The 42,763-nt window shown below is 63.1% G+C and carries 44 protein-coding genes and 1 tRNA gene (1 of these 45 running past the window's edge); 16 read left to right on the top strand and 29 right to left on the bottom strand.

Features of this window, described 5'->3' with window-relative positions; genetic code table 11:
* The 4 genes from NKI73_RS19610 to NKI73_RS19625 all read left to right on the top strand — a co-directional run.
* A protein-coding gene (locus NKI73_RS19610; protein ID WP_352632514.1) for a cobyrinic acid a,c-diamide synthase CobB crosses the window boundary here: on the top strand, positions 1 to 748 show its 3' portion. Its footprint begins 566 nt before the window's first position; 748 of the gene's 1,314 nt are visible here — the last part of the coding sequence; its start codon lies beyond the left edge, outside the window; the stop codon is at positions 746 to 748.
* Positions 749 to 751: 3 nt separating this feature from the next.
* Positions 752 to 1,528: an adenosylcobinamide-GDP ribazoletransferase gene (cobS, locus tag NKI73_RS19615; protein ID WP_352632516.1), complete on the top strand. Its 777-nt coding sequence runs from the start codon at positions 752 to 754 to the stop codon at positions 1,526 to 1,528.
* A gap of 37 nt (positions 1,529 to 1,565) precedes the next feature.
* On the top strand, positions 1,566 to 2,576 hold the full coding sequence (cobT, locus tag NKI73_RS19620; protein ID WP_352632518.1) for a nicotinate-nucleotide--dimethylbenzimidazole phosphoribosyltransferase: 1,011 nt from the start codon (positions 1,566 to 1,568) through the stop codon (positions 2,574 to 2,576).
* Positions 2,577 to 2,639: 63 nt separating this feature from the next.
* Complete coding sequence (locus NKI73_RS19625; protein WP_352632520.1) at positions 2,640 to 2,927, top strand: hypothetical protein; 288 nt, start codon at positions 2,640 to 2,642, stop codon at positions 2,925 to 2,927.
* A gap of 110 nt (positions 2,928 to 3,037) precedes the next feature.
* Here NKI73_RS19625 and NKI73_RS19630 read toward each other — a convergent pair.
* Positions 3,038 to 3,113: transfer RNA gene (locus tag NKI73_RS19630), tRNA-Lys, on the bottom strand.
* Between the two features lie 357 nt (positions 3,114 to 3,470).
* Positions 3,471 to 4,379 (bottom strand): PhzF family phenazine biosynthesis protein, encoded by a 909-nt coding sequence (locus NKI73_RS19635; protein ID WP_352632522.1) that lies wholly within the window; start codon positions 4,377 to 4,379, stop codon positions 3,471 to 3,473.
* 101 nt (positions 4,380 to 4,480) lie between these two features.
* Between NKI73_RS19635 and NKI73_RS19640 the strand changes: the two genes are divergently transcribed.
* From NKI73_RS19640 to NKI73_RS19655, 4 genes are all read left to right on the top strand, one after another.
* A complete protein-coding gene (locus tag NKI73_RS19640) occupies positions 4,481 to 5,773 on the top strand; it encodes an efflux RND transporter periplasmic adaptor subunit (RefSeq protein ID WP_352632524.1) in 1,293 nt (430 codons plus the stop codon).
* Between the two features lie 4 nt (positions 5,774 to 5,777).
* Positions 5,778 to 6,491, top strand: coding sequence for an ABC transporter ATP-binding protein (locus NKI73_RS19645; protein ID WP_352632526.1), 714 nt, complete (start codon positions 5,778 to 5,780; stop codon positions 6,489 to 6,491).
* Positions 6,488 to 7,705: an ABC transporter permease gene (locus NKI73_RS19650; RefSeq protein ID WP_352632528.1), complete on the top strand. Its 1,218-nt coding sequence runs from the start codon at positions 6,488 to 6,490 to the stop codon at positions 7,703 to 7,705. The genes NKI73_RS19645 and NKI73_RS19650 overlap by 4 nt, the downstream gene beginning before the upstream one ends.
* Positions 7,706 to 7,836: 131 nt before the next feature.
* On the top strand, positions 7,837 to 8,079 hold the full coding sequence (locus tag NKI73_RS19655) for a hypothetical protein (protein ID WP_352632530.1): 243 nt from the start codon (positions 7,837 to 7,839) through the stop codon (positions 8,077 to 8,079).
* Here the strand turns inward: NKI73_RS19655 and NKI73_RS19660 are convergent.
* Complete coding sequence (locus tag NKI73_RS19660) at positions 8,076 to 8,792, bottom strand: hypothetical protein (RefSeq protein ID WP_352632532.1); 717 nt, start codon at positions 8,790 to 8,792, stop codon at positions 8,076 to 8,078. The genes NKI73_RS19655 and NKI73_RS19660 overlap by 4 nt on opposite strands.
* Positions 8,793 to 8,797: 5 nt before the next feature.
* Positions 8,798 to 9,910, bottom strand: a complete 1,113-nt coding sequence (locus NKI73_RS19665; protein WP_352632534.1) for an endonuclease/exonuclease/phosphatase family protein — start codon at positions 9,908 to 9,910, stop codon at positions 8,798 to 8,800.
* Positions 9,911 to 10,098: 188 nt separating this feature from the next.
* Here NKI73_RS19665 and NKI73_RS19670 point away from each other — a divergent pair, with 188 nt between their 5' ends.
* Positions 10,099 to 10,632 carry a BA14K family protein gene (locus NKI73_RS19670; RefSeq protein WP_352632536.1) on the top strand — a complete coding sequence of 178 codons (534 nt, stop codon included), beginning with the start codon at positions 10,099 to 10,101 and terminating at the stop codon, positions 10,630 to 10,632.
* Between the two features lie 106 nt (positions 10,633 to 10,738).
* On the opposite strand, the gene ilvC is transcribed toward NKI73_RS19670, so the two are convergent.
* Positions 10,739 to 11,758 carry a ketol-acid reductoisomerase gene (gene ilvC / locus NKI73_RS19675; RefSeq protein ID WP_013531065.1) on the bottom strand — a complete coding sequence of 340 codons (1,020 nt, stop codon included), beginning with the start codon at positions 11,756 to 11,758 and terminating at the stop codon, positions 10,739 to 10,741.
* Positions 11,759 to 11,774: 16 nt separating this feature from the next.
* Positions 11,775 to 12,434 (bottom strand): TetR/AcrR family transcriptional regulator, encoded by a 660-nt coding sequence (locus NKI73_RS19680; RefSeq protein ID WP_352632539.1) that lies wholly within the window; start codon positions 12,432 to 12,434, stop codon positions 11,775 to 11,777.
* Positions 12,435 to 12,587: 153 nt separating this feature from the next.
* On the opposite strand from NKI73_RS19680, the gene NKI73_RS19685 reads away from it, so the two are divergent.
* Positions 12,588 to 13,022, top strand: a complete 435-nt coding sequence (locus NKI73_RS19685) for an anthrone oxygenase family protein (protein ID WP_502905585.1) — start codon at positions 12,588 to 12,590, stop codon at positions 13,020 to 13,022.
* Positions 13,023 to 13,051: 29 nt separating this feature from the next.
* Here the strand turns inward: NKI73_RS19685 and NKI73_RS19690 are convergent, their stop codons facing one another.
* The gene (locus NKI73_RS19690; RefSeq protein ID WP_352632541.1) at positions 13,052 to 13,510 is read right to left on the bottom strand and encodes a MarR family winged helix-turn-helix transcriptional regulator; all 459 of its coding nucleotides are present in this window, start codon (positions 13,508 to 13,510) and stop codon (positions 13,052 to 13,054) included.
* A 132-nt stretch (positions 13,511 to 13,642) separates the two neighbouring features.
* Between NKI73_RS19690 and NKI73_RS19695 the strand changes: the two genes are divergently transcribed.
* Complete coding sequence (locus NKI73_RS19695; protein WP_352632543.1) at positions 13,643 to 14,368, top strand: glutathione S-transferase family protein; 726 nt, start codon at positions 13,643 to 13,645, stop codon at positions 14,366 to 14,368.
* On the opposite strand, the gene NKI73_RS19700 is transcribed toward NKI73_RS19695, so the two are convergent.
* Positions 14,316 to 15,500 (bottom strand): FAD-dependent oxidoreductase, encoded by a 1,185-nt coding sequence (locus NKI73_RS19700; RefSeq protein ID WP_352632545.1) that lies wholly within the window; start codon positions 15,498 to 15,500, stop codon positions 14,316 to 14,318. The genes NKI73_RS19695 and NKI73_RS19700 overlap by 53 nt on opposite strands.
* 144 nt (positions 15,501 to 15,644) lie before the next feature.
* On the bottom strand, positions 15,645 to 16,055 hold the full coding sequence (locus NKI73_RS19705) for a winged helix-turn-helix transcriptional regulator (RefSeq protein WP_352632547.1): 411 nt from the start codon (positions 16,053 to 16,055) through the stop codon (positions 15,645 to 15,647).
* 135 nt (positions 16,056 to 16,190) lie between these two features.
* Between NKI73_RS19705 and NKI73_RS19710 the strand changes: the two genes are divergently transcribed.
* A complete protein-coding gene (locus tag NKI73_RS19710) occupies positions 16,191 to 17,084 on the top strand; it encodes an SDR family oxidoreductase (protein WP_352632549.1) in 894 nt (297 codons plus the stop codon).
* Between the two features lie 61 nt (positions 17,085 to 17,145).
* Here the strand turns inward: NKI73_RS19710 and NKI73_RS19715 are convergent, their stop codons facing one another.
* Entirely contained in the window at positions 17,146 to 19,065 is a 1,920-nt protein-coding gene (locus NKI73_RS19715) for a potassium transporter Kup (RefSeq protein WP_352632551.1), read from the bottom strand.
* A 103-nt stretch (positions 19,066 to 19,168) separates the two neighbouring features.
* On the bottom strand, positions 19,169 to 19,909 hold the full coding sequence (locus NKI73_RS19720; RefSeq protein WP_352632553.1) for a pyridoxine 5'-phosphate synthase: 741 nt from the start codon (positions 19,907 to 19,909) through the stop codon (positions 19,169 to 19,171).
* 134 nt (positions 19,910 to 20,043) lie between these two features.
* Here NKI73_RS19720 and NKI73_RS19725 point away from each other — a divergent pair, with 134 nt between their 5' ends.
* Positions 20,044 to 20,448 carry a SpoIIAA family protein gene (locus NKI73_RS19725; protein ID WP_352632555.1) on the top strand — a complete coding sequence of 135 codons (405 nt, stop codon included), beginning with the start codon at positions 20,044 to 20,046 and terminating at the stop codon, positions 20,446 to 20,448.
* A 21-nt stretch (positions 20,449 to 20,469) separates the two neighbouring features.
* Here the strand turns inward: NKI73_RS19725 and NKI73_RS19730 are convergent, their stop codons facing one another.
* From NKI73_RS19730 to NKI73_RS19790, 13 genes are all read right to left on the bottom strand, one after another.
* Positions 20,470 to 21,135, bottom strand: a complete 666-nt coding sequence (locus NKI73_RS19730; RefSeq protein WP_352632557.1) for a hypothetical protein — start codon at positions 21,133 to 21,135, stop codon at positions 20,470 to 20,472.
* A gap of 65 nt (positions 21,136 to 21,200) precedes the next feature.
* Positions 21,201 to 22,328 carry an ATP-dependent DNA helicase gene (locus NKI73_RS19735; protein WP_091580570.1) on the bottom strand — a complete coding sequence of 376 codons (1,128 nt, stop codon included), beginning with the start codon at positions 22,326 to 22,328 and terminating at the stop codon, positions 21,201 to 21,203.
* A 183-nt stretch (positions 22,329 to 22,511) separates the two neighbouring features.
* Positions 22,512 to 22,883 carry a nitrile hydratase accessory protein gene (locus NKI73_RS19740; RefSeq protein ID WP_502905584.1) on the bottom strand — a complete coding sequence of 124 codons (372 nt, stop codon included), beginning with the start codon at positions 22,881 to 22,883 and terminating at the stop codon, positions 22,512 to 22,514.
* Entirely contained in the window at positions 22,852 to 23,511 is a 660-nt protein-coding gene (nthB, locus tag NKI73_RS19745; RefSeq protein ID WP_352632561.1) for a nitrile hydratase subunit beta, read from the bottom strand. Before nthB ends, NKI73_RS19740 begins: the two co-directional genes overlap by 32 nt.
* Positions 23,508 to 24,113: a nitrile hydratase subunit alpha gene (gene nthA / locus NKI73_RS19750; RefSeq protein ID WP_352632563.1), complete on the bottom strand. Its 606-nt coding sequence runs from the start codon at positions 24,111 to 24,113 to the stop codon at positions 23,508 to 23,510. The genes nthB and nthA overlap by 4 nt, the downstream gene beginning before the upstream one ends.
* Before the next feature lie 61 nt (positions 24,114 to 24,174).
* Entirely contained in the window at positions 24,175 to 27,339 is a 3,165-nt protein-coding gene (locus NKI73_RS19755) for an efflux RND transporter permease subunit (protein WP_352632565.1), read from the bottom strand.
* Positions 27,336 to 28,610, bottom strand: coding sequence for an efflux RND transporter periplasmic adaptor subunit (locus NKI73_RS19760; protein ID WP_352632567.1), 1,275 nt, complete (start codon positions 28,608 to 28,610; stop codon positions 27,336 to 27,338). Before NKI73_RS19760 ends, NKI73_RS19755 begins: the two co-directional genes overlap by 4 nt.
* Positions 28,611 to 28,832: 222 nt before the next feature.
* A complete protein-coding gene (locus NKI73_RS19765) occupies positions 28,833 to 29,153 on the bottom strand; it encodes an addiction module antidote protein (RefSeq protein ID WP_352632569.1) in 321 nt (106 codons plus the stop codon).
* A complete protein-coding gene (locus tag NKI73_RS19770) occupies positions 29,153 to 29,350 on the bottom strand; it encodes a type II toxin-antitoxin system RelE/ParE family toxin (protein ID WP_352632571.1) in 198 nt (65 codons plus the stop codon). Before NKI73_RS19770 ends, NKI73_RS19765 begins: the two co-directional genes overlap by 1 nt.
* Positions 29,351 to 29,457: 107 nt before the next feature.
* A complete protein-coding gene (locus tag NKI73_RS19775; RefSeq protein WP_352632573.1) occupies positions 29,458 to 30,054 on the bottom strand; it encodes a LysE family translocator in 597 nt (198 codons plus the stop codon).
* Positions 30,055 to 30,177: 123 nt separating this feature from the next.
* Positions 30,178 to 30,750, bottom strand: coding sequence for an acetolactate synthase small subunit (gene ilvN / locus NKI73_RS19780; RefSeq protein ID WP_352632575.1), 573 nt, complete (start codon positions 30,748 to 30,750; stop codon positions 30,178 to 30,180).
* Positions 30,751 to 30,835: 85 nt separating this feature from the next.
* Positions 30,836 to 32,617: an acetolactate synthase 3 large subunit gene (locus NKI73_RS19785; protein ID WP_352632577.1), complete on the bottom strand. Its 1,782-nt coding sequence runs from the start codon at positions 32,615 to 32,617 to the stop codon at positions 30,836 to 30,838.
* 257 nt (positions 32,618 to 32,874) lie between these two features.
* Positions 32,875 to 34,092, bottom strand: a complete 1,218-nt coding sequence (locus NKI73_RS19790) for a DUF6600 domain-containing protein (protein WP_352632579.1) — start codon at positions 34,090 to 34,092, stop codon at positions 32,875 to 32,877.
* A gap of 362 nt (positions 34,093 to 34,454) precedes the next feature.
* On the opposite strand from NKI73_RS19790, the gene NKI73_RS19795 reads away from it, so the two are divergent.
* Positions 34,455 to 36,257 (top strand): NAD(P)-binding domain-containing protein, encoded by a 1,803-nt coding sequence (locus NKI73_RS19795; RefSeq protein WP_352632581.1) that lies wholly within the window; start codon positions 34,455 to 34,457, stop codon positions 36,255 to 36,257.
* 73 nt (positions 36,258 to 36,330) lie between these two features.
* Here the strand turns inward: NKI73_RS19795 and tmpB are convergent, their stop codons facing one another.
* The gene (gene tmpB / locus NKI73_RS19800) at positions 36,331 to 36,921 is read right to left on the bottom strand and encodes a (R)-1-hydroxy-2-trimethylaminoethylphosphonate oxygenase (protein WP_352632583.1); all 591 of its coding nucleotides are present in this window, start codon (positions 36,919 to 36,921) and stop codon (positions 36,331 to 36,333) included.
* A complete protein-coding gene (tmpA, locus tag NKI73_RS19805) occupies positions 36,918 to 38,069 on the bottom strand; it encodes a 2-trimethylaminoethylphosphonate dioxygenase (RefSeq protein WP_352632584.1) in 1,152 nt (383 codons plus the stop codon). Before tmpA ends, tmpB begins: the two co-directional genes overlap by 4 nt.
* 120 nt (positions 38,070 to 38,189) lie before the next feature.
* On the opposite strand from tmpA, the gene NKI73_RS19810 reads away from it, so the two are divergent.
* Positions 38,190 to 39,074 (top strand): LysR family transcriptional regulator, encoded by an 885-nt coding sequence (locus tag NKI73_RS19810; protein WP_352632586.1) that lies wholly within the window; start codon positions 38,190 to 38,192, stop codon positions 39,072 to 39,074.
* Positions 39,075 to 39,078: 4 nt separating this feature from the next.
* Here the strand turns inward: NKI73_RS19810 and NKI73_RS19815 are convergent, their stop codons facing one another.
* Genes NKI73_RS19815 through NKI73_RS19825 form a run of 3 tightly spaced genes read right to left on the bottom strand, consistent with a single transcriptional unit; the run spans position 39,079 to position 40,527 of the window.
* Positions 39,079 to 39,606, bottom strand: coding sequence for a GNAT family N-acetyltransferase (locus tag NKI73_RS19815; protein ID WP_352632596.1), 528 nt, complete (start codon positions 39,604 to 39,606; stop codon positions 39,079 to 39,081).
* Positions 39,607 to 39,650: 44 nt separating this feature from the next.
* The gene (locus tag NKI73_RS19820) at positions 39,651 to 39,959 is read right to left on the bottom strand and encodes a hypothetical protein (protein WP_352632588.1); all 309 of its coding nucleotides are present in this window, start codon (positions 39,957 to 39,959) and stop codon (positions 39,651 to 39,653) included.
* A 4-nt stretch (positions 39,960 to 39,963) separates the two neighbouring features.
* Positions 39,964 to 40,527 (bottom strand): helix-turn-helix domain-containing protein, encoded by a 564-nt coding sequence (locus tag NKI73_RS19825; RefSeq protein WP_352632590.1) that lies wholly within the window; start codon positions 40,525 to 40,527, stop codon positions 39,964 to 39,966.
* 155 nt (positions 40,528 to 40,682) lie between these two features.
* Between NKI73_RS19825 and NKI73_RS19830 the strand changes: the two genes are divergently transcribed.
* Positions 40,683 to 42,515, top strand: a complete 1,833-nt coding sequence (locus NKI73_RS19830) for an ATP-binding protein (protein WP_352632592.1) — start codon at positions 40,683 to 40,685, stop codon at positions 42,513 to 42,515.
* Positions 42,516 to 42,763: the final 248 nt, after the last annotated feature.

Below are 42,763 nucleotides of genomic sequence, written 5' to 3' on the forward strand. Positions count from 1 at the left end.
GCGACATCTCGGCCTCGTCCAGGCCGGCGAATATGACGACCTGATGGCGCATCTCGACCGGCTTGCCGATATGGCGGAAAAGTCGCTCGATCTCGATGCCATCATGGCCCTGGCGACACCACTCACCCCGGCGCCCGGCGGCTTCGCCGACGCGCTGGCACCGCCCGGTCAACGCATCGCGCTGGCCGAGGATGCCGCCTTCACGTTCCTCTATCCGCATGTCGCCGCTTACTGGCGCAAGGCGGGTGCCGAAATCGTCCCGTTCTCGCCGCTCGCCGACGAAGCACCCGATGAGGATTGCGACGTCTGCTGGCTGCCCGGCGGCTATCCCGAGCTTCACGCTGGCCGGCTTGCTGCAGCGGAGACTTTCAAAGCCGGAATGGCAAGATTCGCAGCGACAAAGCCAATCCATGGCGAGTGCGGTGGCTTCATGGTGCTTGGCGACGCTTTGGAGGATGCCTCCGGCGAAACGCATGCGATGCTCGGCCTGCTCGGCCATTCCACCAGCTTCGCCAAGCGCAAGATGAACCTCGGCTATCGCGAAGCGCGGCTGCGTGCCGATTGTCCGCTGGGCGCACAGGGCGCCCTGATCCGTGGCCACGAATTCCACTATGCTCAGATGCTTGCTGCCGGTAACGACGAGCCGCTGGCCGACCTAGCCGACGGCCAAGGCAATCCGATCGGCGCCTCGGGCTATCGACGCGGCCATGTCAGCGGCACCTTCTTCCACGCCATTGCGAGGGGCTAGAGCATGAAGCTCAAGAACTTGATCCTTTCGCCCCGTCAGGTCGTCGACGACATCGCACTTTGTCTGGTCTTTTTCACCAGGCTGCCGCTGCCTGCCTTCGATTTTCGCGGCCGCAGCCTTGCCGCGGCGATCTGGGCCGCACCGGTCGCCGGCCTCGTCGTCGGCCTGATCGGCGCCATCGTCTTTGCCACGGCGGAACGGCTTGGCCTTGCCATGGGGCCGGCTGCCGCCCTTGCCCTGGTGGCTACCCTGCTCACCACCGGCTGCCTGCATGAAGATGGGCTGTCCGACGTCGCCGACGGCTTTGGCGGCGGCAAGTCGCGCGGCAAGAAACTCGAGATCATGCGCGACAGCCGCATCGGCGCCTATGGTGCCGCGGCGCTGGCTCTGTCGCTGCTGATCCGCTGGAGCGTCCTTTCGCAACTCGTCGACCCCACACAGGCGCTCTTCGCCCTCGTGGCCGCACACGCGGCCTCACGCGGTCTGCTCGGCGCCTTCATGCATCTCTTGCCGCCGGCGCGGATCGACGGCCTGTCGGCCGACGCTGGCACGGTTTCGCAGGAAACCGCCATCGCCGGCGCCGTGCTCGGCGCGATCCCGCTGCTCCTGCTCGGGCTGGGAGGTGCCGTTTTCGCGCTGATCCTGCTTGGCCTGCTGTTTGCCGCTTTTCGCGCCCTTTGCCTCAACCAGATCGGTGGCCAGACCGGCGACACGATCGGCGCCTTGCAGCAGGCGGGCGAAATCGCGGTGCTGCTCGTCGCTTCCGTAGCCCTCTCCTGACCCTTTTGGCCTGATTCCTTTTCGGAGACTTTGCCCCATGCCCTTCAAATTGCTCGATGAATTGCGCGTCGCCTGCCTCGACCTCCCGGCCGGCAGCGATGCCGCTGCCAATGCGGTCGCCCGTCGTCAGGACACGCTGACCAAGCCGCAGGGCAGCCTCGGGCGGCTGGAGACGATCGCAGCATGGCTGGCGCGCTGGCAGGGCCGCGACATGCCGAAGCTCGACCGCGTAAAAGTCTTCGTCTTCGCCGGCAACCACGGCGTCACCGCGCAAGGCGTGTCGGCCTATCCTTCTGAGGTCACCGTGCAGATGGTGGCGAATTTCGCCGGAGGAGGCGCCGCCATCAACCAGCTTGCCCGCATCGCCGGCGCCGAACTCGATGTCATTCCGCTCGATCTCGACCATCCGACCGGCGACTTCACGCAAGGCCCAGCGATGGACGAGAAGGCCTTCCTGACGGCAGTCTCGGCCGGCTATGACGCGGTGACGAAAGACCTCGATCTTATCTGCTTCGGCGAGATGGGCATCGGCAACACCACGCCAGCCGCCGCCATTTCAGCCGCGCTGTTCGGCGGTGGCGCGGAAAAATGGACCGGGCGCGGTACCGGCGTCGACGACGCCGGCCTCAAGCGCAAGGTGGTCGCCATCGAAGCCGGCCTGAAGCGCCATGCCTCCGCCCTTGCCGATCCGCTTGCTATCGCTGCCGCGCTTGGCGGACGCGAACTCGCCGCCATCTTCGGCGCCACGCTGGCCGCCCGCCATCTGGGCATACCTGTGCTGCTCGACGGCTTCGTCTGCACCGCCGCCGTAGCTCCGCTGGCCAAGCTGCATCCGACCGGGCTCGCCCACACAATTGCCGCGCACGTTTCGGCAGAATCCGGCCACCGTGGCCTGCTCGAAGCCCTCGGCCTGCCGCCGCTGCTCGATCTCGGCATGCGGCTCGGCGAAGGCTCCGGCGCCTGCCTCGCCGTCAACATCGTCCGTTCAGCACTGGAGTGCCATACCCGTATGGCGAGCTTTGCCGAGGCGGGTGTTTCGGAGAAGTAATCGTCGAATTCCCTGCTCAAGGCATACAAGCCACGGGAAAAGTAGCGTCGCCGGCGTCTTCCAATGGCCAGGATTCTCAAATATATCTTGCGGATGAAGAAACTTCATCCTGCCGCAGCTGCAGTGTTTATCGCCGGGGCGGTCGCCGCTGTACTCCGTCACAGCAGCTATTCAAGTCATGGCCCGATCGATACCGGCATTTTCGTTGTCTTCCTGGTCTTCTTCTGGTGGCTCATCAGCGATTTCTCAGGCGGGGAAAATGGAGTTGATGTCAACGAAACTGCAAGCGCGAAAGAAAGTATTGCGTTTCGATTCGGCAGGTTTCTGAGCCGCATTTCTCGACGCGGTTAGATCGCTCGAGGCCCACCATTGCTGGTTAAACATCGAGGCCAGACCATTGGCCCGAGACGCGCCAAACGCATCCCGCCTTCAGGGTCTTTCCACCAAGTCTTTGAAGAATTTGGTGGGTGCGCACAGGATTGAACTGTGGACCCGCTGATTAAGAGTCAGCTGCTCTACCAACTGAGCTACGCACCCACTCGGCCGGCAAAAACCGGCGTTGGCGGGCATATAGCCGCCACCATCCGTCCTGTCCAGCCCTGCCGGAGTCATTTCCCGACAAATCGCCTGGAGCCTCGCTTTGGGCGTTGACGCAGGACGAAACCTTACGTTCTTTTGGCGGGACAGCGCCCCCCTCTGCCCTGCCGGGCATCTCCCCCTCCAGGGGGGAGATCGGAAGCTTCGTCGTCCCGCCTCTCCTTCTGCATTCGAGGTTTGGCGAAATCCGAAGTTACGGCCAATCTCCCCACTTGAGGGGGAGATGTCCGGCAGGACAGAGGGGGGCGGTCAAAGATCGCTAACAGCGACGGTCTTCCTCGATACATTAAGGCGCGATCAGACGAAAAGCCTGCCTTCCGCCACCTTAACCGCATTGCCGCCAATGCGCGCCGAGGCCAGTTTTCCGCCTTCCACGGTCAGTTCGAGGCGGATGCGCGATGGCCGGCCCATCTCCAGCCCCTGCTCGATCCACAGCTGCGAAACGCCGTCGGTCGGCGCGTCGAAATGCATGATGGCGCCGGCAAAGGCTGCTGCTGCCGAGCCGGTCGCCGGATCCTCATAGGAAGGCGTGCCGGGCACGATCATGCGCACGTGGAAGGCGCTCTCATGGTTCACCGTCTCGCGGCAATAGACATAGGGACTGGCGAAGGCCCAGTCGCTCTTGCGCGGCGCCAGTTCCGACCAGGCCTGGTTGTCCAGCCGGATTCGCCCCGCCGCCTCGAGATTGGCAACCGGAATGGTGACGTAGGGCACGCCAGCCGACCAAAACGAGACGCGGTGATTCTCGAAGCCGATCTCGTGCGGCGCCAGGCCAAGGGCAGCTCCAATCGCCTCCGGATCGGCCTCGAGCTTCAGCGGCTCCGGCAGCTTTGCCAGGTCGAACTCGGCAAAGGTCGCGCCATCGTGCTTGCTGACCGCGCAACGCACCGGGCCGATGTTTTCCTCCAGCACGAAGATGCCGGCGCCGCCCTCTTCCGCCAGTTCGGCCAGCGCGATCGCCGAACCGACTGTTGGGTGGCCAGCGAACGGCATTTCATAGTCGGGCGTGAAGATACGGATACGGTTTTTATGCTTGGGATTGTCCGGCGGCAGCACGAAAACCGATTCCGACAGGTTGAATTCGCGCGCGATGGCCTGCATCGCGGCCGTGTCCAATCCCTTGCTGTCCAGCACGACGGCCAAAGGATTGCCGGCCAGACGCTCGGTCGTAAACACATCGTAAAGCAAGTAATTCCTGGTTTTCATTCCTGCCTCAATCCCAACATGGGCGAAATTTAATTTGATATTTGAACCAGTAAGCCTGATCTGTGCACAGATAGGGACATTACGCATTATAGGGGTCCAGCGTGGACCAGATTGTCAATCTGCCAAAGACGGAATCGGATTCCGCCATCGAGACGGCGCTCGGGCTCGACAAGACGGGTCTGCGCAAGTCGCGTCGTCGCGGCTGGCTCTATGCGTTGCTGGCGCTGATCGTGCTCGCCGCCGGGCTTGGCGCCTATCAGTGGTATGCCGGCTCGCCGGCCAAGATTGATTACACCACAGTGCCTGCCGCCAGGGCCGACCTCACCGTCGCGGTGTCGGCGACCGGCACGCTGCAGCCGCTCACCCAGGTCGACATCTCCAGCCAGCTCTCCGGCATAATCCGTTCGGTGTCTGTCGAGGAGAACCAGCAGGTCAAGAAGGGCGACGTTCTGGCAGCCCTCGACACCGCCAAGCTGCAGGTCCAGATCGAACGCGCGGAGGCATCCGCAAAGGCAGCGGCCGCCAATGTCGAGGACGCCACGGTGACGCTCGCCGAAAACGAAAAGGCGCTTGTCCGCGCGGCGGCTTTGACCAAGCGCGGCATGGCGACCGACCAGTCGCTCGAAGCTGCGACCGCGACCCGCGACCGTTCCAAGGCGGCACTCGACAGCGCCACCGCCAATCTCGCCATCGCCAATGCCGATCTGAAAACGCAGCAGACCGACCTTGCCAACAGCACCATCTATGCGCCGATCGACGGCATCGTGCTGACGCGCTCGGTCGATCCCGGCCAGACGGTCGCCTCTTCCCTGCAGGCGCCGGTACTGTTCATCATCGCCGCCGATCTCAGAAACATGGAACTGGTGGCGGCAGTCGACGAGGCCGACATCGGCGCGGTCAAATCCGGCCAGCATGCCCGCTTCACGGTGGATGCCTTCCCCGAGCGGCCGTTCGATGCCGAGATCCGCGACATCTCCTATGCCTCGGTCACCACCGACGGCGTCGTCACCTACAATGCGCGGCTTGAGGTCGACAATAACGAGCTGTTGCTGCGGCCCGGCATGACCGCCACCGTTTCGGTCGTCACCAAACAGGCCAAGGGTGTGCTCACCGTGCCGGCCACAGCCTTCCGCTATCGGCCCACGTCGCCTGCCGCACGCGCGTGGAGCCTGAGCGACCTGTTCACCGGCCGCATGGGCCGCCCCGGCGGCAACCGCCAGCGCCAGGCCGCTACAGTGCCCACCGATGGCTCGCGCACGCTGTACGTGCTGGAGAACGGCCGTCCGCACCCGGTCAACGTCAAGATCGGTTCCACCGATGGCGAGCTGACCGAGATCATTTCGGGCCTGGATGAAGGTGCAGAGGTCATCACCGCGTCACAGCAGCGGAGCTGATACCGTGGCTGCGGGCGCGACCCTCATCACCTTCGACAAGGTCTGGAAAAGCTATGGCCAGGGCGAAGCCAAGGTGCATGCGCTGGCCGGCGTCGACCTTGCCATCCGCCGCGGCGAATTCGTCGCCATCATGGGACCGTCCGGCTCCGGCAAATCGACTGCGATGAACATCATCGGCTGCCTCGACACGCCGACGGCCGGAACCTATTCCTTCATGGGCATCGACGCCGGGCGGCTCGACCGCAACCGCCGCGCCATGCTGCGCAACCTCTATGTCGGTTTTGTCTTCCAGGGCTACAATCTGCTGGCCCGCACCACGGCGGCCGAAAACGTCGAACTGCCGCTGATTTATCGTGGCGTCGCCGCCCGCGAACGCCGCGACCTTGCCATGCAGGCGCTGGCAGAGGTCGGCCTTGTCGGCCGCGAGCACCACACGCCGGCCGAACTGTCCGGCGGCCAGCAGCAGCGCGTGGCGATCGCGCGCGCCATCGTCACCCGCCCGACCCTGCTCGTCGCTGACGAGCCGACCGGCAATCTCGACACCGCACGCACGCACGAGATCATGGAGTTGCTGACCCGGCTGAACACCCAGCTTGGCCTGACCATCGCCATGGTGACGCATGAGGCAGACGTCGCCGGCTATGCCGAACGCACCATCCGTTTCCTCGACGGTCATGTCGCCTCCGACACGATGAAGCTGGAGACGACGCAACCATGATCTGGGAAACCGTCCGCCTCTCGCTCCGCTCGATCCGGCGCAACGTGCTGCGCTCGTTCCTGACCTTGCTCGGCATCGTCATCGGCGTTGCCGCCGTCATTGCCATGCTCACCATTGGCTCCGGCACCACGCAAAAGGTCAAGGCCGACATCTCCAAGCTCGGCAGCAACCTGCTGGTCGTGCGCTCCGGCCGCCCGGCCGGTCCCGGCGGTCCGGGCGGGCTCGACCAGGTGGCGCGTCCGCTGGCCGAAAAGGACCTGGCCGCACTCGTTGCGCACCTGACCGGCGCGCGCGCCATTTCGCCGGCCTCGCAAAAACAGGTGCGTGTCATCTTCGGTACCGAGAGCCTGACTTCGGGCGTCACCGGCACCGACAGCGCCTATCTCGATGCGCGCGACTGGAAACTGGTGTCTGGCCGCCCGTTCAGCGATTCCGAAACCCGCTCGGGCACCGGCGTATGCCTGATCGGCGAGACGGTGCGCCAGCAATTCTTCGGCGCCGGCGACCCGGAGGGCGAGATCATCCGCGTCAACCGCACCTCCTGCAAGATCATCGGCCTGCTCGAGCCCAAGGGCTATACCGGCTTCGGCCAGGACCAGGACAATGTCGTGCTGATGCCGCTGCATGCCTATCAACGCCGCATCGCCGGCAACCGCGACATCGACAACATCTACATCGCCGCCGACGACCGCACGCCGACCAGCGAATTGCAGCCGCGCGTCGAGGACATCTTGCGCGACGCGCGCCGCATCACGCCGGACCGCGAAAGCGATTTCGCCATCCGCGACATGACCCAGATCGCCGACGCCATGGCCAGCGCCACCACCACCATGACCGGCATGCTGGGCGCGGTCGCCGGTGTCAGCCTGCTGGTCGGCGGCATCGGCATCATGAACATCATGCTGGTCTCGGTCACCGAGCGCACCCGCGAGATCGGCATCAGGCTTGCCATCGGCGCGCATGAAAAGCACATCCTCATCCAGTTCCTGGTCGAGGCGACGGTGCTGTCGCTGCTCGGCGGCATCATCGGCATCCTGATCGGCCTGGCGCTGGCCGGCCTCGCCGCGGTGACGCTGACCATCCCCTTCGCACCAAGCCCGGCGGTCATCCTGCTCGCCGTCGGCTTCTCAGCGCTGATCGGCATGGTGTTCGGCTTCTTCCCGGCGCTGCGCGGCGCCAGGCTCGACCCGATCGACGCGCTGCGGCACGAATAGGGCAACCCAGTCGGAAACGCGTCCAGCACTCAGACCGTTTTGCACAGCCTTCGACATTTCCACCCGGCCCACCACTGTCTCCGCACCGTTCGCGATGCTAGGGGAATTCACCTTGGGCGGAGGAATTGCGGATGAGCAAGAAGGCGCGACTGATCCTGGCGATGGTCATCATCGAGGCCTTCCTTGCAGGCATCTGGTGGTATCTCGCCCGCTATGGCATGGCCAATCCCGACCGCGTCACCTCAGATTTCCAGGCAGTCGTCGGCCAGACGATGGGAATGGCGATGGGCGGCTTGCTGGGCATCGGCATTATCCTGTTCCTCGTCGCCGCCCGCAACGATCGCAAGGCGGCACCGGACAAGACGCGCCCTTAATCCATGTTTGCGAAATGCCACTCGATCAGCGGTTTCATGTGCGGTGACAGCCCCTCCGGCAGGTCGACGGCATGACGGATGATCACCGGCCCCTCAATCTCCGGATCGGTCTCGGTGGCGACGAAGGCTGAGATGCGCCGGGCGAGTTCGTCGGCGGGCGCCGTCGCTTGGTAGCGGCGGAAGATCACCGTGCCGCTGTTGGTCGACAGGGCGTGCCAGCGCTTGCCCCGTTCGGCACCTGACAGGTCGAGGCCGGTTTCCTCTCGCACCTCGCGGATCATGTTGAAATCAACATCGACCAGCCCGTCGCGAAAATCGAGCGGCTCGAATGAGCCGGCGGCGAAATAGACGCGGCCGGCGTTGACCGTGCGCGGTCCCATGCGGATCGCCACCAGCGCATTGTCGCCGGCCACCAGCATGGCATGCGCATAGGCGTGCTCGGCGCCCGAATTCTCGCGCCGTTTTCGCCATAGCATGAAAGTCGAATAGGTGACCGCATGACACCGGCCGACGAGACGGTTGTAGCGGTACGCGAGTTGCGACAGCAGCACCACCGTGCCGTCGAACAGCGCCGGATTGGCGGCGATTTCGCGTTGCCAGTTCTCGGCGATCGCCTCTGCGTTGTTCAAGGCGAACGGGTGCGGGTCAGGATCGAGCCGGACGTCGATAGCGTCGACCGGCAGGATGACATTGCGTGGCAGGTCGAAACTCATGTCGCTCAGGCCATGTCCAGCGTGATCGCCACCGGGCAATGGTCCGATGCCTTCGGCCGGTCCCAGCCGGCGCGCGGAAAGCGCTCGACCTCCTGGCCGGGCGGGAAAATGGTCCGCCAGGGCTGGCCGTTGCGGATGATGTCGGGAACCGCCGTCGCGTTGCTGGCGGCAAGCCCCTTCGACAGCAGGATGTAGTCGAGCTGGCACAGATGCCGCTCTTCCGGTCCGCGTGTGTGATAAAAACTCCAGCGGTTCATCTCCGGCCGCCGCTCGACGACGTTTTCGCAGAAGCCGCCTTCTGTCAGCACATTGATGCAGGACAAGGCCTCGTCGACCACCTCGAAGCGGTAGCCGTCGATCGCGTCGCCGGCTATCTTCACGCGCTGCCGGTAGTCGTTCATGTCGCCGCAGATCACCCAGCGTTTGTCCGCGGCGTGCTCCCCACCGAAACGCTCCTCGATGATGCGCCGCACGGCCTGCGCCTCCGCGATGCGCACCGGCATCGTCGCCTCGCGTCCGTCGAGCCCGTTGCGGGGCGAGCCCATCGATTTGAAATGCACGAGGTAAAGCGTCAGCGGCACGCCGCCCACGGTGAGGTCTATTTCCAGGCAGTCGCGCCGGAAGATGCGCTCATTGGCTTGATTGCCGAGTGCCGCCAACTCCGTCGTGTGCAGCCCGAACTGTTCATAGGTGACATAGGCGTGGCTGGTCATGCGCACGAATTCGATCGGCTGGCCTTTCGCGGTTTCGTTGCGCATCATCACGGCAACGTCGATGCCGCGCGAATCATTGCCTGATGTGGTGTATTTCTGCCGGTAACCCTGACCCACCATCTTGAACAGATAGCCGTGTTCGAAGGCCTTCAGCGCTTCGATGTTGTCGACCTCCTGCATACAGATGATATCGGCGCGGGTGGCCGCGATCGCCAACGCCGTCAACTGGCGCGTGTCATCGGACTGGGCGATGGCGCGGGCCTGCTCCAGCATCTTGTATTCCGCCTCGCTCTGGATATCGAACAGCGCCAGCGTTCGATCCTCGTTGAGCTGGTTGCGGTAACCGGAAAAATCGAACCTGTTCATCAGGTTCTCGACATTGAAGGTGGCAAGGCGCAGCGACATGCCATGACCTTTGCCCGCAAGTGCCGCAGAAAACAAGCAGGCAGGACCACCAGCGGAGATCGGTTGGTCCTCAGGCATTCGCGCCATGGTTGACGGAACCTTTCCGTTCATCCGCCGTTCAGATGCAAACATTCACATTAGGCCCATTCCTCGGGTAGGCGTGGGGCCTGTATCTCTTGGAGAGTGCAATGAATTCGCTCTTTTCTTCCACGGTAAAATCCGGGCTGATAGCCCTCGGTATCCTCTCCGGCATCACGGCACCGTCCGCTGCCGGCCCGATCATGCAGCCGACACTGTCGATTCCCACCAGCACGGCGGCGCCGACAGTCAGCCCGGTCCGCGACAGCTGGGCGGGCGGTAATGACCGGCGGTTCAATAATGACAATTGGAGGTGGCGCCGCCATGACGGGCGTCGCAATTGGAACCGCGGCAACTGGAATGGCGGAGATGACTGGCGTTGGCGTCAAGGTCGCCGCCATGGCCGCCATCACAATGATGGAGCGGCCGCACTCCTGGGCCTTGGGCTGGGGCTTGGCATCGGCAGCATGTACAACAACTACAACTACTACGATGCACCGCCGCCGCGCCGCTACTACCGTGCCGGCCGGCTTTCGAGCGCCCATGTCCAATGGTGCTACAACCGTTATCGGTCGTACCGGGCCTACGACAACACGTTCCAGCCCTACAACGGCCCACGTCAGCAGTGCTATTCGCCCTATTGATGAGCTAGGCTGTCGTTGAGTTCAGACGTGAAAAACGGCGCCACTTGGCGCCGTTTTTTGATTTTGATTTTTCGAGGCTGCGCGCCTTCGAACGTATAGGCTTCGTTCAGTTCTTGGCCTTGTCGACCAGCTTGTTCTTCGAAATCCAAGGCATCATCGCGCGTAGCTTGGCGCCGACTTCCTCGATCTGGTGGCTGTCATTGTTGCGGCGGATGCCCTTAAAGCGGGACATGCCGGCGCGGTATTCCTGCATCCATTCCGACGTGAACTTGCCGGTCTGGATGTCCTTCAGCACCCGCTTCATCTCGGCCTTGGTCTCGGCGGTGATGATGCGCGGACCCGAGACATACTCGCCCCATTCGGCGGTGTTCGAGATCGAGTAGTTCATGTTGGCGATACCGCCCTCATAGATCAGGTCGACGATCAGCTTGACCTCGTGCAGGCACTCGAAATAGGCCATCTCAGGCGCGTAGCCGGCTTCCACCAGCGTCTCGAAACCGGCACGGATCAGCTCGACCAGGCCGCCGCAAAGCACCACCTGCTCGCCGAACAGATCGGTCTCGCATTCCTCGCGGAAATTAGTCTCGATGATGCCGGAACGGCCCCCGCCGACGCCGCAGGCGTAGGACAGCGCCAGGTCGAGCGCATTGCCCGAAGCGTCCTGGTTGACGGCGACCAGGCACGGCACGCCGCCGCCCTTCTGGTATTCGCCGCGCACCGTGTGACCGGGGCCCTTCGGCGCGATCATGACGACGTCGACCGTCGACTTCGGCTCGATCAGGCCGAAATGCACATTGAGGCCGTGTGCGAAAGCGATTGCAGCGCCATCGCGGATGTTCGGCGCGATCTCGTTTTTGTAGATGTCGGCCTGCAGTTCGTCTGGCGTTGCCATCATCATCAGGTCGGCCCATTTGGCTGCGTCCGCCACGCTCATCACCTTGAGCCCATCGGCTTCGACCTTCTTGGCGGTCGCCGACCCGGCCTTGAGACCGATAGCGATCTCCTTGGCGCCGGAATCCTTGAGGTTGAGCGCATGCGCCCTGCCCTGGCTGCCATAGCCGATGATGGCGACCTTCTTGCCCTTGATCAGATTGAGATCGGCATCACGATCGTAATAGACGCGCATTTTGTCTTCCTTCCCGTTATGAATCAGAGGCCTTGCGGCCGGTTGTTGCTCCATGAAGAGCGAGAAACTGCTGCGTCGCCCGCGCGGCATCGCCGCCGATCGCCGCCTCAGTCAATTCCAGCCGGTCGCCGAGCAGCAGACGGATCTGCACGTCGCGGGCGACCAGCCCGAAAAAGGTGCGGAACGCCGTTTCGGCATCCGCAAAGTCGAGCAGCCCGGCCTGCCGACCGGCCTCGAGCACCGGCTTCAGGCGTTTGGCCAGTGCAAAGCGGCCATTCTCCAGCACGACGGCGCCGAGATCGTCCTTGCCCGAACCCGCGTGGCCGACCGCAACCCGGTTGAGCGCGATCGAGGTATCGCTGGAGATAACCTGGAGCCAGTCCGAGGCGAAGCGTTCGAGGCTGGCCGTCAGCGAGACAAGGTCGAGCCCCTTGCCGTCGACCTGCGCCACCCGCACTTTCGAGGCCTGCCATTGCACCGTCGCCGTCAGCAGCCCATCACGATCGCCGAACCATTTGTAGAGCGTTTCCTTGGAGCAGCTCGCCCGGCGCGCCACGGCGGTCATGGTCAGCTGATCGCCCTCCTCGACCAGCAGCCGCAACGCCGCGTCGAGCACGGCCTTCTGCCGCTCTGTCAGCGCTTCGCTGGTGTCGATCTCGGGCACGCTGTGCAACACGCTCTTCTCTCGGCAGGCAAGGCCGGCCGGTATTCCGGCAAGCCGTACCGTACGTTACGGTTCGCCTGATCTATGGCGTATTGTTTTGGGCCTTGCAAGTCCTATTTCTTTCTGGACGGCGGCGGCGCCGCACGGCTTGCGCGGGGAAAGAAGATGCTGATCGGATTGCTCGCCTTGACGGTTGCCGCCGCATTCTCCGGCGCCGCGATCTATGTCAGTGTCGCCGAGCAACCGGCGCGGCTTCGTCTCGACGACAAGGCACTGCTGCAGGAATGGCAGCCTTCCTACAAACGCGGCGCCGCCATGCAGGCGTCGATTGCCATTGTCGCCTGCGTTCTTGGTCTGGTTGCCTGGTGGCAGGCCGGCGGTCTCGCCTTTCTGGTTGGCGCGGTATTGATCATCCTGCCCTGGCCGTGGACGCTGATCGCCATGATGCCGACCAACAGAGTGCTGCAGGCGATGGACGCAAGCGCCGGCAATCCGCAAGCCAGGTCCCTGATCATCAAGTGGGGCAATCTGCATCTGGTTCGAACCGCACTTGGCGTACTGGCGACGCTGGCGTTTCTCTGGGGCAGCCATCTGGCCTGACCTCGCCAAGCCGGCTCAGCGCCATGGCGTCAGTCCGCGACGGGCGGATGACGTAACCGTCCGAGCAGTGCCGAGACCATGGTCAATTCATCCGCCGAGAGTTTGGCGCCAACCAGTTCGGCGATCGACCGTCCATAGACAGCCCACATCTGACGGCGCGTCTCGCGGCCCTTGAGGGTGATGCGGATGGTCTGGCCACGACCGTCATCGGCCGCCGGCAGCTTCTCCACCAGCCCATCGGCCTCGAGCCGCGCCAGCAGCCGCGATATGTTGTATTGCGCAAACAGTGTGCGCTCGATCAGCTGAAACGGCCGCAGCCCGCCCTCGCCCGCCTCGGCGAGCTCATGCAGCACGTCATACCAGGCAAGCGGCGGCAGGCCAGCGGCCTTCAACGCCTCTTCAGCGCTTTCCATCAGCTGGCGCGAAACCCGCATCAGGCGGGCCCAAGCCTTGATGGCTTCGGGCGAAGGCATGGCTTTCTCGGTCATGGCTCAGCATAGGCAATAGATGCAATTGCATCAAGCTTGACGATGGATGCACATGCATCTACATAGATGCAAGTGCATTAACTATGGAAAGCCAATCCGATGAAAACACGCCTTGAGTCTCGGGGAACCGAGATGACCGACAAACTCATTCTCGTCAGCCACCATCTCTGCCCCTATGTGCAGCGCGCGGCGATTTCGCTGGCCGAAAAGGGCGTGCCGTTCGAACGCGTCGACATCGACCTCGCCAACAAGCCGGACTGGTTCAATGCGATCTCGCCGCTCGGCAAGGTGCCGCTGCTGCGCGTGCTGCGAAATGGCGAGGAAACGGTAGTCTTCGAGTCGGCCGTCATCCTCGAATTCCTCGAAGAGACGCAGGCCAACCCCCTCCACCCCGCCGACCCCTATGCCCGCGCACGGCATCGTGCCTGGATAGAGTTCGGCTCGGCAACCCTCAACGCCATCGGCCGGTTCTATTCAGCATCGACCGAGGCCGGCTTCCTTGCCGAATCCAGCGCGCTGTCTGCCATGTTCGATCGACTCGAGGCCGAGCTGGCGGACGAGCCTGGCGGACGCTGGTTCGCCAGCGAGCACTTTTCGCTGGTCGACGCCGTTTACGGTCCGGTCTTCCGCTATCTGGACGCCTTCGACCGGATCGGTGATTTCGGCATTCTGGACGGCAAACCGCTCGTTCGGGCCTGGCGCAAGGCGTTAAGTGAACGGGCGTCGATCAAGCACGCCGTGGCGCCGGACTACCCACAAGGCCTGCATGCCTTCCTGCAAGCGAAGGGATCTTACCTTTCGAGCCTCATTGGCCGAAGCGAGCCGGCCACTTCGCCTCCGCAAGCCCGATCCGCCTGAACGGGTCGATCACGGTTCCGGCCACCATCGAGGCGAGGAATTGCGGCGCCGGCGGGATCTTTGCCACTGTCGCCACCAGCCTGTCGCGGATGAAGGGCAGCGCCACCGAATCTGACTGGTAGAACGGCGTGAATGCCAGCGACAGCGCCTGGAAGATCCGGACATGCCAGCGCCGTGCGCTCGCATAGGCTTCCAGTGCCGCTTCGACACTCGCCGTCCGTGCCAACGCATGGCTGAGCGCCGCGGCGTCAAGCAGCGCCATGTTGGCCCCTTGCCCGAGCTGCGGGCTGGTCGAGTGCGCCGCATCGCCGATGATGGCCAGCCGCCGCCCTGCTGGCCATTTCATCGTGTGGTGGTCATAGCGCGCCAGCGAGAACTGGTCGAAACTGTCGATCTGGCTGGTGAACGCCTCGCTCTCGGGCCACAGCCGAACCACCCTCTCCTTCCAGGCGTCGAGACCCACTGCCCGCAGCCGCTCGACATCAGCCGGTTTGAGGCTCCAGAAGAATGCCGCCATCTTTTCAGCGCCCGGCTCCGGCCGGCCGATCGGCAGCACGCCGATCATCACGCTCGCTTTGTCGTAGCGTTGCAGCAGCGCGTGCTCGTCGAAACCTTCGCCGCGCCAGCCGAGCGAGGCCCAGAACGCGCCATAGGTGAGTGGTCGTGGCGAGCCAGGATTACCCACGCCCTGCCGCAGTTTCGAGCGCGAACCGCTGGCGTCGACAACTAGATCGAATGGCCTTGCCTTTCGTCCGTTGCCACAGATCAGCGTCGCTTGTTCGCCGGCCTCCAGAGCCTCGATCTCGACGCCGGTTTCGATGGTGATTGCCTCGCGTTGCGCGGCGCGAAGAAGCACGCCGAACAAGGCCGCCCGGTGCACCGCCAGCCCGAAGCGGCCACCGCGTTGCGCATCATAGCGGACATCGAGCACGGTGCGGCCGGTGCGGGCGTCGGCGCCATGCAGCCGGTCGATGCGGCTGCCCAGAGCCAGGATGTCGTCGAGCAGTCCAAGATCGGCCAAAACCGTCAGCCCGGTCGGCTGCAGGATAAGCCCGGACCCGACCGGCTTCGGCTCCTCGAAGCGCTCGAACACGATGACCCGATGCCCGGCGCGCTTGAGATAGAGCGCCATGGCCAGCCCCGCCGGCCCGGCGCCCGCAATTGCGATATCGTAGGAAATGCCAATGCCCCCAAAGCCGAACTGGCCGGGACAATCCTTCAGCGGCCGGACGAAATCAAGCCGCCGCGTCAGGCTTTGGCCAGCTCACGGACCGGCTCACCCTTGGGCGGCATCAAAACCGGCGCGCGCGTCGCGCACCGCGTCATGATTGAGTTCGGCCCACAGGATCAGCTGATGCAAGGCGCCGAACATCGAACGTCCGAGGTCTGTCAGGCTGTATTCAACGCTCGGCGGCTTGGTCGGAAACACTTCGCGATGCACATAGCCGTCGCGCTGCAAATCGTAGAGCGTTTGCGTCAGCATGCGCTGTGAAATGTCGGGCACCAGCCGCCGCAACTCGCCGAAGCGATAGGGTTGCTCGGCCAGCGCCATCATCAGCAGCGAACTCCATTTGCCGCTTACCCCCTGGATGACATCGCGGACCGGACAATTGGCAAAATTGCCGCCGCCGGAGATCGCCCTGTAGACCTCCATCTTCGATCTCAGATTGACGATCTTGCTGTCCACCGCTGGTTCCCTGCGCGTGCCTACCTCCCGAAAAACTGCCTTCTTTACGGCAACAGGTCAATTCCTATTTTAGTGCTGGTCTCTTTTCGAGACCGGCACTCGAACCGCGCTTCCGGCGCAATGTCAGGACCCTCCATGACCGCAACCCTTCTCGTCACCGGCGCTTCCGGCCAACTCGGCCGCAGCGTCATCAACCACCTGCTGGACACATACAAGGTTCCGCCGGAGCACATCATTGCCACCACCCGCACACCGGCCAATCTGGCCGATCTGGCAGCGCGCGGTGTCACCATCCGCGAGGCCGATTTCAACAATAGGACGTTACTGGAGACCGCGTTCCAGGGCGTCGACAGACTGCTGATCATCTCGACAGGCGAACTGGACCTGAAGGACGGTCGGCGCCTGAAGCAGCACGAGACGGCGGTGGCCGCGGCGAAGAGCGCCGGCGTCGGCCATCTTCTCTACACCTCGATGCCAAATCCCGAGCCGGTTTCGCCGGTGCTGTTTGCCAACGATCACTACGGCACCGAGCAGGCGATCAAGGCAAGCGGCATTGCCTACACCATCTTCCGCAACGGCTGGTACCAGGAAAACCTGTTCATGGCATTGCCGCAGGCCATCGCCTCGGGACACTGGTATACGTCCGCCGGCGAAGGCCGCATCGCCCATGGTGCACGCGATGACATGGCAGCGGCGATCGCCGCCGGCCTCGCTGGCGTTTCGAACGAAAGCAAGACCTACACCTTGACCGGCCCGCAGGCCTACACCACGGCCGAGATCGCCGCCCTGGTAAGCGAGGTCACCGGCAAGCCGCTCAATGTCGTGCAGGTTCCGGATGAAGCCTTGACCGAAGGCGTGAAGGCGGCCGGCGTTCCCGAGGACTTCGCCCGCATCATCGTCTCCTTCGACGCCAACACGCGCGCCGGCCGCATCGCCATGGTGACGGACACGGTCGAGACGCTTTCCGGCCGAAAGTCGAAAACGCTGAAGCAGTTCCTCGAGGCGAACAAAGCCGCTCTGGCCGGTTGAAGCGGAGTGACACGGACTGTGCCGTGAGGCACAGTCCATTCGCCGATCCGCCAGGACATGCCTAAATCGCCACCTGCGTGCCGATCTCCACCACGCGTCCGGTCGGGATCTGGAAATACTCGGTCGCGTCGGCCGCCATGCGCGCCAGGCCGATGAACAGCCGGTCCTGCCACACCGGCATGCCGGAATTGGGCGAGGCCTTGAGCGAACGCCGCGACAGGAAGAACGAGGTCGTCATGATGTCGAACTTCCAGCCCTGCTTGCGGCAGATCGCCAGCGCACGCGGGATGTTTGGCTGCTCCATGTAGCCGAAGGTCAGCGTCACCCGCATGAACAGCTCGTTGACCGTCTCCATCTTGACCCGGTCGCTGTCGGGCACCACCGGCTGCGGCGCGGTCACCACTGAAAGGATGACGTTCTGCTCGTGCAGCACCTTGTAGTGCTTCAGGCTGTGCATTAGCGCGGTAGGCGCGCTGAGCGGATCGCTGGTCAGGAACACGGCGGTGCCGGACACCAGTTGCGGCTTTTTCTTCAAGAGATTGCCGGCGAGGAAATCGAGCGGGATCTCGTTGCGGCGGGTCTTGTCGAACAGATAGCGGCTGCCGCGCACCCACGTCCACATGGCCAGCACAACGGTGAAGGCCACCGCCAGCGATGCCCAGCCGCCCTCGAACACCTTGACGATGTTGGAGGCAAAGAAGCCGACGTCGATAAAGGCAAACAGCGCCGTCATGGCGACCGCCACCCACAGCCGCCATTTCCAGATGCGCGTCATGACAACATAGAGCAGCACCGTCGTCACCAGCATGTTGCCGGTCACCGAAATACCATAGGCCGACGCCAGCCTGCTGGACTCGCCGAAGCCGACGACCAGCATCATCACCACCAGCGCCAGCAGGAGATTGACGCGCGGCATGTAGATCTGGCCGGACTGTTTCTCCGACGTGTGCAGGATTTCCAGGCGCGGCAGCATGTTGAGCTGCACTGCCTGCCTGGTCAGCGAAAAGGCGCCCGATATCACCGCCTGGCTGGCGATGACCGTGGCGGCGGTCGCCAGCACGACCATCGGGATCAGCGTCCAGCCTTCGTTCATCTCGAAGAACGGATGGCCGACGACGCCGTTCTTGGCCAGCACGAAGGCACCTTGCCCGGCATAGTTGAGCAGCAGACAGGGAAACACGATCGCCAGCCAGGCGAGCACGATCGGCTTGCGGCCGAAATGGCCAAGATCGGCATAGAGCGCTTCGGCGCCGGTGACGGCCAGGAAAATGGCGCCGATGGTCACGAAAGCGACGTCGGGCGAATTGATCAGAAAGGCGACGATGTAGTGCGGGCTCACGGCCCACAGGATTTCCGGATCGGCGATGATGTGGTTGAGCCCGGAGAGGCCAATGGCCAGGAACCATACCGCGGTCACCGGGCCGAACACCAATCCCACCCCGCCAGTGCCAAAGCGCTGCACCGCGAACACCATGGCAAGGATGACCAGCGTCAGCGGCACCACATAGGGCTGGAAGGTCGGCGTGACGACATTCATGCCCTCAACCGCCGACAGCACTGAAATCGCCGGTGTGATGACGGCGTCACCGAAGAAAAGCGATGCTCCGACGATGCCGATGCCGAGCATCAGCGCCGAGCGCTTGGGGAAACTGCCGCGCGCCAGCGCCATCAGCGACAGCACGCCGCCCTCGCCGCGGTTGTCGGCGCGCAGCACGAACATGATGTATTTGATGGTGACGATGATCGTCAGTGACCAGATGATCAGCGACAGCACGCCGAGAATATCGCCGCGCTGGGCGACATTGCCGCCCGAAGACGCCACCAGCGCCTCGCGAAAGGCGTAGATCGGGCTGGTGCCGATATCTCCATAGACCACACCGAGCGCGCCCAGCATCAGAACCTTGGTGCTGTGCTGTTCGACTTCCGAATGGCTCGATTGTTCGATGGGTTCTGCCTCACTACCAGTATTGGTAAGGGCCATGGACGACACTCCGATAAGCGCGCGGTGCTCTACGCTTGCTGCGATGCAATATCAAGTGCCGTCGCGTGATGGCTGCCATGCCTGCCGCGCGAGGCTGCCATCGCTACCATCCGCAGGCCTTGAGGAACCGACCCACCGTCCCGGCCATGCCATACTCCAACGCGTCGGCTGTCAACCCATGTCCGATCGACACTTCGGCCAATGCCGGAATGCGCTTGGCAAGCGCCGGCAGATTGCCGACCACCAGATCGTGCCCGGCATTGACCTGAAGCCCGGCAGCGAGCGCGGCGTCGGCGGTTTTTCCCAATCTTTCCAACTCATTGGCCGCTTTGGCGGAATCGGAATGATAACTGCCGTAGGGACCCGTATAGAGCTCGATGCGGTCGGCGCCGGTATCGCGTGCGGCCGTCACGCAATCGGGGTCCGGATCGGAAAACAGCGACACGCGAAAGCCCCCCTTCTTCAGACGTTTGACGATCGGAGAGAGGAACGCGGCCTGGGTCGCGAAGTTCCAGCCGTGGTCCGATGTCGCCTGGGCCGGGTCGTCCGGCACCAAAGTCACCTGTTCGGGCTGATGCTTTTCCACAAGCAGCAGGAAATCCTCGGTCGGATAGCCCTCGATGTTGAATTCCGCGCGCGGAAACTCGTCGTCGATCAGCGACCGGATCTCGGGCAGATCGGAGTGCCTTGTGTGCCGCTCGTCGGGACGTGGATGCACAGTCAGCCCATGCGCCCCGGCCGCGAGCGCAATGCGGCCGAGACCGATAACGCTCGGCCACGGCAGGTCGCGCCGGTTGCGCAGCATGGCGACGGCGTTGAGATTGACGGAGAGCTTTGCGGGCATGCGGTTGGCCTCAAAATCATTCGATGCGCCACCTATAATGCCTTTGGCGGGAACAGTAATGCCTTTGGTGGGAACAGACTGGGGGTTTCGGGTGTTCCAAGCTTGATGAATTCAGTCCGGGAAAGGAGGCGCCCATGAATTTTCTCGATTCCGTGCCGGCGATCCGCCGTATCGAGACCAGCCGTGACGATCTTTTCGCTATCGATGTCGTTGGGCACGTCGCCGCGGCAGACGGCGAAAACCTTTTCGGGCTGATGGAGGCAGCCTATGCGTTGCACCCGCGCATCGATGTGCTGGTGCGCCTTGTCGACCACGATGGCGTCGACTGGGCCCATATCGCGGACGACACCCTGAAGCAGGGCGCCGTCCATGCCTTGGAACATGTCGGCCGTTGCGCGACGATCGGCGAACCGGACTGGATAGCGGACGCACAAGGCTTTCTGCCGCCCTCGCCGCCCATCGAATTCAGACACTTCAACGTGGAAGACGAGGCCGCCGCCTGGCAATGGCTCGACGCCAGCCCGATTGGCGCGCGATAGCTTGCTGCAGAACGGTATTGTCTACCGCTTCTTCCAAAGCCAGTTGAGCATTCCAATCAACTCGTCGGCATTCAGCGGATTTGAGTTCCTGAAAAACATCCTTTTGCCGAGCCGATAGAATTTCAGGCCGATACGCCTTCCAAGTGGTGGCTCGATCGAGAATGGGGCAAAATGCTCGCGCCACACATCATAGTCACCCCGCCAATCGTCGCTTCTGTCTCCTTCTGGCGGCGCCAGCAACAGGAAGTCCCGGCCGGGAGCCGCTTTTTCGAGAAGTATCGACAGTTCATCCATGTCCCGCCCGGTCACCGGCAAACCAAGGACGAAAAGCGTCGAATGACCATTTCGGATCAGTGCCCTCGTCGTCTTGCACCATCGGTCATGTTTTTTTCGAACGGCCGGGTAGCGCGCGTCGAGCACCGCTTCGGTAACACCATCCGGGAACAGATGCTTGTAACTGGTGCCGAACCGTCGGTTGGAGACCTTGCCGTCGGCGACTTGCAAATCATCGCGCTCGAACATCCCGACAAAATCGCTCCGCATATAGTCCATCACCACCGCGGGCGGCGTGCCTTGCCAGTCGAAAACACCGCGCCTGCCGCTGACCCTGCCAAACCGCTCCCGGATCTGATGGATTGTCCGGCAATCGGGGCCAAGGCTGACGATTTGTTGGAAAACGCGTGCCATGACTGAAAAACTAACCCAACCGTCCAGCAGAACGCAACGTCACGCAGAGCCCGCTCGGACGCCTGCTACCTGACGATCGTCAGCCGCTCTGCCGCCCGCGTGATCGCCGTGTAGAGCCAGCGCTGGCGGGTTTCCTTGAAGGCCCAGCTTTCATCGAACAGCACGATCTCGTTCCACTGCGAGCCCTGTGCCTTGTGCACGGTCAGCGCATAACCATAGTCGAAATCGTCGAAGCGCTTCTTCTGCTGCCACGGAATATCGGCGTCGGGATCCTCGAACGCCGCCTTGAGCAGCTTGATTTTGGCGACGCCGCGATCCGGATCGTCCTCTTCCGGCGACACCAGAAGGTTGATGCCGGGCTTCACCGTCTCGCGCGACGAGGTCATCACCTTCCACAGCGAGCCGTTGAGCAGCCCTTTGGCCGGATCGTTGCGCAGGCAGACCAGCTTGTCGCCGGCCTGCGGATAGTCGGCATTGAACCCCTTGAGTTCGCGCAGCCGCTGATTGTAGCGGCGCCGCGTGCGGTTGGTGCCGACCAGCACCTGGTCGGCTTTCAGCACCAGCTCCTGGGTAACGTCTTCCTTGCCGATCACCTGCGCCGTGCCATAGTCGCCACGCATGAATTCACGGCCCTCGCGCACGTCGAGAGCCAGCCGCAGGATCGGGTTGTCGCGCGCCTGCCGATGGATTTCGGTGAGCAGGAAGTCCGGCTCGTGGTCGGTGAAGAAGCCGCCGCCCGAGATCGGCGGCAACTGGCCGGGGTCGCCGAGCACCAGGATCGGCGTGCCGAAACTCATCAGGTCGCGACCGAGCTGCTCGTCGACCATCGAACATTCGTCGATGACGACCAGTTTCGCCCGCGAGATCGGGCTCTGCCGGTTGAGCGAGAAGGTCGGCGACATCGAGGTCTTGCCGGTGACCTCGTCGGCCACCGATTCCTCGCCTTTGGGCCTATAGATCAGCGAATGGATTGTGCGCGCATTGACCGCGCCCTTGGAGCGCAGAACCTGTGCGGCCTTGCCGGTGAAGGCGGCGAACTGCACCTGACCGTCGACATGTTCAGCAAAATAGCGCGCCAGCGTCGTCTTGCCGGTGCCGGCATAGCCGAACAGCCGGAACAGCTGCGGCTTGCCGGTTTTCAGCCAGCGGGCAACCGCTTGCAGCGCCTCGTCCTGTTGGGGAGAGAATTCCATCAGCGCGAGAGACCGGATTCGCAAGGGAAAGACAAGATAGCCGCCACCACCATCGATGCGCCGGGACGTCTCAGTGCCGCCGACAGGGCCAGGCTATCAGGGGCAATCAAGAACGTAAAGGGAACAAAATAGTGAGCCACCGCGACCTATCGGGCCGGGCCGCCACGACCTCGGAACGGGCTGCTACGACCTGCGGTCGAGCTGGGGATCGTTCTCCAGCAGAATCGGCTTGCCGTGCGGCGTGGCATGTGCGGCGCGCTCCCAGGCCTCAGCCATAGCGTCGACATCCGACTTGGCGGCCAGCCCTTTCGAGACAAGCAGGTTTTCCAGCGCCGCCAGCCAATGTTCGTAATAGTCGTGGCCGTCAGCCGCGGCACCGGGCTTCTTCACTTCGGTCGACAGCGACTGCGCCCATTCGCTCCACGAAAACAGCCCCTTGTCGTGCAGCGCCACCGTCATGGCGAAGGCTTCGGCCTGCCATGGCTCGGCAAACACCGGTTCGTCGAAAACCGCCGGCAGTTCTTCACGCCGGCTCAAGATAGCTCTCCCAGGCATCGATCGAAACGCTCAGGGTCGGGTCGGCCCCCTCGCCCCAGATTTCAGGCCCTTCGAAAACCACGGTGTAGACCCATTGCGGGTTTTCGCCGTGCCCATGCGCGTTGCTGTCCGGAAAGACAAAGCCATCGCGCACGGCCTCGATTGTACCCTGCTTGCCACGCGCATAACGCGGGAGCCTCGTGTGGCCGGTCGGGTTGAAGTTCTTGGTCCGCACGGGGTCGCCGGCCTTGAACCGCGCTGGCTGTGCCACTGGCCGGTCGCAAGGCCCGCCCTTGGCCAGCACATCAGGTACGTTTTCGGCCTTCAGCACCCTTTTCGGTGCCGCTGCCGGATCGACCGCCCGGCCCTCGGCCAGATCGCGCTCGCTGACAAACCCATGGCGCTTGAGCAGCACCTCCAGCGCCTTGATCCAGATCTCGTAGTAGCTGGAGGCATAATAATCGGCGGGATGCAGCGATTCCCGCGCATGCCGGCTCTCATCGATGTTCCACGCGCCCATGGCGCCGGCAGTCAGCGTCACGCCGAGCGCCCGCCTTTCCCAGGCGGCATGAAAATACGGCTCGTCCTTTTCGGGCGCGACCGGGCCGAACCCCATCTGCCCGCCGAGATCCTGCGGCCCGTTCATGCCGGCTGCCTCGCCATGCCGGTGCCGATCATCGCGTCGCGGCTCACCAGATCGGCCAGCCGCTCCTCACTCCAGCCCTCGGTGCCCTCAGGCCGCATCGGCACGACGAGATAGCGCAGTTCGGCGGTGGAATCCCAGACGCGGATCTTCTTGTCCGCCGGCAGCGTCAGCCCGAATTCCTCAAGCACTCCGCGCGGATCAATGACGGCGCGCGAGCGATAGGGCGGCGCCTTGTACCAGACCGGCGGCAGGCCAAGCACCGACCACGGATAGCAGGAGCACAGCGTGCAGACGACGAGGTTGTGCGTGTCCTCGGTGTTGAAGACGGCCTGCATGTGTTCGCCTTGCCGGCCGGTGTAGCTCAGCGATTCGATCGCCGCCGTCGCGTCGCGCTTGAGCCATGCGGCGAATGCCGGCTCGGCCCAGGCCTTTGCCACCACCTTGGCGCCGTTGCGCGGACCGATTTTTGTTTCGTAAGTATCGACGATGACGTCGATCGCGGCCGGATCGATCAGCCCCTTCTGGGTGAGGATGGTTTCCAGCGCGCGCACGCGGGCGGCAAACGGATCGAGTTCGTTGTCGTGGTCATGATCGTGTGACATGGCATAACGTTAGAATCACCCGCATCGCGCGGCAAGCGCCAGGCCTTGGGCCAGCGGCCGGCTATTCGGCCGCTGCCTTTTGCGGTTCGATAACCCGGTCTTCGTCGGAATCGAACAAAGAGGGTTGTTCGCCGGCGTCCACCGCCCGCAAGCTCGGCCGGCCCTTCTTCGAGAACAAGCCAAGCAGCCAGCCCGAGAAATTCTCCATGTAGACATAGATAACCGGCGTCACGAACAGGGTCAGCGCCTGCGAGGCGAGCAGACCGCCGACAACGGCAACGCCCAGCGGCTGGCGCAGCTCGGCGCTGGCGCCGGTGCCGAGCGCGATCGGGAACGTGCCCATCAGCGCCGCCAGCGTCGTCATCATGATCGGCCGGAAGCGCATCAGGCAGGCCTTGTGGATAGACTCGGTCGCCGACATGCCTTCTCGTCGCAACTCGAGCGCGACATCGACCATCATGATGCCGTTCTTCTTGACGATGCCGATCAGCATCAGGATGCCGATCACCGCGATGACAGACAGATCCATGCCGGCAAAGCGCAAGGCAACAACCGCCCCTAGCACCGCCGAAGGCAGGCCGGTGAGGATGGTCAGCGGATGGATGAAGCTCTCATACAGGATGCCGAGCACGATATAGATGGTCAGGATCGCACCGCCGATCAGCATGCCCTGGTTGGCGAGCGAATCCTGGAAGGTCTTGGCCGTGCCGGCAAAGGTGGTCGAGATCGCCGTCGGCATGCCGATCTGCTCTTTGAGCGCCTCGATGCGCGTCACGCTGTCGCCCAGCGCCACGCCTTGCGGCAGGTTGTAGGAGATGGTCACGGCCGGAAGCTGGCCGAGTTGGTTGACCGTCAAGGCGCCGGCTGTGCGGTCAACCCGGGCGAAGGCGCCGAGCGGAACCAGACTGCCGCTCGCCGTCCTCATCTGGATGGCGAGCATCCGCTCGGGCGACCATTCGATCTTGGGATCGAGTTCGGTGATGACTTCGTAGCTGTCGGCCGAACCGAAGATCGTCGAAACCTGATCGGTGCCGAATCCGCCATAGAGTGCGGAGCGCAGCGTGTCGGTGTCGATGCCGAGCTGGGCGGCTTTATCGCGATCCACCACCAGTGTCGCCTGCAGCGCATTGTTCTGCAGATCGCTGGTGACATCAGTGAAGTTCGTATGGTCGGCCGCCATCGCATCATTCAGTTTCTGCGCCCAGATGTCGGTCAGGCCGGTATCGAGGCCCTGAACCACCAGCTGGTAGGCGCTGGCCGACGACCGCGACCCGAGCCTCAGGTTCTGCACCGGCTGCATGTAGGTCTCGATGCCCGCCACGCCGGCCAGTTGCTTGCGCAGATCCGAAAGCACCTTGTCGATATCGGGACGCTGGTCCTTGCCCTTGAGCTGGACGAAGAGCTGCCCTTGGTTGAGCGCATTGTTGCCGCTGCCCGCCGACCACGCCACATGGTCGACATAGGGCGAATGCGAGAAGACGCTGGCAACCTGCCCCTGCAATTTGGACATGGCGTCGAACGAGATGTCCTGGCGCGCGATGGTCGTCACCGATATCTGGCCGATATCCTCCTGCGGGAAAAAACCCTTCGGCGAGACCTGGATCAGCCACACCGAGGCTGCCGCGGTTCCGATGAAGACGAGGAACACCAGGAAGGTGTGCCGCAGACAGAAGCTCAGGATCCGGTCGTAGCCGCGCGTAACAAAATCGCGCTTGTGGCCATCACCGTGTGCCTCGCGGTCGGCCTTGGTCACCGACAGCAGCCGCGAGCACAGCATTGGCGTCAGCGTCAGCGACACGAACATCGAGGCCAGGATGGCGACCGTCACCACGACGGCGAACTCGTTGAAGATGCGCCCGATGACGCCGCCCATCAGCAGCACCGGGATGAACACCGCCACCAGCGAGATCGAGATCGAGATGATGGTGAAGCCGATTTCGCGCGCGCCCTTCAGCGATGCGTCGAAGGCCGACAGCCCATCCTCCTCCATATGGCGGAAGATGTTTTCCAGCATGACGATGGCGTCGTCGACGACGAGGCCGACGGCGAGCGTCAGGCCCATCAGCGATATGTTGTCGATGGAAAAGCCGAACAGGAACATCGCGCCGAGCGTGGCAATCAGCGAGATCGGCACCGCCACGGCCGGGATGATGGTTGCTGTCACCCGTCGCAGGAACACGAAGATCACCATCACCACCAGCGCGATGGTCAACAGCAGCGTGAACTGCACGTCATCGACGGCCAGCCGGATCGAGGACGAACGGTCGTTGAGCAGCTTGATCGAGGCGGCGGCCGGCATCTGGTCCTGGAAGGACGGCAGCATCGCCTTGACCTTGTCGACGACGTCGACAGTGTTGGCGTCGGGCTGGCGCTGCACCGCCATGATGATCGCGCGGGTGCCATCGTACCAGCTCGCCGTCGTCGTGGTTTGCACCGAATCGACAACGCGGGTCACCTCGCCCAGCCGTACCGGGTGACCGTTTTTGGTGGCGATGATGAGGTTGGAGAAGCCGGCCGCGTCGGTCAGCTGCGTGTTGGCGGTGATGGTGAGCTGCTGCTTGTCGTTCTGGAGCACGCCGAGCGGCGTGTTGCTGTTGGCGGACGCGATCGCCGCCTGCAGCTGATCGATCGAGATGCCGCGCGCGGCAAGCGCGGTTGGGTCGATCTGGATGCGCACTGCGTATTTCTGCTGGCCGAAGATCGAGACCTGAGCCACCCCGTCGATGGTCGACAGCGACGGCGAGATGACGTTTTCCGCGAAAGCATCGAGATCGGTCAATGGAACCGTGTCGCTGACCAGCGACATCAAAAGAATGGGCGCGTCGGCCGGGTTGACCTTGCGATAGCTCGGCGGCGCCGTCATCTGCGGCGGTAGCGATTTTTGCGTACGTGCAATCGCCGCCTGCACGTCCGCGGCCGCGGCATCGATGTCGCGGTTGAGCACGAACTGGATGGCGATCGAGGTCTGGCCGAGCGAGTTGGTGGTCGAGATCGAATCGATGCCGGCGATGGTGGCGAACTGCTTGATCAGCGGCGTCGCCACCGAGGTCGCCATGGTTTCCGGTGAGGCGCCCGGCAGCGAGGCCGAGACATTGACCACCGGAAATTCGGCGCTCGGCAGGGCTGCCACCGGCAGGAACTTGTAGGCAAACAGCCCGCCCAACACGAGGGCGAACGACATCAGAAGGGTGGCGACCGGCCTGCGTATGCAGCATTCGGAGATCATTGGGCCGCCTCGCCGGCATTGGTCGCCTCGGCCACCTTGGGCGCGGCAGCACCCGCAGTGGCCTTGCCTTCATGCACGGCGGCGCCGTCCTTCAGCCTTGTCTGGCCTTCGGTGACAACTTTCTCACCGCTTTTCAGCCCCTGGCTGATGGCGCTGTTCTCGCCTTCGGTCAGCGCCACCTGCACCGGCCGCATCTCGACGGTGTTGTCCGGCTTGACCACATAGACGAACGGCCCCTTCTGGCTCGGCTGGACCGCGACAGTCGGAACCGACGTCATCTGCGGCATGATGCCGGCGTCCAGTACGACGTTCACATACTGGCCGGGCCATAGCGAAAGGTCGGCATTCGGAATGCTTGCCCGCGTGGCAATCGTGCCCGACGCGGTGTCGACGCTGGAGTCGACGAAATCGAGCGTGCCCTTGCCGATTGGCGTTGGGTCACCGTCCTTGGTCAGCGTCACCGCCCCTTGCTGCGGATTTGCGAGTGCCTTGTGCAGCAGCGCCAGGTCGCTTTCCGGCAGATTGAAATTAACCTGCAGCGGGTCCATCTGGGTGATGGTCACCAGCGGCGTGGCCGTGCTGCTGTTGCCATTGCTGGTGGTGACGAGGTCGCCGACGGCGACGCTGACCGCACCCAGCCTGCCGGCGATCGGCGCCGTGATCGTTGCAAAACCAAGCTGGACATTGTCGGCGTCGATTGTCGCCTTGTCGGCATCGACAGTCGCCGCGGCAGCTTTCGCCGCGGCGACTGCCTGATCGTAGGTCTGCTGCGTGCCGGCCTGCTTGGCGACCAGATCCTTGGCGCGCTGGAGATCGGACTGCGAGCTGGCGAGCATTGCCTGGTCCTTGGCGAGCGCTGCCTGATCCTTGGCCAGTTGCGCCTTCAGCGCCCGGTCATCGAGCGAAAACAGAATGTCGCCAACCCTGACCATCTGCCCGTCCTTGACGTCGATCGAGACGATCTGGCTGGACACGCGGGCATTGATGTTGACGACGGCTGGAGAGGAGACGAAGCCGATCGCGTAGCGCCGGATCGGGAAATCGGCGGTGGAGGCAACGGCCGAGAGGATCGAGGCCGAGCGGGCGCCACTGCCGCCACCTGCCGACTTGTCCCCCGCAGCCGGCTTGTCGGTTGCCGGTTTGTCCGCCGCCGCGACCTGCTTTGCGCCGATAAGCTGTTGAACCCTGCCTAGCGTGTCCGGAGACAGATAGAGCCAGGCCGCGCCGACACAGGCGACCGCAAGCAATGAAAGAATGACTTTTCCACGCATCGACAAAAGGCCCTCTCTGTCCGACACGCCATAGCCAGGTGGTCGTATTCTAGCGCAAATCACGGCCCGTTGCCGCGATTTCGCCGAATAGATAGGACACGCCTTTGTCGGAAAAGGGCCAAAACACGGCATTACGAAGATTTAATGTGCACTGCACAATGGATGTGCAACACGGGTCGATACGACAATTCAACATGGTGAGAGGCGATCACACGTGGCGGATTAGCCAGCGAGGCGCGCCTCGGCATAATTGTTCTTTGGTGCAGCCTCGGCCGTCAACTTGAGCCCGAGCGCCTTCATGACGCCGAGCAGGGTTGAAAGCTTAGGATCGCCCTTGTCGCTCAGCGCCTTGTATAGCGCCTCACGTGTGACGCCGGCGTCCTTGGCAATGGATGTCATGCCCCGAGCCCTGGCCACGTTGCCGAGCGAATGGGTGATAATGGCAGGATCGCCGTCTTCGAAGGCCGCCTCGATATAGGCAAAGATTGCCTCCTCGCTGTCGAGAAATTCGGAAGCGTCCCATTTGGTGGTTTCGATGGTCATTAGACCTCCTTCGCCCACCACCGCAGAGCAGAATGATGATCGACCCGCAATTCGCCGATGCCGTCGAAGAACTTGGCATCGCCGAGGTTGCCAAGCTCGACACGATCGATCCGGACCTGAATGCGCGCCTTGGCCCGCATGTCCTTGAGGGACTTGAACCAGTCGGAGAATTCAGCGGTTTTGCGGACTTCGATCACGGGCTTTTGTAATCCACAATTCACACACAGTCAAACAGAACGTGAATTGCAGTTCACAGAATGCCCGTCTTTTTCACCTCACCTCAGCGCTTCGAAGCCGCTTCAACCTACTTCAGCATCGGCCAAAGCGTCGCCGCCAAGAGCACGCCCATGGCGATGTTGAACCATTTCAGCCGCATCGGGTCCGACAGGAAACCGCGCAGCGCGGTGCCGAAACCCGCCCATACGGAAACACTCGGCAAATTGACGATGGTGAAGGCTATCGAGATCAACACCACCGACAAGAAAGGGTGCTCCGGATTGGTGTAGACGGCCATGGCGGTGATCGCCATCACCCACGCCTTGGGATTGACCCACTGGAATGCCGCCGCATCGATGAAGCGCATCGGCTGCGCCTTCGTCTCGCCTTTGCCGGTCAACGTGCGCGATATGGCGATCTTCCAGGCGAGATAGAGCAGATAGGCGCCGCCGGCGATCTTCAATCCGGTGTGCAGCGCCGGGAAAGTCGTCAGCACCGCACCCAGGCCAAGACCCACGGCGACCAGCAGCACCAGGAAACCGATGCTGATGCCAAGCATGTGCGGAACCGATCTGACGAGGCCGAAATTCACTCCCGATGCCAGAAGCATGAGATTGTTCGGCCCCGGCGTGATCGAGGTCACGAAGGCGTAGACAAGCAGGGCAAGGAACGCGTCAAGCGACATGATATCCTCCCAGATATGTCAGCATTATTGTCACTTCGTGATGGCTGCGCAAAGGCCAGCGGCCGGCTCATGGCCGAACCAGACGTTCAACCCCTGCTGAAACTGTCGATCGGTGCGGCGGACTTACATCGCCTGCGGACCACGATTTAACGCGGCCACGCCGGTGCGGCAGATTTCGACCAGGCCGAGCGGCTTCATGATGGCGATGAACTGGTCGATCTTGGAGCCCTTGCCGGTGATCTCGAAGATGAAATGCTCGGTGTTGGCGTCGATGACGCTGGCGCGGAAGGCGTCGGCCAGCCGCAGTGCCTCCACCCGGGCTTCACCGGTGCCGGCAACCTTGACCAGTGCCAGCTCGCGCTCCAGCGGCCGCTCCTGGCCGGATTCGTGCGAGCGCACGGTCAGGTCGACCACGCGGTGCACCGGCACGATGCGCTCGAGCTGATGCTTGATCTGCTCCAACACATGCGGCGTGCCGCGCGTCACGATGGTGATGCGCGACTGGTGCTTCTCATGCTCGGTCTCGGAAACGGTCAGGCTCTCGATGTTGTAGCCGCGCCCGGAAAACAGGCCGATGACCCGGGCAAGCACGCCCGGCTCGTTGTCGACCAGCACGGAAAGCGTGTGGTTTTCCGGCTTTTCCGTTTCCTTGGCGATGAAATAGGCGGAACCGGTCGGCTGTAGCTGTGCGTTCATGACATGAATCTCGATTTCAAGCTCTTGATCTAACTCTTTGTTTGGGCACGGCTTTCTTGCGACAGCCCTGCCTTGGCTCTGCCGGCTACACCAGTTCCCTGCCCTTGGCGTCGATGGCGTTGGCCACCGCCTCGTCGGTCGCCTCGTCGGGCAGCAGCATCTCGTTGTGTGCCTTGCCCGATGGGATCATCGGGAAGCAGTTGGCGAGCGTCGCCACGCGGCAATCGAACAGCACCGGCTTCTTCACCGTAATCATCTCCTTGATGGCGTCGTCCAACTCGTCCGGCTTCTCGCAGCGAATGCCGTGGCCGCCATAGGCCTCGGCCAGCTTGACGAAGTCCGGCATCGCCTCGGTGTAGGAATGCGACAGCCGGTTGCCATGCAGCAGCTGCTGCCACTGCCGCACCATGCCCATATACTGGTTGTTCAGGATGAAGATCTTGATCGGCGCATCGTGCTGCACCGCCGCGCTCATCTCCTGCATCGTCATCTGCACCGAGGCATCGCCGGCGATGTCGATGACCAGTGCGTCGGGATGCGCGATCTGCACGCCGAGTGCCGCCGGCAGGCCGTAACCCATCGTGCCCAGCCCGCCCGACGTCATCCAGCGGTTCGGCTTCTCGAAATGATAGTGCTGCGCCGCCCACATCTGATGCTGGCCGACCTCGGTGGTGATGTAGGTGTCCATGCCCTTGGTCAGTTCGTAGAGCCGCTCGATGGCGTATTGCGGCATGATCACGTCGTTGTTCATCCTGTAGGCGAGCGAGTCGCGCGCGCGCCATTTGGCGATCTGCTCCCACCAAGGATAGAGCGCCTTCTTGTCGGCCTTGGCGCTCGCCCGCCACAGCCGCACCATATCCTCCAGCACCCGGCCGACATCGCCGATGATCGGCACCTCTGTGTGGACGTTCTTGTTGATCGACGACGGATCGATGTCGATGTGGATCTTCTTCGAGTTCGGCGAAAACGCGGTCAGCCTGCCGGTGATGCGGTCGTCGAACCGCGCGCCGATGCAGATCATCACGTCGCAATCATGCATGGCCATATTGGCTTCATAGGTGCCGTGCATGCCCAGCATGCCCATCCAGTTCTTGCCGGATGCCGGATAGGCACCGAGGCCCATCAACGTCGAGGTGATCGGAAAACCGGTGAGATCGACCAGTTCGCGCAGCAGGTGGCTTGCTTCGGGGCCGGAATTGATGACGCCGCCGCCGCTATAGATGATCGGCTTCTTGGCGCCGGCCATCAGCTCGACCGCCGCCTTGATCTTTTCCAGGTCGCCCTGGACCTTGGGCTGGTAGCTGGTGCGCGGCGCGATCTGCGGCGGGACGTAGAACCCCTTGGCGAACTGCACATCCTTCGGGATGTCGACGACGACCGGGCCGGGACGGCCGGTGGTCGCGACATGGAAAGCCTCGTGGATGGTCGCGGCGAGCTCGTTGACGTCCTTCACCAGCCAGTTGTGCTTGGTGCAGGGGCGCGTGATGCCGACCGTATCGCATTCCTGAAAAGCGTCCGAGCCGATCAGCGAGGTCGGCACCTGCCCGGTCAGGCAGACCAGCGGGATCGAATCCATCAGCGCGTCCTGCAGCGGCGTCACCGCATTGGTGGCGCCGGGGCCCGACGTCACCAGCATGACACCGGCCTTGCCGGTCGAGCGCGCATAGCCTTCCGCCGCATGGCCGGCGCCCTGCTCGTGGCGCACCAGGATGTGCTCGACCTCGTCCTGCTGAAAGATCTCGTCATAGATCGGAAGGACAGCGCCGCCCGGATAGCCGAAGACATGCTTGACGCCATTGTCCTTCAGCGCCTGCACCACCATTTCGGCGCCAGTCATTTCGCGCCGCTCGTTCTGTCCGTTGCTCATCGGTCTGGTCCCGTACTGTCGCCATTTGGGCGTTGCTGGTCGTTTAGTCGTGTTTCAGGCAATAAAAAAGGCCCCCGAGGGAGCCTGTGTCTTGCGCATGGGGGGATTTCGCTCGGCGGTTACACCGCCTTGCCCACGCGCTTTCCTACGAGAATGAGTGCGGTTTTCATGGTGGCGGAGACTAAGGGCGGGAAAGGCAGCCTGTCAACGGGAAAAATCGCGCCGGCGCGTGCAGTGTGCCGGCGCGACTGCGCTGATCAGCCCGGCGCCTTGCAGCGGGAAACGCGCGGATCGCATTTGGATACCTTCTTGGCCTGCATCTTTGCCGGCGGGTGGTGGAGCGCCGCCTTCGCCGGGCCACGGTGCTGGGGCATGCGCATGGCCAACGCCTGCTGATGCGGCTTTTGCGGCCCGGCCCCGCGTGCGAGACGCTGGCCAGAAACCGACTTGGACGAAGCCGGATTGGGCGGCGATTTCATGACGATACGTCCATTGCCTGCAGTTTTGCCGGCATGGGCCTTGAGCACATCGGCCTTCGCACCGTTGCCGGCGACCATCCGCTTGCGCACGGCGGCGCCCGGATTGCCCGCTGTCACCGCGGCCGGAGAAATGACCTTGTCGCCGATCGACGTCTTGGAGCCATGGCCCCCCACAGTTTGCCCGTTTCCATTGGGTGCCGTGGCGATGGGCGTTCCATTGCCGGCCAGCCTCTTGATCTCCGCGCCCTTGGAAGCATCGAGCCTTGCACTGGCAAACGCCCCTTTGCGAGGCGGAACCACTTTTGCCGCCCTGATCGATTCGATGACGGGCTTCGGCAATTGCCGCAGCCTGGGCCCGGCATTGATCGCAACGACCTGATTGCCGAGCCGCACACGCGGCGCGTTGTTGACCACGACAGTCTGGTTGATGATCGTCGTGTTGCGCACGATGGCGACGTTTTCCTGAACCGGCCGCACCACCCTGACCAGATCGACCGCGCCGATCGCCGCCACCGGCACGAAACACCACCAGGCATCGTCGAAGGCGACATCGACGTCGGGTGGCGCCGGCGCCCAGCCGACATCGTTGCCGCCCTGGCGCCAAACCACCCAAGCTGGCGCCCATTGATCGCCGGCTATCCACACCCAGCCGAAATCTGGATCATAGGCCCAACGGCCGTAGTGATAGACGACATCGCCGAACGGCTCGGTGGATTGCCAGTACCAACCGTCGTCAGTCCAGACCCAGTGTCCTTCGGTGTAGGGCCGCCATTCGGTACGGACTGTCGGAACCCAGACATCGCCGAAGCGCGCGGAGGTTCGCCATCCGCCATAGTTTGAAAGCCTTTCGCGGATGGCAACGGAAATTTCCGCCGCGTGCGTCTGAGTTCCGGGCAGTACCAGCGGGCTGGTCAAGGTCGCGCTCATGGCCATGACCAGAGCCATGGCAGCGGCGCGTCCGCGCCGGCCGATAGAATGAACTGAAAATGCTTGCATAACGGGCTCCAGAGTTCCGCATCCAGAAAATCCCCGGGAACCGCCCTGTTGCCCGCCACCGTTTCCCGGCTTCTCACCGATCGGTTGTCGTCAGCCCCGGTGACCGCATTGCGGCATATGACCATCAATTTTGCGCGACCGGCGCGGCATTGTCCCGGCGTTCGAAATCGGAGCGTCTGCTCCCAGCGCCTGGGCGCTCCGAAACCGCTTGATGATCTCGATTTTCGGATAAGCCCTTGAAACCGCTGGAAACTATGGTGGGGCGTGACGAGGGCCGCCATCTCTGCCGATACTTGATCGTCCGGCTTTGGCAAGTCCGGCGGAAACATCATGACGATCTGGATTTCACGGGAGGAAACCTGATGCTCGACAAGGCCCCTAGCAAGAAACTGTCCGACCTTCTCGATCAATTCGGCGCCGTCCTGGCCGCCAATGATATCGAAAAAGCGGTCGATTGCTTTCAGGAGGATTGCTACTGGCGCGACCTCGTCACCTTCACCTGGAACATCAAGACCATGGAAGGCCGCGACCAGGTCCGCGACATGCTGAAAAGCCAGTTGTCGAAGACCAGGCCGTCACACTTTGCCATCGCCAAGGGCGAGGACGCGACCGAGAGCGGCGGATTGATCGAGGGCTGGATCAGCTTCGAGACCGAGGCGGCACGCGGCTTCGGTCACATCAGGCTGAAGGACGGCAAGATCTGGACGCTGCTGACCACCATGGTCGAATTGAAAGGCCACGAGGAACCGGCGGGTTTCGCGCGGCCGATGGGCGCCAAACATGGCTCAGGCAAGAACCGTCCGACATGGAAGGAAGAACGCGAGAAGGAAGCCGCCGAACTCGGCTTCAAGACGCAGCCCTATACGGTCATCATCGGCGGCGGCCAGGGCGGCATCGCGCTCGGCGCGCGGCTGCGGCAACTCGGTGTGCCGACGATCATCATCGAGAAGAACGAGCGGGCCGGCGACAGCTGGCGCAAGCGCTACAAGTCGCTATGCCTGCACGACCCGGTCTGGTACGACCATCTGCCCTATATCGATTTCCCGAAGAACTGGCCGGTCTTCTCGCCCAAGGACAAGATCGGCGACTGGCTGGAAATGTACACCAAGGTGATGGAGCTGAATTACTGGTCCTCGACCGAGGCCAAAAGCGCTTCCTATGATGACAAGAAGAAGGAATGGACCGTCGTCGTCCACCGCGACGGCAAGGACATCACGCTGAGGCCGAAGCAACTGGTGCTGGCGACCGGACAGTCCGGCAAGGCCAATCTGCCGAAATTCAAGGGCATGGAGACCTTCAAGGGGGATCAGCATCACTCCTCGAAGCATCCCGGGCCCGACGCCTATGTCGGCAAGAAAGCCGTCGTCATCGGCTCGAACAATTCCGCCCATGACATCGCCGCGGCACTTTGGGAAGCCGGCGCCGACGTCACCATGGTGCAGCGCTCGAGCACCCATATCTCCAGGTCCGACACGTTGATGGAAATCGGACTGGGTTCGCTCTATTCGGAGCAGGCGCTGCAGAACGGCATCACCACGGCCAAGGCCGACCTGATCTTTGCTTCGCTGCCCTACAAGATCCTGCACGAATTCCAGATCCCTGCCTATGCCGAGATGAAGAAACGCGACGCGACATTCTACAAGGGACTGGAAAACGCCGGCTTCATGCTCGACTGGGGCGACGACGAGTCCGGCCTGTTCATGAAGTACCTCAGGCGCGGCTCTGGTTACTATATCGATGTTGGCGCCTCGCAGCTGATCATCGATGGTTCGATCAAGCTGAAGAGCGGCGTCGACGTCGAAGAGATCAAGCAGCACTCGGTTCTGCTCAGCGACGGGTCGGAATTGCCTGCGGACCTCATCGTCTACGCCACCGGCTACGGCTCGATGAACGGCTGGGCCGCCGATCTGATATCCCGCGAAACCGCCGACAAGGTTGGCAAATGCTGGGGCCTCGGCTCGAACACCACCAAGGACCCCGGCCCCTGGGAAGGCGAGTTGCGCAACATGTGGAAGCCGACGCAACAGGAGGCGCTATGGTTCCATGGTGGCAATCTGCACCAGTCACGCCACTATTCACAGTTCCTGTCGCTGCAGTTGAAGGCGCGGCATGAAGGCATCGCTACGCCGGTCTACGGGCTGCAGCAGGTCCACCACAAGGGATAGGCGACCGGCATTCCGGCTGAGCAACATGAAGGAGGCATGGCTTGCACCCTGCCTCCTTGCCAGGATGAACCGACTACGCCGGCCTGTCCGCCGCGAACTGCGTCACCACGCGCTGCAGCAGCGGCACGTAATCGCGAAACGTCCGTGTCTTCATGTTGGCGATCTTGCCGCTCTCGTCCCAGATGCGGACCCGGACCGCTTCCTCGTGAAAGGGGTTCTTACGGAACTCGGTGACCTCATCGGCGTTCATCGGCCCGCCTTGCAGCGACAGCGTATGGACCGAGGCCCGCGAAAGCTTGCTGAAATAGCTCGGGTCGGTGGCGCAGAGGTAGCGCTTGGCTGAGACATGCAGCCTGACGCATTCGACGATGACAGGCGGAAAGAAGGGCGCCAGCACCTCGCCGCCAGCCTCATCATGATGCTTGTCCTCGACATCCTCCGGCGAATAGGTACCGAACTCGCTGGTGTAGTGGCCGATGTCGTGCAGCAGCGCCGCCGCCACCAGCTCGTCCGGCGCGCCGTCCTGCTCCGCGAACCAGGCACCCTGCAGCATGTGCTCGGACATGGTGACGGGTTCGCCGAGATAGGATTCCGCACCCCGGCGTTCGAAAATGTCGGCGATGAATTCAACGATAGTGTCGGCATTCAGGTTCTGGCCGCTCATTCCGCAGCCTCCTTGAAACCGTGCTCGATCGCCGCAAGCGTCGACAGCAGGCCATCCTTGTCGGCGTAGCAACCCTGCAGCCAGCGCTTGCCGGTGCCGGAAAATGCCTTGCGCGCATGCATGACGCGCGTGTTGTCGACGATGAAAGCCTGCCCCGCTTCGAGCTTGAACGTCACTTCGAAGGACGGATCCTCGATCAGTTCGGCAAACCGGCGATAGGCGGCGTAGTAGGCTTCCATGTCGGCGAACGGCACATCGACCGTCGGCGCCAGCGAACGGTTGTTGAAGCGGATGCAGATCAGCTCGCAATCGGGCCCGAGCTCGATCATCGGCCGCTTCGCTTGCAGCCGCACGCCGGACGAACCGGCATATTCGAAGCGCGCCGGGCATGAACTCAACAGCCGGAAGCCTTCCGGGTTCTCAGCCTGCAGCGCGGCCGCGACGGCAAAACCGTCGACGACGCTGGACTCGCCACCGTCCACCGTATTCTCGATGCAGGACAGGATCTGCAGCGTCGGCACCGGGTCGCGATAGGGATTGTCGGTGTGCGCCTGCAGGCCAAGATTGGTGTAGGCGAGATTGTTCGGATTGACCTCGGCGCGCACTTCGAACCAGCGTCCGTAATTGGTTTCCCTGATATAGCCGAACAGATCGGACACCTTGCAAAGCGCCCCGGATTCAGCCGGCAGATCGTCCATCACCGCGAAGCCATAGGCTTTCACCGCCGACAGCCATTGCCGCAAGATATCGCGGTCGCGGCTGGCGGCTGGGTAGCCGGCGCGCGGTACCGAATTCTGCATGGTGGCCTTGGTCCATCGCACGATGCCCTCGCCTGTCCAGCCGGGCTGGCGGGCCGCGTCGCGATCATAGGCGTTGGCGCGCAGCCATGCCGCCGGGAAACTCACCGTTTTTTGCTCCGGCATGAAGCTGACCTCCAGGGCGTCGCCCTTGATCGACGCCGCGCCAATTTTCGTGTCTGCGGGAATATCGAGAATGGTGATGAGCCGCTGGCCATTGCCGGTGCTGCGCGTCCTGTCGTCCAGCGCATTGTCGCGCAGCCACATGGCGTGGAAGCGGGTGCGCGTCCCATCCTGCCAGCCAAAGTCGATTGTTCTGCCTTCATCGCCAATCAGCGCGTGGGTGAGCATGGAGATCCGTCCCTGTCCGCTTACGCCCCACGGCTAAGTCCGCAGGTCTCGATTGCATGTTGATCGCGCGATAGGCATAACTCAAATTATCATTTTTTTGCCAATGACCGTAATCTGCTAATGGCTCAGACAAACCCACCTTTGCCGCCGCTCGACTGGCTGCGCAGCTTCGAGGCCGCGGCGCGGCTGTCCAATTTCACGGCGGCGGCAACGGAGCTTGGCCTTACCCAGGCCGCCGTCAGCCAGCACATCCGGCTTCTCGAGGAATGGCTGAAGACGCGTTTGTTCTCACGGCTGGCGCGCGGCGTCGCGCTGTCGCCGGAGGGCGCGGCCTACCTGCCCCACATCCAGTCGGCCTTCGCCACCATCGGCAACAGCACCGCGGAACTGTTCGAGCCGCGCGCGGTCCAGACCGTCTCGATCCGCGCGCCGATCTCCTTTGCCTTGCTGCTGCTCGCCCCGGCGCTGTCCGATCTGGCGAAGGCGCTACCGCGCATCCAGCTCGACCTTGTGACGATCCATCGCCCTGCTGACTACGACCTGCCAGGCTCGGTGCTCGACATTCGTTTTGGCAACGGATCCTTTCCCGGCCGCGAAGCCGACAGGCTGACCGCAGAGCGGCTCGTGCCGGTGGCGGCGCCAGTGCTCGCCGGCAACGCCGACTGGACCTCCCTGCCGCTGCTTCTGGTCGCCGGCGCACGCGAGATGTGGGCGGAATGGTTCGCGGCCGCCGGGCTGGCTGGCCACCCCAGGCGATCGCATCGCTTCGACAGTTTCGTCGCCGCCATGGAAGCGGCGAGCGCCGGCGCCGGTGTGCTGCTGGGCTCGCGGCCGCTGATCGATGCGGCGCTCGACGGCAAGACGCTGGTCAGGCTCTCCGACTTCGAACTCTTCAGCACATCGGGCCATTTTCTGACCAAGGCGTCGACCGCGCGCCTGACCGGTGCCGAACAGGATTTCCGCCTGTGGCTGCTATCACGCCTCTCCGGTTCCGCCCCTGCATGACTGGTTATGAGATTGGCCCGATCCGCTTCCAGTAGATCAGCGTGCCGGTCAGCCCGCCATGCGGCTTCAGCGCATAGTCCGGTATCTCACCGGCGAGCTTGAATCCCAACCGCTCATAGAGGCCGGACGCTCCCTCCTCCGTCGCCGTGTCCAGAACCAGCAGCGTGCGGCCCTTCTCCACCGCAAGGCTCTCGGCGGCCCGCATCAGGCGCGTTCCCACACCCCTGCCCCGGTAGTCGACGCGTGTCATCAGCTTGGCGATCTCGGCCCGGTGCGGCTGGTTGGGCGGACAGTCGAGCAGCAAGGTTACGGTGCCGACCAGGACCTTGCCGTCCCAGGCGCCAAGCACCGCTCTTTCCCCTCTTGCAGCCGCGGCCAGCGATTTCTCCCAGAATGCCCTTGCAGCTTCCGGCGCCAGCGGATGCATGAAGCTCACCGATCCGCCGGCCGCCACCGTTGCGACCAGCAATTCGGCCAGTATGTCCTGCGTCTCGACAGACGGGTTCAGGGTTCCGATCTCGATCGAGTTCATGCTCATGATGTCCTGTGACTTTGCGATAGATGCGAGCCCATCCCTTAGTCCAGATGACGCACGCGGCGTCGCTTTCGCGCCGCCTTGATGGCGCTGATGCGTTCGGCGTCTTCGTGCCCGAGATGCCGGCCGCGCTCGAGAATCTCGAGCGTATATTCCTCATAGGTCAGGCCCAGCCGCTCGGCCTTGTCGATGCGCAGCAGCATGACCTCGTGGCTCGACACCTTCCACGCCTTGGCATGGGCGGCCTGCCACGCAAGGAAGATGTAGGGATCGCCCTTGCCCCATGGCGGCCCCTTGTATTCATCGAGAGGCGGCCCCCCATTGTGGGAGCGCTTTGGTCTTCTCGCCATGATGTCAGCCCCTGACCAGCGCGACGAGATAGTCGGCACCGGGCTCCAGGGCATGAAAAGTGCAGTCCGACGGCGCACCGAGCGCCAGGCAATCACCTGGCTCGAGCCGGTGCACCGCCTCGCCTTCGACGAATTCGAGCCGCCCGGAAATCAGCCATATCTGCTGCTTGATGAAGGCGTAGGAGGCGGCCGGGAAGCTGACTTTGGCGCCCGCCGGCAGCTGCACCTTGATGAGTTCGAGCGGCATGTCGCCAGCCGGCGAAAGGTGCCGTCTGACATAGCCGGTATCGGGATCGCGCCACACCGGTTGGTCGGCCTCGCGCAGCAGCCCGCCACCTTGCAATTCCGCGCGCGCGATCAAGGTCGACAGCGTCATGCCAAAGGCCGATGCGATGCGCACCAGAAGGGCTGCCGTCGGGCTGGTCTTGCCGCGCTCGATCGTGCTCAGCATCGCCTTCGAGACGCCGGAACGCTCCGCCAGCTCGGCCAGGGACCAGTCCCGCACGATCCTTTCGACGTGTATCCTTCGGCCGATCGTCGAGGAAATATCGTTCGCTATATCGTTCATGCGTCTATTATAGCGAAATATCGATGTGGGAAAAGAGCCGCCTCGCGACAATTTTCATGGGGCCCTTAATCCTCTCTACACCATCCGACCTCATCGGGCCTTAACCCCATTCCTGTAGGATCGATGCTCCAGGGGAAATGGGGATTGGCCTGTCCATGTATGTCGAACGCGAAGCCTCCGTTGGAGAACCGACATCGCAGGAGCGCCGCGACGCCGAGCAGAACGACAGGCGCATTCTGGGCAATGTGGTGCAATGCGACGGCGCACGCGCCACCATCAGCGCCTATGCGGACGATGTCGACGGCGCGGTAACGGGCCTCTGGACGGTCGGCAAGATGATTTCCATCAATCTCGGATCCACGCGAACCGTCGGCCTGGTCTACGGGATCGGCAAGTCGGATCGCACCTGGAGCAATGAAGGCCAGAACGCCATCGAGGTCAGCATCGAGCTGATCGGCGAAGTGCGCGACGGAGCAGAGCCCGGCGCCAAGCCGGTCTTCGACCGCGGCATCACCACATATCCGCATATCGGCGCCGTTGCGCACCGCATCCGCACCCGTGACCTGCAGGCGGTCTATGATCTCGCCGGGCGTCATTCGATCACCATCGGTACGCTCGCGCAGGACGAAGCGATTGCCGCCAACATCGCAATCGACGATACGCTGGCGCGTCACTTCGCCATTGTCGGCACCACCGGTGTCGGCAAATCCACTGCCGTCTCGCTGCTGCTGCGCAAGTCGATCGCGGCACGGCCCGACCTGCGCATCCTGATCCTCGACCCGCACAACGAGTTCGCGGCGTCGCTGCCCGAATACTGCGTCAGGGTCGATTCCAAAACCTTGGATCTTCCGTTCTGGATGTTCACGCTGGAGGAATTCGCCGAGGTGCTGTTCCGGGGCCGCGAAACCGAGCCGGAAGAAATCGATGCCTTGCGCGACCTCATTCCGGCCGCCAAGAACCTTTACCGGAATCCGAATTCCGGCGCCTATATCAGGCGCGGCGGCGATGCGCTGACCGCCGATACGCCGGTTCCTTACCGCGTCGCCGACCTCCTCAAACAGATCGACGAGCGCATGGGCATGCTCGAAAGCAAGACGGATCGCCCGACGCTCAGATCGTTGAAGACGCGCATCGAATCGGCGGCGGCCGACCCGCGCTACCGATTCATGTTCAACTCGCGCCTGATCGAGGACACCATCCACGAGACGATCGGCAACATCTTCCGCGTGCCGCATCATGGCCGCCCGGTAACCTGCTTCGAGATGGCCGGCATGCCGTCCGAAGTGGTCAATTCCGTCTGTTCGGTGCTGGCACGCCTGGCTTTCGATCTCGCTCTGTGGAGCGAGGGCAAGCTGCAACTTCTGTTTTTGTGCGAAGAAGCGCACCGCTATATGCCGGCCGATCCGCGCCTCGGCTTCGCGCCGACCAGGCATGCGCTGTCGCGCATCGCCAAGGAAGGCCGCAAGTACGGCTGTTATCTCGGCGTCGTCACCCAGCGCCCAGGCGAACTCGACCCGACCATCCTGTCGCAATGCTCGACCTTCTTCGCCATGCGGCTTGCCAACGAGCAGGACCAGGCGATCATCCGCTCGGCGATTGCCGACTCTTCCGCCTCGACGCTTGCCTTCCTGTCCTCCATGGGCCAGCGCGAAGCCATCGCCTTCGGCGAAGGCGTGGCGACGACCATGCGGCTGAAGTTCGAAAAGCTGCCGAGCCACCTGCTCCCCGGCACGGCCAAGCGCGAAGAGGCCGCAGCGTCGAAAACCGGCGACGATGTCGACTTGGTGGCGATCGTCGAACGCCTGCGCAACGTACCGAAACCAACGCAGCAGTCGATGGCCTTCGCCGAAGTCGTCGATTCTGGCCGCCAGGCCGGCGATCCCGACTACCGCAAGCCGCCAGCCACCCGCGTGCAATCGGACGACGATTTCGACATGCGCTACGGTCTCAAGCCCGCGACCTTCGGCCTGCGCCCGCAAAACGATTGAGTTTGCGGGCTTACGTCATTCTGCCAACCAATTGAGAAGCCGCATCAAGCTTCCAAGAAGCTCTGCTTCGTTGGCCACTTGGGTAAATCCCGAAAGAGAATTCATCAGGATGAGTCGCATGACGTGGCTTTCGAGAAGCCGGAGCGGAGCGGACATTTAGGTCCGTGTTGGGGTGGACGGCCCCCGACGGCATCATGATGTGCCAGAATGAGGTCGTTACAGATCTCAAGCAAGGGAGACCGTCCGTG

The organism is Mesorhizobium sp. M0496, assembly GCF_040321205.1.
In the GTDB taxonomy this organism is placed as follows: Bacteria; Pseudomonadota; Alphaproteobacteria; order Rhizobiales; family Rhizobiaceae; genus Mesorhizobium.

Bases quoted from the DNA above. Each gene is read 5' to 3' on its own strand.
- NKI73_RS19720 (WP_352632553.1), bottom strand. From the start codon at position 19,909: ATGCCCGCAAAGCTCTCCGTCAATCTCAACGCCGTCGCCATGCTGCGC.
- NKI73_RS19815 (WP_352632596.1), bottom strand. From the start codon at position 39,606: ATGAACTCGATCGAGATCGGAACCCTGAACCCGTCTGTCGAGACGCAG.
- NKI73_RS19685 (WP_502905585.1), top strand. From the start codon at position 12,588: ATGCTGATCGGATTGCTCGCCTTGACGGTTGCCGCCGCATTCTCCGGC.
- NKI73_RS19670 (WP_352632536.1), top strand. From the start codon at position 10,099: ATGAATTCGCTCTTTTCTTCCACGGTAAAATCCGGGCTGATAGCCCTC.
- NKI73_RS19730 (WP_352632557.1), bottom strand. From the start codon at position 21,135: ATGGCACGCGTTTTCCAACAAATCGTCAGCCTTGGCCCCGATTGCCGG.
- NKI73_RS19660 (WP_352632532.1), bottom strand. From the start codon at position 8,792: ATGAGTTTCGACCTGCCACGCAATGTCATCCTGCCGGTCGACGCTATC.
- NKI73_RS19625 (WP_352632520.1), top strand. From the start codon at position 2,640: ATGGCCAGGATTCTCAAATATATCTTGCGGATGAAGAAACTTCATCCT.
- NKI73_RS19740 (WP_502905584.1), bottom strand. From the start codon at position 22,883: ATGCCTGGGAGAGCTATCTTGAGCCGGCGTGAAGAACTGCCGGCGGTT.
- NKI73_RS19765 (WP_352632569.1), bottom strand. From the start codon at position 29,153: ATGACCATCGAAACCACCAAATGGGACGCTTCCGAATTTCTCGACAGC.
- NKI73_RS19710 (WP_352632549.1), top strand. From the start codon at position 16,191: ATGACCGCAACCCTTCTCGTCACCGGCGCTTCCGGCCAACTCGGCCGC.
- NKI73_RS19820 (WP_352632588.1), bottom strand. From the start codon at position 39,959: ATGGCGAGAAGACCAAAGCGCTCCCACAATGGGGGGCCGCCTCTCGAT.
- NKI73_RS19655 (WP_352632530.1), top strand. From the start codon at position 7,837: ATGAGCAAGAAGGCGCGACTGATCCTGGCGATGGTCATCATCGAGGCC.
- cobS (WP_352632516.1), top strand. From the start codon at position 752: ATGAAGCTCAAGAACTTGATCCTTTCGCCCCGTCAGGTCGTCGACGAC.
- NKI73_RS19695 (WP_352632543.1), top strand. From the start codon at position 13,643: ATGACCGACAAACTCATTCTCGTCAGCCACCATCTCTGCCCCTATGTG.
- NKI73_RS19735 (WP_091580570.1), bottom strand. From the start codon at position 22,328: ATGGAATTCTCTCCCCAACAGGACGAGGCGCTGCAAGCGGTTGCCCGC.
- NKI73_RS19755 (WP_352632565.1), bottom strand. From the start codon at position 27,339: ATGATCTCCGAATGCTGCATACGCAGGCCGGTCGCCACCCTTCTGATG.
- NKI73_RS19700 (WP_352632545.1), bottom strand. From the start codon at position 15,500: ATGGCGCTCTATCTCAAGCGCGCCGGGCATCGGGTCATCGTGTTCGAG.
- cobT (WP_352632518.1), top strand. From the start codon at position 1,566: ATGCCCTTCAAATTGCTCGATGAATTGCGCGTCGCCTGCCTCGACCTC.
- NKI73_RS19715 (WP_352632551.1), bottom strand. From the start codon at position 19,065: ATGGCCCTTACCAATACTGGTAGTGAGGCAGAACCCATCGAACAATCG.
- NKI73_RS19785 (WP_352632577.1), bottom strand. From the start codon at position 32,617: ATGAGCAACGGACAGAACGAGCGGCGCGAAATGACTGGCGCCGAAATG.
- NKI73_RS19690 (WP_352632541.1), bottom strand. From the start codon at position 13,510: ATGACCGAGAAAGCCATGCCTTCGCCCGAAGCCATCAAGGCTTGGGCC.
- NKI73_RS19650 (WP_352632528.1), top strand. From the start codon at position 6,488: ATGATCTGGGAAACCGTCCGCCTCTCGCTCCGCTCGATCCGGCGCAAC.
- NKI73_RS19775 (WP_352632573.1), bottom strand. From the start codon at position 30,054: ATGTCGCTTGACGCGTTCCTTGCCCTGCTTGTCTACGCCTTCGTGACC.
- NKI73_RS19635 (WP_352632522.1), bottom strand. From the start codon at position 4,379: ATGAAAACCAGGAATTACTTGCTTTACGATGTGTTTACGACCGAGCGT.
- tmpA (WP_352632584.1), bottom strand. From the start codon at position 38,069: ATGCTCACCCACGCGCTGATTGGCGATGAAGGCAGAACAATCGACTTT.
- NKI73_RS19830 (WP_352632592.1), top strand. From the start codon at position 40,683: ATGTATGTCGAACGCGAAGCCTCCGTTGGAGAACCGACATCGCAGGAG.
- NKI73_RS19825 (WP_352632590.1), bottom strand. From the start codon at position 40,527: ATGAACGATATAGCGAACGATATTTCCTCGACGATCGGCCGAAGGATA.
- tmpB (WP_352632583.1), bottom strand. From the start codon at position 36,921: ATGAGCGGCCAGAACCTGAATGCCGACACTATCGTTGAATTCATCGCC.
- NKI73_RS19790 (WP_352632579.1), bottom strand. From the start codon at position 34,092: ATGCAAGCATTTTCAGTTCATTCTATCGGCCGGCGCGGACGCGCCGCT.
- nthA (WP_352632563.1), bottom strand. From the start codon at position 24,113: ATGTCACACGATCATGACCACGACAACGAACTCGATCCGTTTGCCGCC.
- NKI73_RS19725 (WP_352632555.1), top strand. From the start codon at position 20,044: ATGAATTTTCTCGATTCCGTGCCGGCGATCCGCCGTATCGAGACCAGC.
- NKI73_RS19760 (WP_352632567.1), bottom strand. From the start codon at position 28,610: ATGCGTGGAAAAGTCATTCTTTCATTGCTTGCGGTCGCCTGTGTCGGC.
- ilvC (WP_013531065.1), bottom strand. From the start codon at position 11,758: ATGCGCGTCTATTACGATCGTGATGCCGATCTCAATCTGATCAAGGGC.
- nthB (WP_352632561.1), bottom strand. From the start codon at position 23,511: ATGAACGGGCCGCAGGATCTCGGCGGGCAGATGGGGTTCGGCCCGGTC.
- NKI73_RS19795 (WP_352632581.1), top strand. From the start codon at position 34,455: ATGCTCGACAAGGCCCCTAGCAAGAAACTGTCCGACCTTCTCGATCAA.
- NKI73_RS19665 (WP_352632534.1), bottom strand. From the start codon at position 9,910: ATGTCGCTGCGCCTTGCCACCTTCAATGTCGAGAACCTGATGAACAGG.
- ilvN (WP_352632575.1), bottom strand. From the start codon at position 30,750: ATGAACGCACAGCTACAGCCGACCGGTTCCGCCTATTTCATCGCCAAG.
- NKI73_RS19810 (WP_352632586.1), top strand. From the start codon at position 38,190: ATGGCTCAGACAAACCCACCTTTGCCGCCGCTCGACTGGCTGCGCAGC.